Here is a 56,804-nt window from a genome sequence, read left to right on the forward strand (position 1 = left end):
CACGTCACGAGCTCGCGCCCCTCGTGGCTCACCGTCACCGTGAGCGGCCCGACTTCCGCGGGCAGGTCGTGCGCCAGCTGAGCCGGGCGCGCCGGGTCGGCGTCCACGACGTCGGCCGCGATCACCCGACCGCCCGCCGACAGCGTCACCTCGACCCCCGCCAGGGGACGCGACACGACGACGCCGGTCCGCGCCGTCGTACCCGAGCGGGTACGCAGCCGCTCCAGGCGGACGGCGGCGTCCAGGGTGGCCCGGTCCACCGGCCCGACCTCGCGGAACGGGTACCAGAACTGGGAGAACACCTTGGTCTCGCCCGGGGCGAGGTAGGCGAAGTCCGGCTGGTTGTCCGTGAACACGCCGGCCATCAGCTCGACGTAGTGGGAGTCGTCGTCGGCCAGGTTCTCGTCCCAGGCGTGCCCGAACGGGGCGTTGCCCCAGGTCCACTGCTTCTTGCCCGGGGAGAGCGCGCGGTCCGCGACGTGCACGAACCCGAGCCCCGCCGCGTGGTCGTACCCGCCGAAGAATTCATCGGAGCTGTGCAGGACCATGTACGACGTCGGTACCGGGATGTTGCGGTACCAGTCGAGCCGGTCGCCGGTGAGCTCCACGCCGCCGGCCGCCGTGCGGACCTCATCGGCCAGCGCCGGGTAGTCGACGCCGTAGTAGGGGCGGTCCGCCTGCGGGAACGCGGTCACCGCGCGCCGCGCGTGGTCGGCCACGTACGTCACGTCGTGCGGGAAGAACGACTGGTAGTCGTCATCGACCTTGGCCGCGACGTTGGCCCACCACAGGAACGACTGCGGCAGCTCGCTGCGGTTGTACAGCCGCACCGTCAGCTCCAGCACCGCGCTGTCGGGACGCAGCCGCACCCCGTGCATGCCCTTCATCCGGGTGAACGGGTCGTGGTCGGAGCACCAGACGACGACGGCGCCGTCCGGCTCCTCCTCGATCTCGACGTCCACCGGCAGGTAGGTCGCCGGGCGGTGGTGCTGCGGCCAGTTCAGCTCCACGCCGCCGGCCACCCAAGGGCCTGCCAGGCCCACCAGCGCCGGCTTGATCACCGGGTTGGTCCAGAAGAAGTCCTGGCCGCCGGCGCGCTCGCGGGCCACGTGGATGCGGCCGCCGAGCTCCGGCAGCACCACGATGCGCAGCCACTCGTTCTCCAGGTGCACCGCGCGCCATTCCCGCTGGTGAGACTCGTCCGCGATCTGGTGGTGGAACGGCAGCGGGTACACCCGGCCGGACGACCCCTGGTACACCCTGCGGTCGAGGTACGCCGGGAACCGGTCGGGGGGAAGGGGCTCGTACGTGGTCAGGGTGAGCGGCGCCACCCAGGCGGCCGCGGCCCGGCCGCCCAGGTCGTCGGGCCGGTCAGGAAGGTCGAGCACGGACTCCACATCGAGCATGTGACCGACGCTACGAACCCGGGGCGGGCCCCGGGAAGCACGTATCGACTCACTTGCCTGGACGATCCGACGATCCGCCGCTCGGTGACTCGCCCGCTTCCGCGTGCCCGACCGTGGGGCTACGCTCCAAGGGTGCGAATCCGCGACGGCTTCCCGGGACAGCGCCTGCGGGTGCTGCCGTCCGCGGTGTCGCGCGCGGCGTCGGCGACGGGGCCGACCTCCCGGCTGCTGGTCACGGACGCGGGCTATTTTCCACATGCCACGAACCACGGGCGGGTGCGCAGGAACGGCGCCATCGGCACCATCGTCATCGTGTCCGCCGCCGGGCGCGGGTGGTGCCGCACGCCGGGCGGCCTGCACCGGATCGCGGCCGCCGAGGCCCTCGTCATCCCCTCCGGCGTGCCCCACGAGTACTGGGCGGACGACGACGATCCATGGACGATCTGGTGGATGCACGCCCGTGGGCCCGACGCGGACGAGTTCGAGCGCCACCTGGCCGGACGCGCCGGACCGGACGACGTCGCCGTCGTCGAGGTGCACGACCTGGTCCGCGTGGTGGCCGACCTCGAACGCGTGGTCGACGCGCTCGAGACGGACGAGACCTACCCCAGCCTGCTGCGCTGCGCGGGCGCCGCCTGGTCGGTGCTCGCCCAGATCGGGGCCGACGCCGCCGCCGGGAGCCCGGTCCGCGGCGAGCCCATCCGGGCCGCGCAGGAGTACCTGCGTACGCACCTGGACACCGTCGTCGAGGTGGCGCAACTGGCCCGCCGGTTCGGCCTGAGCACCTCGCACTTCTCCGCCCGCTTCCGGGCGGCGACGGGCGGCGGCGTCGTCGAGTACGTCAAGCGGCTGCGGATGGCGCGCGCGTGCGAGCTGCTCATCACCACCGAGCTGCCGGTCGCCGACATCGCGCGGTCGGTCGGCTACCCGGACCCGTTCTACTTCTCGCGCCAGTTCCGCAGCGTCCACTCGTGCAGCCCCACAGACTTCCGCCGCGGGCGCTGACTCTTCGCGCCGCTCGTCGGATCATCCAGGTAAGGGCGTCGGGTTCTGCATTCCGCGGCGCCGTCGGTGCACGCTTTGCTGAGCAGGTTCCTCCTTCGGCATCCGCCGAACCGACGACGACGTCAGGAGACCTGGATGTTCACCGTACGTACCTGGGCGGCGAGGACGTGTGCCGCCCTGCTCACCACAGCCCTGGCCGCGACGGGCCTGGCGGCCGGCGCCGCGGCGTCCGCGCCTGGCCCCGCCCCCGCCGTCGGGCAGCCGCCGTCGAGCCCGAGCCCCACGCCCTACCAGGGCTGGAACACCTACTACGGCCTCGGCGGCGACTTCGGCGCCGACGAGGTGCTGGACGTGGCCGACTTCCTGGTCTCGTCCGGCCTGGCCGAGGCGGGCTACGACATCGTGTGGCTCGACGGCGGCTGGCAGGCCGACGTGCCCCGCGGCGACGACGGCCGCCTGCAGGGCGACCCTGAGCGGTTCCCCGACGGCATGGCTGCGCTGGCCGACGCCATCCACGACCGCGGCCTGCGCGCCGGCATCTATACCGACGCCGGCCCGTACATCCCCGGGACGTGCGGCCTCGGCAGCGGCGGCCACTACCAGACCGACGCCGACACCTTCGCCGAGTGGGGGTACGACGCCGTCAAGGTCGACTTCCTGTGCGGCATCACCGCGGACCTCGACCCGGAGACCGCGTTCACCGCGTTCGCCGAGGCGCTGCGGAACAACAGCTCGGGCCGGCCGATGATCTTCAACCTCTGCAACCCGGTCACCTCCCCGGACTGGGGCGACTACCCCGAGGAGCAGCAGTCCACCTGGTCCTGGACGTACGCGCCGGACATCGCGGAGTCCTGGCGCACCTACACGGACGTCGGATTCGTGGGGCAGATCCAGTTCAAGGACGTGCTGCGCAACTTCGACGCCAACGCGCGGCACCCAGAGGTCGCAGGTCCCGGGCACTTCAGCGACCCGGACTACCTGGGCCCGGAGCTCGGCATGACCACCGAGGAGTTCCGCACCCAGATGTCGCTCTGGACCATCGCGGCGGCGCCGCTGATCATCTCCAGCGACCCGCGCACGCTCAGCCAGGAGTCGTTGGACATCCTGCTCGACGACGACGTGCTGGCCATCGACCAGGACCCGCTCGGGATCCAGGGCACGCGCGTGGGCGCGGCCGGCACCACGGAGACCTGGGCCAAGCCGCTGGCGGACGGCTCGGTCGCCGTCGCGCTGCTGAACCGCGGCGACCGGCCCGCCGAGGTCTCGACCACCGCGCGCGACCTGGGGCTGCGCGGCCGGTCGTTCGCCGTGCTGGACACATGGACGGATGCCCGCACGCAGTCGGCGGGCACGGTCCGCGCCGCGGTTCCGGCGCACGGGGCCGCCCTGCTGCGGATCACGCCGAGCCGGGCCGACGGCGTCCCGCGCCTGGTCGCCGCCCCGCCGACGTTCACCGCCGTCGGGACGGACGACGTCGCGCCGACCACCGACCTCCTGGCCGCCGCCGGCGACCGGCTCACGACCGAGGTGACGCTGCACAACGACGGCAGCACGCCGGTCCGCCGTCCTTCGGTCGAGCTCACGGCACCCGAGAGCTGGGTCGTCAGCCCGGCCGGCCCGGCACCGCGCGTGGTGCGCCCCGGCGACTCGGCCACGGTCGCGTTCACCGTGGACGTCCCGCCGGGCACCGGCACGGGCGGCTACGACGTCGCCGCGACGGTCACGTACGCGAGCAGCCCGGCCGGCACGACGCCTCCGTCTCGCGTGACGGTCGCCCCCGCGGCGCCTTCCGGCACCGGCGTCGTGCTGTCGCGACACGCGTGGGTGAGCGCGAGCAGCGGCTGGATGGAGCCGACCGTGGACGAGAGCGTGGGCGGCGGCTCGCCGCTCACGGTGGCCGGCACGGTGCACCCGACGGGGGTCGGCGTCGCCAGCCCGTCCCGGATCCGGTACTACCTGGGTGGTGGATGCACCCGGCTCACGGGCGGCGTCGGCATCGACGACGTCGTGAACAACGTCGGACCGGAGGGCGGCACCGCGACCTTCGAGGTGGTCGGCGACGGCGAGACGCTCTGGTCGAGCGGCGTCGTGACGCGCGGCACGGAGGTCCCCTTCGACGTCGACGTGACCGCCGTCCGCGACCTGACCTTGCGTGTGGGCGACGCGGGCGACGGCGGCTACAACGACCGCGCCGACTGGCTGTCCCTGACGGCCACCTGCTGACCCCTCAGGATGGGCCCACGCCCGCCGAACTGGATACCGTGGTCGCCATGAAATCCGCCGAGCTACTGGACCTGTGCCTCGCGCTGCCCGGGGCCGAGGACACCGACCCCTGGGACGAGGGCGGCGGCGTCATGAAGGTGGGTGGCAAGATCTTCGCGTTCGTGGGCGCCGAGACGCTCGGCGTGAAGGTGGCCCGATCCACCGACGAGGCCCGCGAGTGGTACGTCCGCTACCCGGATCACGTCTCGACGATGGCGTACATCGGCCGGAACGGCTGGATCACCGTGCGCCACGACGACGGCGTCGTGCCCGACGACGAGGTCGACGAGCTGGTCGACATCTCGTACACCGCCGTCGTGGCGAAGCTCCCGAAGCGCCTGCGCCCGCGACCCTGAACTACGGGGCCGTGCACCCGCCGTGCGGAACGCCTCGTCAGTACGTCGCGCGGGGTGCGCGCGGCGGGACGTACCGGGTGAACTCCGCGTCGGTGTCCACGAAGATCGTCTCGAAGCTCTCGTCCCACGTCGCCACGACCTGGGTCTCCGGTGGCAGAGCGGCGGCAGACCTGCCCGTGGCGCGTGGGTTGAGCGGCGGCCAGGTGCCCGTCCGCACACGCCGTTCGAGAGCCTGGACCGCGACGATCTCCTCCGCCGCGGTCACGGTCGGGTGCCCGCCGCGCGCGACCCACAGGTTGCGGATGTCCCCGCCCTCGGCGCGGACGTGGTCGGTGTAGGAGCGGATGTCCGCCGCCGGGGCGCCACCGTCGCCGGTGGCGTGCACCGTGAGGATCGGGACGTCGAGATCACCGGAGGCGGTGTGCGCGGCCATCCGCGCCCGCGCGACGGGATCGGCGTCGTGCCGCGTCCCGGCGTCCAGGGCGTCGAGGTCCGCCCGGAGCCGGTCCTTGCCCAGGCCCGCCGCCTCGTACGCCGCTTCCACGGTCCGGCGTTCCGCGGAGCGGTGGAACAGCGCGTGGTAGTCGACGCCGGCGTTCGTCGACGGGTTCCCGCCGAACGTCTCGGCGATGTGCGCGCGGTCCGCGGGCCCGTGCCCGTTGAGGTAGGCGTTCACGACCCATTCGCTCAGCGCGTGGGCGGCTTCCAGCGGGTCCTCCGGGCGAGGGCTCGCGAAGTCGAACCAGGCGGGGACCTGGACCAGCGATCCTGCCAGGGCCATGCGGGCGTTCGCCTCGGGGTCGAACGCCTCGGGCTCGCCCAGCGCCTCGTACGCGGCGCCGGTCAGGGCGGCCTGCGAAGCCTCCGGGTCGGTCGGGTTCACGATCTCGACCGGGTTGCCGTTCTCGTCCACCAGGTCGTCGAACAGGAGGGTCATCGCCGCGTACTGCACGTCGAGGGCGGCGTCCCAGCCGCCGACCGGGTCGAATCCGGCGGACGTCCCGAGCAGGCCGTCCACCCGCGGGTCCTGCTCCGCGTGCAGGGCCGCGATCCCGCCACCGAAGGACTGCCCGTTCGCGAGCGTCGTGTCCGGCTCGCCGATCTCGTCTGCGAACCAGTCCAGGACGTTCTCCTGGTGGTCGACGGCGTCGGGCAGCGTGTAGCCGAATCCGTCGTCGCCGAACATCGAGCCGGCGAGCGCGTAGCCCTGGCTCGTCAGCCACTCCTCGGTACGGGGGTTGTTGGCGAGCTGGTCAGGGACCTCGAAACCCAGCTGCGCGAACTGCGTGGGGAAGTAGCCGTGGGCGAACAGCACGAGGGTGCCATTCCAGTCGTCCGGTACGAGAGCTCGGAAGTCCGCGCCGTCGATCGTTCCGGTGTACTCGACGACCTCGCCGGACACCGGCTCCGCGACAGCGGCGGGCAGGGCCGATGCCGTCATGGTCAGGGCGAGGGCCGATGCCACGGCCACCGAACGTACATGCTTCATTGAGTCGCTCCTCGGTGAGCGGCACGCCCGATGCGCGCCTCCTGCACGGTTCGACGATCCACCGACGGTGAACTCACCGCCGTTCCGGCCACAACGAGACCAGCGTGTCCGCCTGACGACAAGATCCTTCGGCGACGACCGAAAACGCCCCGGCACTTTCCGGGGCGCTAGCTGGCCGGCACCCCGATACAGGCCGGGGCGTCGTCGAGCAGCTCCACTAGGTGCGGCGCCGGCGAGTCCGAGCGTTCCCCCGAATTGGTGACGACCGAGACCACCCAGTCCGCTGCGCCGTCGGGCGCGACCGGCACCGCCACCAGCCGGGCGGCCTGCGGCTTGGCCGCGACGTGCCGCGGCACGAGCGCGACGCCGAGGCCGCGGTCGACCAGGTCGAGCAAGGTGTGCACGTCGTTGACGGTGAACCGCACCCGGCGGTGCACGCCCTGCGCGGCGAACGCGTCGTCGTTGAGCTGGCGCACCGCCCAGGACGCGTGGAAGTCGATGAAGCTCTCACCGCCCAGCTCGTCCCGGTCCACGCCTGGGCGGGACGCCAGCGGGTGCTCCGGCGGGCACAGCAGGACCACGGGCTCCTGGCCTAGCACGGTCCGCGGCAGCACGCCCACGTGGTCGGGCGTCGCGACGAACGCGGCGTCGAGGTCGCCGTCGCGCACGTCGGCCAGCAGCTCGTGCGAGCCCGCCTGGGTGAACGCGATCTCTACCCGCGGGTAGCGGCGGTGGAAGCGTTCGAGCAGCGAGGAGACGTCGACGACGCCGAGGCACTGCTCCGCCCCGACCCGCAGCGTCCCGGCGAGCTCGCGCGAGACCTGGACCACCGCGTCGCGCGCCTCCGTCGCGGAGGAGAGCATGGACCGGGCGAAGGGCAGCAGCGCCAGGCCGGCCTCGGTGGGCTCGACCTTGCGTGTGGTCCGGGTGAACAGCTTGGTGCCCAGCTCGACCTCGAGGTTGCGGATCGCGGCGGACAGTCCGGACTGGGAGACGCCGGTGACCTCGGCGGCACGGGTGAACTGGCGCTCGTCCGCGAGCGCGACCAGGTATTCCATCTGACGCAGTTCCATTTATCAATACCAGTTCTAAGAATAATGATGGGGAGTTGTTGGACTTCTAGGTTATCGCTTTCTAGTCTCGGTTCCGAACCCCGTTGTGACACGAGAGGCAACTCATGCAGCAGCGCACCATCGGCGGCCGTGCCGTCTCCGCGATCGGCCTCGGCGGCATGCCGATGTCCATCGAGGGCCGGCCCGACCGCGACCGCTCGATCGCCACGATCCATGCCGCCGTCGACGCCGGCGTCACCCTCATCGACACCGCTGACGCCTACCACCTGCACGCCGACGAGGTGGGCCACAACGAGGAGCTCATCGCCGAGGCTCTGCGCTCCTACGGCGGCGACACCTCCGGCGTCCTCGTGGCGACCAAGGGCGGGCACCTGCGTCCCGGGGACGGGTCCTGGACCAAGGACGGACGGCCCGAGTACCTCAAGGAGGCCGTGAAGGCGTCGGCCAAGCGGCTCGGGGTCGAGGCCATCGGCCTCTACCAGTTCCACCGGCCCGACCCGAACGTGCCCTACGGCGACTCCGTGGGCGCCATCCGCGACCTGCTCGACGACGGCGTCATCGAGATGGCGGGCATCTCCAACGCGAACCCGGACCAGATCCGGCAGGCGCAGGACATCCTGGGCGGCCGCCTCGTCTCGGTGCAGAACCAGTTCTCGCCGCGGTTCCGCTCCTCGCAGCCCGAGCTCGAGCTGTGCGCGGAGCTGGGCATCGCGTTCCTGCCCTGGAGCCCGCTCGGTGGTATCTCGCTGGCCCGTTCGGGCGAGCTGGGCGCCGAGTACTCGGCGTTCCTCGAGGTGGCCGAGGCGCACGGCGTCTCCCCGTTCCAGGTGACGCTGGCCTGGGAGCTGGCGCTGGCGCCCGTCGTCGTGCCGATCCCCGGGTCGTCGCGGCCTGCCAGCATCACCGACTCCGCCGCGGCGGCGGAGCTCCAGCTCACCGACGACGAGGTCGCGCGGCTGTCCGCGGACGCAGCCTGAGCCGGTCCGGCTCACCTCACCACCACAGGAGAAAACTGCCTTGAAGACCTTCACCCTGCCCGGGACGGAGCTCACCGTCCCGAACGTCGTCCTGGGGCTCATGCGGATCCAGGAGAAGACGGACGAGGAGGTGCGCACCCTGGTCAAGACAGCCAGGGACGCCGGGATCTCGTTCTTCGACCACGCCGACGTGTACGGCTCCGGCCCGCACGGCTGCGAGAAGCGGTTCGCGGAGGCGATGCAGCTGACGTCGTCCGAGCGCGAGCAGATCGTGCTCCAGACGAAGGCCGGCATCGTGCGCGAGGGGCCGTACTTCGACTTCTCGTACGAGCACATCATCGAGTCCGTGAACGGCTCGCTGGCCGCGCTCGGCACCGACTACATCGACATCCTGCTGCTGCACCGCCCGGACGCGCTCGTCGAGCCCGACGAGGTGGCGCGCGCGTTCGACGAGCTGTCGGCGTCGGGCAAGGTGCGCTCGTTCGGCGTCTCCAACCACACGCCGGGCCAGATCGAGCTGCTCCGCAAGTCCGTGTCGCAGCCGGTCGTCGCCAACCAGCTCCAGCTGTCGGTGACGCACGCCCCGCTCGTGGCGCAGGGTGTGGCCGCGAACATGCAGGCGCTGGACCAGTCGATCAGCCGCGACTCCGGCACGCTCGACTACTGCCGCCTGAACGACATCACGGTGCAGGCCTGGTCGCCGTTCCAGGCCGGGTTCTTCAACGGGGTGTTCCTCGGCTCGCCGGACTACCCCGAGCTGAACGCCGTGATCGACCGGCTCGCCGCGAAGTACGACGTGCCGGCGATCGCCGTCGCGACCGCCTGGATCACGCGCCACCCGGCGCAGATGCAGGTAGTGCTCGGTACGACCAACCCGGATCGAGTGGCGGGCGCCGCCCTCGGCTCGGACGTGCCGCTGACCCGCGCGGAGTGGTACGAGATGTTCCGCACGGCGGGCTACACGGTGCCGTAGCCCGGTTCGACGCGGCGGCAGCACCTGCCTGCCCTCGGGGGAACGTATGCGCCCGGGGAGAGGTAACGGAGAAGGAGCATTGCTACCTGTCCGTTACCCCTCCCCGGGCGTAGGCATTTTCCTGCGGGCCAGCCCAGCCCAGCCCGGCGCAGCTCACCTCAGCCGAAGACCACGTCCGCGCAGTTGTAGAACGCCTCCGGGCTGTCCGACCGGGTCCAGATCGAGTAGATGATGTGGCGGCCGGACTTGTTCGGCAGCGTCGCGTCCCAGTAGTACTCGTCACCCTGCGGGCCGCCCGGGCGCAGGGGCGGGTCGGTCACCTCGTTGAACGGCACGGGCTCGAGGTCGTCCCAGGCGAGCGGCTGGTCCGGGTCCCAGCCGTCCTTGGTGATGTACTGCGACCAGGTGCCCGGGTGCCTGGCCCAGGCGTTGTACTGGAAGGTGATCGTCTGGCCGGCCGTGAGCGCCGTCGTCGGCCACTGGGTGCCGGGCTCACGGAAGGCGGAGAACGACTCCTGCGGGCCGCACAGGTGCCCGTCCGGGACGACTTCCTGGTGCTGCCCGTTCGCGTTGCTGAGCAGATTGCCGAACCAGTTGTAGAACGGGTAGTTGCCGTTCACCGCCAGCGCGTTCTGGCACATCGGGTTCTGCGGGTTCAGGTCCCCGCCCTGCCCGTTCTCGATCCCGTCCACGTAGCACGCGTAGGTGCGGGTGGCGGGGTAGGTGAGGCCGCCGTGGGCGAACGCGGCGGGCGGGTTCGGCTGCACGACGACGATCGCCGCCGCGGCCAGCAGACCCAGGGCGGCGACCAGCGCCGTCGCCCGGACCCGGCCGAGTGTCTGGTAGAGAGTCACGTCCAACTCCTTCGTCGGGTACTCCGTGAGATCGGTGTGCTCGATCCTCGGAGCCCGACGAAGGCGGGGACAATCCTCCGTATCGATTAAGCGATCAGGGCGCCACGTTGTGGTTCGACGCGAACAGGTTGGCCGGGTCGTACGTCCGCTTCACCTCGCGCAGCCGGGCCAGGGTCGCCTCGGGGTAGGCGTTGCGGACGTCCTGCTCCGTGGCGGCCCCCATGAAGTTGACGTAGCCACGCTCGCTGACGCCGAGCGCCTCCGCGGTCGACGCCACCCACTCGCTCGCCGCGGGCAGCTCCTCGACGGCGAGCGCGCCCCTGAAGACGACGATCATGAAGGCCGGGTCCCGGTGTGCGAAGGCCGTCGCCGCCGGGTCGACCCGCCCGATCGCACCGCCCATGGCCCGGATGTTCAGTGCGGCGGGGCCGCCCGCCCCGGACACGGCATCGATGGCCGCCGCGGCCCAGGTCTCGTCGGGCGACCACGTGCCCTCGCCGATGAATCCGGTCCGCGTGTCCCCCATCGCGCCGGGCGGCGGACCGCCCGCACCCTCGAACATCGCGGGGTAAGGCATCGCCTGGACACCGTCGAGCACCGGCCCGAGCGCACGCAGCGGGGCGAGCACGTCGTCCGCCTCCGCGGCGGTGCCCGAGTGGACCAGCAGCGCCATGACGATCGGCTTGCCGTGCAGCTCGGCCGGGATCATCGGCGCGGGCGGGGCGAGCATCACGTTCACCATGCCCCCGAACTCGTCGGGCCCCTCGGCGAACGCCCGCAGCACAGTGGTGAGCGCCGTTGGCGTCGGCTCCCAGATCATCATCCCGCCGGTGATCGTGCCCAGCTCGCGCAGGCGCAGGTCCAGGCGGGTCACGACGCCGAAGTTGCCGCCCCCGCCACGCAGCGCCCAGTAGAGGTCGGGGTTCTCGTCGGCGTTCGCCTGCACCACCCGGCCGTCCGCGAGCGCCACCTCGGCGCCCAGCAGGTTGTCGACGGTGAGGCCGTCGTGCCGGCTGAGGAAGCCGATCCCCCCGCCGAGCGTGATGCCGCCGACGCCGACCGTTCCCGTGTCGCCGAACCCGGTGGCCAGGCCGTGGGCGCCGGCCGCGGCGGTGTACGCACCGGCGAGGACGCCGCCCTGCGCGTGCCCGACGCCCGCCGCCTCGTCGATCTCGACGCGGTCCATGAGGCGCAGGTCGAGCACGAGGCCGCCGTCGACGATCCCGTGCCGGGCCTGGTGGTGGCCGCCGCTGCGCACTGCGAGCGGGAGGCCCGTCTCGCGCGCGACGGCGAGCGCCGCGACCACCTCGTCAGTGTTCCGGACGCGCGCGACCGCGGCCGGCGTCCGCTCGGGGCCGCCGACGAACACGGTCGCCGCCTCGGCGAATCCGGCGTCGCCCGGCGTGAGCAGGCGGTCGCCGAGCGCGGCCGCGAGCGGGGCCAGGGCGCCGTCGAGCGCCTCGGGCGAGAGCTGTGTGCTGGTGTTGGTTCCTTGCGTGGCCATCGTTGCGCCTCCGAGTAGATACCGAGCTTGCCGTGGCTAACGTTAGAGATCTAAGCATTAGCCGTCAATGCATTTCGGCGTCGGCCGAACTACCCTCGGTCCATGCAATCAAGCGGGCAGCCCGACGGCGAACCAGGCGGCACGAATCACCCGGCACGGCCGAGCCGGCCCGGGCTGCTCCCGGTCGTGCCCACGATGTGGCAGTCCGTGCAGCGCGTCATGCGCGCGTTCGACGCGCTGCTCTCCGAGCACGGCGGCAGCTGGCAGGTCTGGCACATCCTGCTCGCGCTGCACCAGGGCACGCCGGCCACCCAGCGTGAGCTCGCGTACGCCGTCGGCATCCGCGAGGCCACCCTGACGCACCACCTGCGCGGCATGGAGGACCGCGGGCTCGTGGTCCGCACCCGCGAGGAGTCGAACCGCAGGGTGCAGCGCATCGAGGTCACCGAGGCGGGTGAGAGGCTCTATCAAGAGCTCAAGTCCGCGGCGATCGGGTTCGACCGGACGCTGCGGAACGCGATCGGCACAGAGGAGGCGGACGTCGGTGCCTTTCTGGACACGATCGGCCGCGTCGCCGAGTCCGTGCCCGACCGCGGGCACGGACCGCTCCCGGAGGGCTGGCCGGGCAACCGCCAGAAGTAGGCAGCGGAGCGGGGCACCGGGAATATGTGGTGCCCCAGGCAACTTTGTATGTGTCGTGCAGCACACCCGGGAGCCCCAGACATGACCGCACCATCCACCAGCACCACGGACACGCGGCTCGGGCTGCGCGGCGACCGGGGCCCGATCCTCGGCGCATTGATGCTCTCCACCTCGCTCGTCGCGCTGGACGTCACGATCCTCGCGACCGCCTCGACCACCGTCGCGCGCGAGCTCGGGGCGTTCGAGCAGGTCCCGTGGCTGTTCTCGGCGTACACGCTGGCGCAGGCCGTGACCGTCCCCCTGTACGGCCGCCTGGCGGACGTGTTCGGGCGCAAGCGCGTGATGATGCTCGGGATCGGGTTGTTCCTGCTCGGCTCGGTGCTGTGCGCCGTCGCCTGGAGCATGCCCGCGCTCATCTGGTTCCGCGTGCTGCAGGGCCTGGGCGCCGGCGCGATCCTGCCGATGTCCATGACCATCGCCAGCGACATCTACAGCCTCGCCGAGCGCGCCAAGATCCAGGGCTACCTCGCGAGCGTGTGGGCCGCGTCGTCGGTTCTCGGCCCCACCCTCGGCGGCGTGTTCAGCCAGTTCGTCAGCTGGCGCTGGATCTTCTGGGTCAACGTGCCGATCGCCGCCGTCGCGGCCGTCGTCCTCTGGCGCCGGTTCCAGGAGAAGGCGCGCGAGGGTGAGCGCGAGCCGATCGACTACCTCGGCGCCGTCCTGCTGACGGGCGGGAGCACGGCCCTGGTGCTGGGCCTGCTCGAGGGCGGGCACGCGTGGGGCTGGGCGTCGGTGGAGTCGGTGGGGATCTTCGTCGCCGCGGCGGTGCTGCTCGCGGGGTTCGTCGTGTCCGCCCGCAGGAGCGCGCACCCGATCTTCGACCTGGGCCTGCTGCGGCGCCGGGTGGTCGGGGCGTCGACGGCGGCCGGGCTGGCGGTCGGCGTCATCACGCTCGGCCTGTCCACGTACGTGCCCATCTACGCGCAGGGCGTGCTCGGCGTCGGGCCGCTCGTGGCGGGCTTCGCGCTGGCCGCGCTCCTGGTCGGCTGGCCGCTGGCGGCCACGCTGTCCGGCCGGGTCTACCTGGCGATCGGGTTCCGCTGGACCGCCGTCATCGGCGCGGTGATCGTCCTGCTCGGCGCCCTGCTCACGCTCGGCCTCGGCACCGGCTCCCAGGTCTGGCACATCTCCGCCGCTGTCTTCGTGATCGGGCTGGGTATGGGCCTCGTGGCCGTGCCGACGCTGCTGGCCGCACAGCACAGCGTGGGCTGGAACGAGCGCGGCGCGGTGACGGCCACCAACATGTTCTCCCGGTCGATCGGGCAGGCGGTGGGCGTCGCCGCGCTCGGCGCCGTCGTCAACGCCGTGACCACGGTCGGGGCGGACGGGACGCCCGAAGGCCCGGGCCTGGCCACCGCCATGCACCTCGTGTTCTGGTGCGTGGTCGGCACCGCGGTGCTGATGATCGGCACCGTGCTCCTGCTCCCGCGCGACAACCCGAAGGACGCTCAGCCGGCGACGTCGTGATCGGCGGCGGCCCGGCCGGGCTGCAGGCCGCGCTCACGCTCGGCCGCATGCACCGCCGCACGCTGCTGCTCGACTCGGGCGAGTACCGCAACGCGCCCGCCGAGCACATGCACAACTTCGTGACGCACGACGGCACCCCGCCGGCCGAGTTCCGCGCGGCGGCCCGCGCCGAGCTCGCCGCCTACACGACGGTGACCGTCCGGGGGACGGCGGCGTCCGCCGTCGGGCGGGACGGCGACGAGTTCCGGGTCGAGCTCGGCCCCGATGCGCGGGCCGACGGCGGCGAGCTCGACCCGGCCATCCGTGCCCAGCTCGACGACGCCGGGGTCGCGGTCCGACTCCAAGCCGTCAAGGAGCTGATGCCGAGCGCCGCAGGGGCCACCGTGTCGTTCGCCGATGGTCCCGACGAGGAGGTGGGCGGCGTGTTCGTCGCCGCCGAGCTCGGCCAGCGCGCCCCGTTCGCGGAGCAGCTCGGGCTGGGCCTCCTGCCGTCGGGCGCCGTCGAGGTCGACGCGACGGGGCGTACGAGCGTGCCGGGGGTGTTCGCCGCGGGCGACATGGCGCACACGTCGGCGACGCCGATGCCGCTCGCGTCGGTGCTCACGGCGGCGGCGTCAGGCCTGGTCGCCGCAGCCTCGCTGGACGGCCACCTGCTGGCCGCCGACCACCCCTCCTGACGGTCAGGCGCTGGCGCTCTCGCGGAGGGTGCGGCGTTCGGCCTCGATCCTCAGGAGCTCCTCGAACGCCGCCTGGTAGGTCTCGGTGTCCGCCGGGTCGAGGCGCTGCAGGCGGCTGCGCGCGTCGGCGACCCGCCGCATCAGCCCCATGTCGAGCACACGGTGCACGACCCCCTCGACGAACGCGGGGACGGCCGCCTCCCGGTCCTCGGGGAGCGATGCCACCGACAGCTGCGTGACGATGCCCGCCACCGTCTCCGAGGCCTGCTCCAGCACTGCGCCGACCCATTGCGCCGCGGACACGTCACGCCCGGCCGCCGCTCCCCCGGCCGCCCGGATCGCCGTGTGCACGGCCCGCCAGGCGGGTACGGAGAACGCGTCCTCGCCCAGCGTGTCGAACGACGCGGGCACGTGCTGCGGGTACTGCAGCACGGCCACGAGCGCGAGCCGCTCGTCGCGGGCCACCGGGTCGCGCGGATCGGGGGCGGGCAGCTGGGGAACGCCGCCCGTCGTCGGTCGCTCGCTCGAGCCCGACGGCCGACCGTCCCCGTCCTGCCCACCGCGCGCGCCCTGCGTCGGGGGTGCCTCGCGGAGCGACGGCGTGCTCGCCGCACGCGACACCTCCCGCGCGACGGCGCGCTCGTCAGTGCCGATCCAGCCCGCCAGCAGACGCGCGTACTCGGGACGCAGCGCAGTGTCCCGGATACCCGCGATGATCGGTGCGGCGGCGCGCAGGGCGCCGACCCGGCCCTCCGCCGTGTTCAGGTCGAACTCGTCGAGCTTGCTGCGCACCACGAACTGGAACAGCGGGACCCGGCCGTCCACCAGTGCCCGCACGGCCTCCGGGCCGTTCGCCATGCGCAGGTCGCACGGGTCCATCCCGCTGGGCTCGACCGCGACGAACGTCTGGGCGAAGAACCGCTGGTCCTCGCCGTACGCGCGCACCGCCGCCTGCTGACCGGCCGCGTCGCCGTCGAACGTGAAGATGATCTCGCCGCCGAGCGACGCACCGGACTTGAGCTGGAGGCCGCCGCCCGCCGTCGTGTCGCCGAGCAGGCGCCGCACCACCTTGGCGTGGTCGGCACCGAAGGCCGTACCGCACGTGGCCACCGCCGTCGTCACGCCGGACAGGTGCGCGGCCATGACGTCCGTGTACCCCTCGACCACCACCACACGCTTGCCCTTGGCGATCTCCCGTTTGGCGAGGTCGATGCCGTACAGCACGTGCGACTTCTTGTAGAGGCTGGTCTCGGGGGTGTTGAGGTACTTGGGCCCCTGGTCGTCCTCGAACAGGCGGCGCGCGCCGAAGCCGATCACGGCACCCGTCACGTCACGGATGGGCCACATGACCCGGCCGCGGAACCGGTCGTAGATACCGCGCTGGCCCTGCGACATCAGCCCGCTCGCGACCAGCTCCGCCTGCGTGAAGCCGCGGCCCTGCAGGTGGCGCTGCAGCGCGTCCCAGCCCTTGGGGGCGAACCCCACGCCGAACCGCTCGGCGTCGGCCCGGTCGAAGCTGCGCTCGGCGAGGAACGCGCGCGCCGCGGCGGCGTCGGGGCCCATGAGCTGCTCGGCGTAGAACTCCGCGGCGACCCGGTTGGCCTCCAGCAGGCGCTGGCGCTTGCCCGGCTCCTCGCGCGGACGGGCCGAACCGCCCTCCTCGTAGCGCAGCTGCACGCCGGTCTTGCCCGCCAGGTACTCGATGGCCTCGGTGAAGCTCAGCCCGTCCATCTTCATGACGAACTCGATGACGTCGCCGCCCTCGCCGCACCCGAAGCAGTGGTACCGCCCGACGCTGGGCCGCACGTTGAAGCTGGGGCTGCGCTCGTCGTGGAAGGGGCACAGGCCCACCAACGCGCCCACCCCGGCGGGCTTGAGGGTCACGTGCGCCGAGACGATCTCGTCGATCCGCGCGCGCTCGCGGACGAGGTCCACATCCTCACGTCTGATCAGCCCGGCCACGCCCTGAAGTCTATGCTCGCGCGCCGGGGCGGCGGTGCCGCCGTCCACACCCCCGACGGCGTCGCGGGCTCAGGCGCCCCGAGCGGCGGCGCAGCTCCGGGCGTACTCCCCCGGGGCCACGCCGACCGCGCGCACGAAGTCCCCGGTGAAGTGCGCCTGGTCGTAGTAGCCGACGGCGGCCGCGAGCCCCGCCAGGTCCAGGGCCGGGTCGCGGCCCAGCAGCTCGGCGGCGAGGTGCACCCGGTGCCGCTGCAGCACCCACTTCGGGCTCACCCCCACCCAGTCGGCGAACAGGCGCTGCAGCGAGCGCGGCGTGGTGCCGAGCCCGGCCGCGAGCGCCGCGACGGTCGTGCCGGGGACGGCGTCGGCGATCATCGCGAAGGCCTCGGCCAGGGCGGCGAGCGCCGCGGTCGACCGGGACGTCAGGGCGCGCTCGGCGGCGGCCCGGAGCAGCGGGGTGATGGTCCGGACGGCGGCGTCCGGGCGGCCGTCCCGCGCCTGGGCGATGGCCTCGGCGGCGGCGGGCGCCGCCGTCGGGCCCAAGATCATGGCCGGGCCGACGGCGCCGCGCTCGCCCGGGTGCGTGAGCCCGAGCAGGGCCCGGTAGCCGCCGGGGCGCAGCTTGGTGCCGACGACGCCGCCGGTCCCGGCGAGCGTGCGCTCGAAGAGCCCGGCGGGCATGGCGTAGGTGAGGAAGCCTGTCTCCTCCGCGACGACGTGGCCCACGGGGTGCGGCATCACTGTCTGCGTGAACGTGACGCCGGGCGGCAGGTCCCAGGTGATCACCCAGTGCCAGTCCACGAGGTCACTCAGGTCCTCGGCCGGCTCGACGCGCGCCAGCGCGAACCGGTCGCGCGCCCGCGCGGGGTTCACGATGCCAAGAGTGGGGCCGGTCTCGAGCGCCTGCGTGACGGCGGGGCCGCCGTCGAACACCTGTCGCATTCTTCCAAGACTGGCACAACCGGGCGGCGGAAGCATCGGTCACATGAAGAACTCAGCCCTGCACCCCAACATCTCCGTGAGCGACGCCCGCGCGGCCATCGACTTCTACGAGGCCGCGCTCGGCGCCGAGACCCTCGACGTGATCACGGCCGGCGACGCCGTGATCCACTCCGACCTGATCCTCCGGTCCGCGGCCGGGGAGTCCACGTTCACCGTCGCCGCCGCGTTCCCGCCGGACTCCGTGGCGCCCGAACCGGGCGCGCCCACGCACGCGAGCTTCACGATCCCGGTCGAGGACGCCGATGCCGCCTACGCCCGGGCGGTCGGCGCCGGGGCGACGAGCCTGGCCGAGCCGGCCGACTGGTTCGAGGGTTTCCGGCAGGCGGCCGTGCGCTGCCCGTTCGGACACCGCTGGTACTTCGTCACGGTGGCCGAGTCGGTCACGGCCGACGACGTGCAGCGGGCGAGCGACGCCTGGGTGGCCGCCCGCGACTGACCCCGGCCCGCCTCGATTCCCGGGCGGTGTTCGGTTTGCCGGGCTAGCGCAGTTCGGTACGCTTTGCCCCGACCCGAGGAGGAAAGTCAGGATCATGGGAATCCGGTATCGCAAGCGGCTGTCGCTCGGCCCGCTCAAGTTCAACATCACGCAGCGTGGCTTGTCGTCCATGAGCTTCAAGATCGGTCCCTGGACCTGGAACTCGAAGACCAAGAAGCACTCCTTGAACCTCCCCGGTGGCCTGAGCTGGTACAGCAACAACAAGTAGCACCTGCGGCGGAGGCGGTGCCCAGCGCCCGCCTCCGCTGATGGCCACACCCTCGGGATTCCGGGGATGTCAGCCACGGTGACTAGAGTGGCCACGTGGAGCAACCCCCTGGGAAGAGCATCCCGCCGTCGTACAGCGCGCACGACGTCGAACGCTGGGTGGCCGAACCGCCCAAGTCGCAGGCCCGGACCCCCTTCGAACGTGACCGCGGCCGCGTGGTGCACTCCTCCGCGCTGCGCCGGCTCGGCGCCAAGACGCAGGTGCTCGGCGCGGGCCACGACGACTTCGTGCGTACACGCCTGACCCACTCCCTCGAGGTCGCCCAGGTCGGCCGTGGCATGGGCCGCTCGCTGGGCTGCGACCCCGACGTCGTCGACACCGCCTGCCTGACGCACGACCTCGGGCACCCGCCCTTCGGGCACAACGGCGAGACCGCACTCGCCGAGATCGCGGAACCGATCGGCGGCTTCGAGGGGAACGCCCAGACCCTGCGCCTGCTGACCCGGCTCGAGCCCAAGGTGCTCGCCGACGACGGCACGCCCGCCGGCCTCAACCTGACCCGCGCGAGCCTCGACGCGAGCGTCAAGTATCCGTGGGCCTACGGCGCCGGCCCGGCTCGCCCCGACGGCACGGCGAGCCGCAAGTTCGGCGTCTACGAGGACGACCTGCCCGTCTTCACCTGGCTCCGTAAGGACGCGCCGGACGGCGTCAAGTGCCTCGAGGCCCAGGTCATGGACCTCGCCGACGACATCAGCTATTCGGTGCACGACGTCGAGGACGGCGTCGTGGCCGGCCGGATCGACCTCGACCTCATGGCCGATGCCGACGAACGGCAGCGCGTGGCCGAGTACGTGCGGGACTGGTACGGCGAGTGGTACACCGTCGACGCCATCGACGCCGCGCTCGGGCGGCTGCAGGACTACCTGCGCGGCGAGGGGCACCTGGTACGGGCCTTCGACGGGTCCCGCCGGGCGCTGGCCTCGCTCAAGGACATGACGAGCCAGCTCATCGGCCGGTTCATCGGAGCCGCGATCGAGGGCACGCGCGCGGTGTACGGGCAGGGCCCCCTGACGCGCTACGCCGCGCGGCTGGTCGTGCCGTCGGACACGGAGCACGAGATCCTCGCGCTCAAGGGAATCGCCGTCGCCTACGTCATGGCCCCGCGCGGCCAGGAGCCCCGGTACCTGCGGGAACGGGAGATCCTGACCGACCTCGTGCGCGTGCTGGCCGACCGCGCGCCCGACAACCTGGAGACGCCGTTCGCGGCGGACTGGCGGGCCGCGCCGGACGACTCGGCCCGCCTCCGCATCGTGGTCGACCAGGTGGCGTCGATGACGGACCTGTCGGCCCTGGCGCTGCACCACCGGCTGGTCAGCCCTTGACCGACCCCGCCGTCAGGCCGCCCACTATGTACTTCTGCAAGAACAGGAACAGCGCGAGCACCGGCACCGCCGAGACGACGGCGCCCGCCGCGAACAGGCCCCAGTTGGCCTCCTGCAGCGACGAGACCCAGCCGTAGAGGCCGACGGCGAGCGTCCAGTTCTCCTCCGACTGCAGCAGCACGCGCGCGATGATGAACTCGCCGAACGTACTGATGAAGCTGAGCAGTCCCACCACCGCGAGGATCGGCGCGGTCAGGCGCAGCACGATCGTCCAGTAGATCTGCGCGTGCGAGGCGCCGTCGATCTTCGCGGCCTCGTCGATCTCGCGCGGCACCGTGTTGAAGAACCCGTACATGAGAAACGTGTTCACCCCGAGCGCCCCGCCCAGGTACACGCAGATCAGCGCCAGCTTGGAGTCCAGGCCGAGCACGGGCACCACGTTCCCGAGCGAGATGAGCAGCAGGAAGATCGCCACGAACGCGAGCATCTGCGGGAACATCTGGATGATGAGCAGGGCCGTGAGCCCCACCCGGCGTCCGCTGAACCGGAACCGGGAGAAGGCGTACGCCGCGGCGGCGCCCATGAGCACCGTCCCGACGCCGGTGGCGACCGCCACCACGAGCGTGTTGGCCATCCAGGTCCAGAACCGCGTGCCGCCGAGGGCCACGTAGTTCGCCCCGGACACCGACGCGAACAGGTCGTTGGAGCCGGTCAGCGTGCCGCCGTCGGCCAGGGAGGCCGAGACGACGTAGACCAGCGGGAAGCCCGCGTAGGCCACGGCGAGCACGCCGACCAGGTGGCGCCAGCCCAGGTCGGAGAACCAGCGGGCCGCCGTCGGACGGCGGGACGGCGCGGGGCGGCGCGGCGGGTCCGCCGGGCGGGCGAGGGATGGCGGGCGGGACATCGGGGCGGACGTCGTGCTCATCAGGCGATCTCCTCGAGCGAGCGGGTGCGCCGGAACGCGAGGGCGGAGATGGTCGCGACCACCACGAAGATGACTATCGACAGCGCACTGGCCAGGCCGTAGTCCTTGGCGGCGGTCCCGTCGAGCCCGGAGACCGAGTAGACCATCGAGATCAGGATGTCGGTGTGCCCCAGCGGCACCGAGGCGTCGTCGAACCGTGGCCCGCCACCCGTGAGCATGTAGATCAGCGTGAAGTTGTTGAAGTTGAAGGCGAACGACGAGATGAGCAGCGGCGCCGTGGCGACCAGGAGCAGCGGCAGGGTGATGGACCGCCAGGTGCGCCACCGTCCCGCGCCGTCGATCCTCGCGGCCTCCAGCACGTCCCCCGGCAGGGACTGCAGCGCGCCCGTGCAGATCAGGAACATGTACGGGAAGCCGAGCCACAGGTTGACGCCGAGCACCGCCAGCTTGGCGAGCACCGGGTCGGTGAGCCACGGGATCTGCGCCCCGCCGAGCAGCACCTCGTTGACGAAACCGTAGGACCGGTTCAGCAGGCCCGACCACAGCAGGGCCGCGAGGAACCCCGGGATCGCGTACGGCAGGATCACCAGCGTCCGGTAGATCCGGCGGCCGCGCAGCCGCGCGTCGTTGAACGCGATGGCCAGGAACAGGCCGAGCAGGAACGTGGACGCCACGGAGACCACCGCGAAGGCGAACGTCCAGAGCAGGATCTTGCCGAACGGGCCCGCGTACCGGTCGTCACCGAACGCCGTGACGAAGTTGTCCAGCCCGACCAGCACCCGCCAGCCCACCGGCAGGGTCGAGCCGTCGGCGGCCTCGAACTGGCCGTCGTCATTGGGCGTGTAGGTCACGCCGGTCGCGGTGTCCGTCATCGTGTCCGACGGCGCGTCGTAGGTCAGCGTGGACGTGAAGACGTACCCGGTCCGGGCGTCCTGGGTGCGGATCGAGCCGTCGGTCGGGTCGTCGGAGACGGGCACGCGCAGGTCGGTGACCTCCTGCTGACTCTCCAGGACCTCGGCGTAGGTCAGCACCGTGTACCCGGGCAGGGCGGTAACCCGGCCGTCCTCCACGGTGGCGTCCGGTGCGGGCTCCAGCGGCTGATCGGCCGTGCCCACCTGCATCGCGCCGTCCGGTGATCCGAGCGCGAAGCCGAGCTCGTCGCCGTCCGCCACCACGGTGAGGGGCGACGACGGCGAGCCCTCCACCCGGCGCTCGTTCTGCACCAGGAGGGCCTCGATCGCCTGCTCCTTGGTGGAGTTGTGCCCGTCGCCGTAGTTGGTGAACGCGACGTAGCCGGTGTAGGCCACGACGTACACCTGGTAGACGAGGAGGAAGGCGAGCCCCGGCAGGATGTACTTCAGCGGCAGCGCGCGCTTGGAGAAGTAGGCCCAGTTCGCCACGAGCAGCAGTGCCACCATCGCCGCCAGGATGCCCCACGACCCGGCGCCCCACGCGGCCAGGACGGCGTAAACGCCGAGGGCGTCGACCAGCGCGATCAGGGCGAGCTTCACGAGAAACCCGGGGCTCCAGCCGGTCCGGCCGGAGCCCAGGGTCGCGGGCAGCGACATCAGCCGATCTCGCCCTGGATGTCGGAGACCATCTTGTCCCAGGCCTTGGCCGGGTCGGACTTGCCGGAGACGATCGCGGCCTCCGTGACGCCCCAGTACGCCCACACGGCGCCCATCTCGGGCAGCGACGGCATCGGGACGGCGTCGGCGCCGACCGCACGGAAGCCCGCGGTGATCGGGTCCTCGGAGGCGGTGTCGGCGGCCGCGATGAGGGCCGGCGGGCGGTCACCCGCCTCGTAGAGCGCGAGCTGCGCCTCAGGGGTGGCCATGTGGTTGACCAGGAAGTCGTTGGCGAGCAGCGCGTTCTCGCTCTGCGCGCTCACGTAGAAGCCGGCCACGCCCACGAACGGCTGGGCGGGCTCGCCGCCGGCGCTCGGGATGGGGTCGATCGCCAGGTCGAGGTCGCCGAACTGCTCCAGCATCCACGGCCCGCCCACGATGTACGGCGACTCGCCCTTGGCGAAGGCCGCCACCGCGATGTCGTAGGTGACGTCGGTGCTCAGCGTCCCGGCCTCGCCCTGGTCCGCCAGCCACTGCGCGAACTTCGTGCCGCCGTCGCCGCCGAGCGCGAGCTCGGGCGCGTAGGAGCCGTCAGCGTTCTGCTCGAACACCGGGGCGCCGAACGACATCTGCAGGGGGTAGTAGGTGTAGGGGTCACCTTCGGTGGAGGTCTGGATCAGCAGCGGGTACTTGGTCCCGGCGTCCTTGCCGGCCGCTATGGCGTCGTCCCAGGTGGCGGGCGCCTCGGGGGCGATCTCGGTGTTGCGGATCAGCGCGATGTTCTCGACGGCGTAGGGCAGGCCGTAGACCTGGCCGTCCTGCGTGAAGGCCGAGACGGAGACCGGCTCGAACGCTGCGGCCGTGTCGCCGAGCTCGATCGGGGCGACGACGCCGTTGGACGTGAGCTCGCCGAGCCAGTCGTGCGCGCCGACCGTGATGTCCGGGCCCTTGCCCGTGGGCACCTGGGCCAGGAAGTCGGGGCGGATGTCCTCGAAGTTCTTCAGAACCACCTCCACCTCCGCGCCGGTCGACTCCTCGAAGCCGGCCGCGGCGTCCTCGACAGCGGCCTGGCGGGTCTCGTCGACCCAGACGGTGAGGGTCGCCCCCGCGCCGTTGGGCGCCGCGGACGACTCCGCGCCCGCTGGTTCCTCCGCGCCGCCCGAGCAGGCGGCCAGCGCCAGCGTCGAGGTCAGCGCAGCGGCGGTCAGGATGCTCCGTCGCATCGTCACTCCCGGTGGTTCGCGGCCCGACGTCGGGCCTGGTTGATGACCCGAACCGTAGGGCCTGGCTGAGCGATCTTGCAAGTTCTTGCGATAAAGTTTCAGCATCGCTTGCAGCCGGTCATGGACGACGGCGGCGACCGCGGGTGCCGACACCCGCCAATCACTGGGGACGAGGACGTGAGATGTCACCTAGGCTGCCAGGCGTGCGCACCCGACTGACCGACCTCGCCGAGCAGGCTGGGGTCTCCACCGCGACCGTGTCGCGCGTGCTCAACGGCAAGCCCGGCGTGGCCGGCGAGACCCGCCAGGCGGTGCTGGCCGCCCTGGACGTGCTGGGCTACGAGCGCCCGTCCGCGCTGCGCGCCCGCCCCGCGGGGCTCATCGGCCTGGTGGTCCCCGAGCTGTCCAACCCGGTGTTTCCCGCGTTTGCGCAAGCCATCGAGTCACAGCTCGCCTCGCGCGGCTACACCCCGCTGCTGTGCACGCAGTCGCCGGGCGGCACCACCGAGGACGAGTACGTCGAGACCCTGATCGACCACGCGGTGGACGGAATCGTCTTCGTGTCCGGCAAGCACGCCGACACGCGGGCGTCCACCGAGCGTTACCAGCGGCTGCGCGGCCGGGGGCTGCCGATCGTGCTGATCAACGGGTACGCCGCAGGCATCGACGCCCCGTTCGTCTCGCCCGACGACGCCGCCAGCGTCGAGCTCTCCGTCCGGCACCTGGTGGCGCTGGGCCACCGCCGCATCGGCATGGCGATCGGCCCCGACCGGTTCGTGCCGGCGAAGCGCAAGATCGAGGCGTTCGCGGCCCAGCTCGTGCGGCACGGCCTCGCGGCCGACGAGACGGAGGCCCGCGAGCACGTGGCCCTCACCCTCTACACGCTGGAGGGCGGCCAGGCGTCGGCCGGCGAGCTGTTCGACTCCGGGCACACCGCCGTCGTCTGCGGATCCGACCTGATGGCGCTCGGCGCGATCCGCGCCGCACACTCCCGCGGCCTGTCCGTGCCGGACGACGTGAGCGTCGTGGGGTACGACGACTCCCCCCTGGTCGCGTTCACCGACCCGCCGCTGACGACCGTGCGCCAGCCCGTCGCCGACATGGCGCACGCGGCGGTCAGCGCGCTGCTCACCGAGATCCACGGCGAGCGGGCACCTCGCTCGGAGCTCCTCTTCACCCCGGAACTGGTGGTCCGAGGCTCGACGGGCGCCGCCCCGACCCGCCACCCCTGACCCCACCGTCCCTTGTTGTGGGCGCGATCGTTGCGCCTAAAACAAACAGGTAGTCGCAAAGATCACGCCCACAGCCAACCACTTTGTCGGGGCGCATGACATTTCGGGGTCGGATCCTCCCGTACGCTTTCTGCAAGTTTCAGCAGATACCCCCGAATTCCGAGGATCCGACACGTGACACGTACTGCCCTCACCACCGACGACCTCACCGCCGGAGCACCCGTCCACGTCCCCGCCGCCAGCGGTGAGTGGTGGCGCGACGCGGTGATCTACCAGGTCTACCCGCGCTCGTTCGCGGACGGTGACGGCGACGGGATCGGCGACCTGCCGGGCGTGACCGCCAAGCTCGACCACCTCGCGCAGCTCGGGGTCGACGCCGTCTGGCTCAGCCCGTTCTACCGCTCCCCCCAGAAGGACGCCGGGTACGACGTCGCCGACTACCGCGACATCGACCCGCTGTTCGGCACCCTCGCGGACTTCGACGAGATGCTGGCCGGCGCCCACGAGCGCGGCCTCAAGATCATCGTGGACCTCGTGCCCAACCACTCCTCCGACCAGCACGTCTGGTTCCAGGAGGCGCTGGCCGCGGCCCGCGGCTCGGCGGCCCGCGACCGGTACCTGTTCCGCGACGGGCGCGGTCCGGCGGGCGACGAGCCGCCGAACAACTGGCAGTCCATCTTCGGCGGCCCGGCCTGGACCCGGCTGGCGCCGCGGCACGACGACGGCCCCGCGGGCCCGCAGTGGTACCTGCACCTGTTCGACTCCTCGCAGCCGGACCTGAACTGGGAGAACCCCGAGGTCCACGCGGAGTTCGAGGACGTGCTGCGGTTCTGGCTGGACAAGGGCGTGGACGGTTTCCGCGTCGACGTCGCGCACGGCATGGTCAAGGCCGCGGGGCTGCCCGACTGGGACGGCCACGTGGCCATGGTCGAGGGCACCGTCGAGGAGGCGCCGTCGGACCCGGGCGCGCCGGAGGACGGCTCCACCGGCGCCGGCAACCGCGGCCCCATGTTCGACCAGGAGGGCGTGCACGAGATCTACCGCTCGTGGCACCGGGTCCTGGAGGAGAACCCCGGTGAGCGCTGCCTCGTGGCCGAGGCCTGGGTGGAGCCGCTGAGCCGACTGGCCCGTTACGTGCGCCCCGACGAGATGCACCAGGCGTTCAACTTCTCGTTCCTCACCGCGCCGTGGGACGCCGCGCAGCTGCGCACCGTCGTCGACGTGTCGCTCAACACGATGGACGCCGTCGGCGCGCCGACCACCTGGGTGCTGTCCAACCACGACGTCGTGCGGCACGCCTCGCGGTTCGGCCTCGCCGAGATCGGGGGCAAGCAGCTCAACGGCATCGCCGCGACCGACCCGCAGCCCGACGCCGAGCTCGGCCTGCGCCGGGCCCGCGCGGCGACGCTGCTGATGCTCGGCCTGCCGGGTTCCGCGTACATGTACCAGGGCGAGGAGCTCGGCCTGCCCGACCACACCGCCCTGCCCGCCGAGGTGCGCCAGGACCCGTCCTTCTTCCGGACCGACGGCGCCGAGCCCGGCCGGGACGGCTGTCGCGTGCCGCTGCCCTGGGTCGGCGGCGCGCCGGGCAACGGGTTCGGCCCCTCGGACAAGACCTGGCTGCCGCAGCCCGGCGTCTACGCCGACCTCGCCGCCGACCGGCAGTACGGCGTCGCGGGCTCGACCTACGAGATGTACCGGACGGCGCTCGAGCTGCGCCGGGCCGAGAAGATCGGCACGGCTGGGCTGGCCTGGGTCGACGCGCTTGCCGGCTCCCCCGACGTCGTCGCCTTCCACGTGGCCGGCGTCGTCGTGCTCTCCAACCTGGGCGCCACGCCCGTCGTGCTGCCCGCCGAGACGGACGTCCTCCTTGCCTCGGGCGACCTCGTGGACGGCGCCGTGCCCGCGGACACCACGGTCTGGCTCCGCGCCTGACTCCAACCCTTGGTTGTGAGCGGGACCGTTGCGCCTAACAGTCCGTTTCGAGCGCAACGATCACGCCCACAACCAAGGTCAGGCGGCCGGGTCGCGGGTTATCGGGCAGGTCATGCAGTGGCCGCCGCCCCGGCCGCGGCCCAGCTCGGCGCCCTCGATCTCGATGACCTCGATCCCGGCCTTGCGAAGCAGGTCGTTGGTGGTGGTGTTCCGGTCGTACGTGAACACCACCCCCGGCTCGACCGCAACCGCGTTGTTGCCGCTGTCCCACTGCTGGCGCTCCGACTCGTACACGTCGCCGCCCGTCTCGATGACCTGCAGCGCGCCGAGCCCGGTCTCGCGCGCGACGACGTCCAGGAACGTCGTGCTGCCCTCGTCGGTGACCGCAACCTCGCCGTGATCGCCCGGCCGCAGCACGAAGGGGTGGATGGCGCCCACGATGCGCGGGTAGACGGTCACCGTGTCGACGTCGGCGAAGGTCATGACGGTGTCCAGGTGCATGGCCGCGCGCAGCTTGGGCATGCCGGCGACGACGACCCGCTCGGCCGCGCCGCCGTCGAACAGCGCCGCCGCGAGCTGAGTGATCGCCTGCCGCGACGTGCGTTCGCTCATGCCCACCAGCACCGTGCCGTTGCCCACCGGCATGACGTCGCCACCTTCGAGTGTGGCCCGCTGGTGGTCGGTCTCCGGGTCGCCCCACCAGACCGTCGACCCGATGAAGTCGGGGTGGAACTCGTAGACGGCCTTCATCAGCAGGGTCTCGTCGTGCCGCGCCGGCCAGTACAGGGGGTTGAGGGTGACCCCGCCGTAGAGCCAGCACGTGGTGTCGCGGGTGAAGAGGGTGTTGGGCACCGGGGCCATGAGGTACTCGCGGGAGTCGGCGGTGTACTCGGCCAGCGACCGGTACGCCGCCGGAAGGTCGGGCACGTCCTGGGTGGCCAGCCCGCCGATCAGGTACTCGGCGAGCTGCTCGGGGACCAGGCTCTCGAGGAACTCGCGGGTCGCGTCGATCAGCCCAGTCCCGACGACGCCGGGGACGATCTTGCGGTCCAGCAGCCAGTCCCGCGCCCCGGGCACCGCCACCGTCTCGGCGAGCACGTCGTGCAGCTCGACGACGTCGACGTCGCGCGACCGCAGGTCGTTGACGAACCCCGCGTGATGCTCGATCGCCCGGTCCACCCAGAGCACGTCGTCGAAGAGCAGGTCGTCCGAGGTGGTGGGCGTGAGCCTGCGGTGCGCGAGCCCCGGCCGGCAGACGAGCACCTTGCGCAGGCGCCCCACCTCGGAGTGCACCCCGTAGGCCGCCGAGGGTCGTGGCGTGTCGCCGCTCTGGATCGTCATGGTGTGCCCTTTCGTCAGATGGAGATCACGCCCGTGGCCAGGGCGACGACGCCGATCACCGCGCCGATCACCGACACGCCGAAGATCACCAGCTCGCCCCTGCTGAACACCTGCCGGCCCTGCTCCCGGCGGGTCATCGCGAAGAGGATCGTCGCCGGGGCGTAGATGACGAACGACAGCAGCACGAACGTCAGACCGGCCGCGAACAGCAGGAATGCCGTGTAGAGCACGGCAAGGCTCGCGATCACCAGCTCGCCCGTGGTGCGGTTGCCCTCGGCCGGGCCGCCGCGCCCCAGCGCAAGCTTGAGCGCATAGCCCGCGGCCAGCAGGAACGGGATGAGCGAGAGCGCGCTGGTCAGGTCCAGCGCGAAAGTGAACGCGTCCTCGGACAGCAGGGTGACGAACAGGACCACCTGGATCAGGACCGTCGTCAGCAGGAGCGCGGCCCGTGGCACGTCGTTCGCGTCCGAGGCCGCGAGGAACCTCGGCATGTCCCGGTCCCTGGCCGCGACGAACAGCACCTCGGACGCCATGAGGGTCCAGGCCAGGTAGGCACCCAGCACGGAGACGATCAGCCCGACGCTCACGAACGCGGCGCCCCAGCCGCCCACCGCCGCCTCGAGCACGCCCGCCATCGACGGCTGGCGCAGCTCGGCAAGCTCCTCCATCGGGAGGATCCCGTAGGACACGATCGTGACCGAGGCGAAGATCGCCAGCACCATCAGGAAGCCGAGCACGGTGGCCCGGCCGACGTCCTCCCGGCGACGCGCGTGCCGCGAGTAGACGCTGGCGCCCTCGACCCCGAGGAACACGAAGACCGTGGCGAGCATGGTGCCGCGCACCTGGTCGAACAGCGGGCCGGTGATCCCATAGCCCTGGAAGTTGTCGATGAGCACCTGCGGGTCCAGCAGGAAGACCGTGATGAGCACGAACGCGATGATCGGCAGCACCTTCGCGACAGTGACCACGCGGTTGATCGCCGCCGCCTCCTTCACGCCCCGGCGCACCAGCAGGTAGAACCCCCACACGCAGGCGGAGGACGCGACGAACGCGACGAGAGTGTCGCCCTCCCCGAGCACGGGCAGGATCGCACCCACCGTCGACATGATGAGGATCCAGTAGGTGACGTTGCCGACGCAGGCGCTCGCCCAGTACCCGAACGCCGAGAAGAACCCCAGGTACTCGCCGAACCCCGCCTTCGCGTAGGCGTAGACGCCGGAGTCGAGGTCCGGCTTGCGCATCGCGAGCCGCTGGAACACGAAGGCGAGCATGAGCATGCCGGTGCCCGCCACCAGCCAGGAGATGAGCGCGCCCAGCACTCCGGTCTCGCCGGCAAACCGGCTCGGGAGCGAGAAAACCCCCGCACCGACCATCGAGCCCACCACCATCGCGGTGAGCGTGACGACGCTGATCTTGGCCGTGGTGTGCGTCGTGCTGCTCTCAGCCTGCATCGCGAGACCCCCATAGCGGTCGAACGCTCCGGTGACCCGGCTGACGTGTCCGGTGGCCTCGCGCCCCCCTCGATGCTCCGGCAGACAATTACAAACATGCGAAAAGAGGATCGGCAAAAGATGCGCCGGGCGGCTCCGCCGCGATGCTGGACTGATGGAGATGCTCGACGCCTGGATCCTCGACGCCGGTGACGTTCTCTGGACCAGGGCCGTCCTCCCCGTGGTTGCGGTGCTGGGCCTGTGGTTCACCATCCGGAGCAGAGCGGTCCAGGTCCGGCTGATCCCGGACATGTTCCGCACCCTGGCCGACAAGACGCCCAAGGACGCCGACGGCGAGCCGCAGTCGCTGTCGGCGTTCCAGGCGTTCACCGTCTCCGCGGCGTCGCGCGTGGGCGTCGGCAACATCGCCGGCGTCGGCACGGCGATCGCCCTCGGCGGGCCCGGGGCCGTGTTCTGGATGTGGCTCATGGGGTTGGTCGGCGGCGCGTCGTCGTTCGTCGAGTCCACGCTGGGGCAGCTCTTCAAGGTGCGCGACGCCGACGGGTTCCGCGGCGGCCCCGCCTACTACATGCAGCACGGACTCAGGGCACGGTGGATGGGCATCGTGTTCGCCGTGATCCTCATCGTCTGCTTCCCGTTCGCGTTCTCGTCGCTGCAGGCCAACACGATCGCCGCGACGCTCGACGCCGCCGTCGGCCAGGGCTCCGGCGACGACGGCGGCCTCGTGCCCTGGATCGTCGCGGTGGTGCTGGCGGTGCTGGCCGGCCTCGTCGTCTTCGGCGGGATGCGGCGCATCGCGCACGTGACCCAGGCAGTGGTGCCGACGATGGCGCTGCTCTACCTCGCGATCGGCGTGGTGATCGTGGCCCTGAACATCGAGCGAGTACCCGAGGTGACCGCCATGATCCTCACCGAGGCCTTCGGCGCGCGGGAAATCTTCGGGGGTGCGATCGGCACGATCATCCTGCAGGGCGTCAAGCGCGGCATGTTCTCCAACGAGGCCGGACTGGGCTCAGCGCCCAACGCCGGAGCGAGCGCGGCGGTGACGCACCCCGTGAAGCAGGGCCTGGTGCAGACCCTCGGCGTCTACTTCGACACCTTCCTCGTGTGCTCGATCACCGCCTTCATCATCCTGGTCTCCACCCCGGACCTCACCGGAGCGGAAGCCGGGATCGGCCTCACGCAGACGGCGCTCGCTACCAACCTCGGCGCCTGGTCGAACTGGCTGCTCGCGGTGATCATCTTCCTGCTCGCCTTCAGCTCGATCCTCGGGAACTACTTCTACGGCGAGTCCAACGTCGAGTTCATCACCAGCTCGCCCCTCGTCCTGACCGGCTACCGCGCGCTGGTCGTCGCGGCCGTCTTCGCGGGCTCCGTGCTGGACTCGGCCCTGATCTGGCACACCGCCGACGGCATCATGGGCCTGATGGCCCTGGTGAACCTCGTGGCGATCGCGCTGCTGTCCGGCATCGCGTTCCGGCTGCTGCGCGACTACTCGCGCCAGCGGCGCGCCGGCCACGACCCGGTCTTCACGCGGGACCTGCTGCCCGACGTCGGCGGCGTCCAGTGCTGGCAGGACGCGCGGTCGGTCACCGGGGAGGTGCCGGCCGTCCGCCTCTAGCGCCGTTCCGGCAGCAGCGCTCCGCGGATCAGGGCCAGGACCGCCTCGTCGCTCAGGCCCTGGGAGCGGGCCCTGGCCACGAGTGCGCGGGCTTCGTCGACCAGGCCGCGCGTGTCCGACGTCGCCGTGCGGGCCGGGTCTCCCGGCTCGCCACCCGCCGGGGAATCGCCAGGCTCGGTACCACCCGGCGGCGACGCCGGCGGCTCCGCTACCACCGTGCCCACGCGCCGCCGGCTCGTGACGACGCCCCCCGCCTCCAGCTCCCGGTACGCCCGCTGCACCGTGCCGACGGCGATCCCGAGGTCGCGGGCGAGGTCTCGCGACGCGGGCAGCCGATCCCCGGGACGCAGGCCGCCCACCGCGACAAGAGCCGAGACCTGGGCGCGGATCTGTTCGTAGACCGGGACCGGGGAGGTCAGGTCGACCCGCAGCGCGGTCACGCCACGGGTCCCGGCGTGGCGGTTCGCGGCACGGCGTCCGCGGCACCGGCACGCCGGGACGGCAGCGCCGTGGCCGCGATCATCACGGACCCGACGAAGGCCACCACGGCCAGGAGCAGGCAGAGGACGCCGCCGCCCAGCCAGCCGACCCTGAGCAACGCACCGGCCGCGAAGGCCAGGTACGCCGCGGCCCCCAGCCCGACCCACAACTGCGCGCCGGCGAGCTCCCGGGCCGCGGACGTGCGCCGGATCGCGTCGTCCTGCTCCGGGGGGAGCAGCCCGATCGGCGGACGCCGGGTCACGGCGCGCAGCGCCACGAGCGTCGCGCCGACCGCGAGCGCGAGGACGAGGAGCACGGGCACGCCGACCGCCCAGCCGGGGTACGGCCCGGCGCTGTGGGTCTCGCGACCCGCATCGAGCACCCGCTCGACGCTGCGACCGTCGTCGGCGGCGGTGAGCCCGAACACCACGAGCACGACGAAGAATCCCGCGACGGTGCTCGCGAAAAGCGTCAGCCGCCATCCGCCCTGGTCCCGCAGGCTCCGCCGGACCAGCGGCGCGCTGCGGACCTCGCCCGTGGGGCGCGGCCAGCGCGCCTCGCCCAGCGCCCGCGCCAGGCTGAACGTCAGGGCGGCGGTGAACGGCGCAACGCCGAGCAGCACGCCGGGCTCGCCCCAGGTCGCCGCCGCGACCCAGAGGGCGAGCACCATCACGATGCTCGTCGTGGCCGCTACGGCCGAGATCCGCGTCTCGTGCCGGCGAGCGGCCACCACCGTCGCGTCGAGGTCGTGCGGCGGACCACCGCGCCGGGCGACCAGCAGCACGACGAGGGCAACTATCAGGACCGGCAGTCCCAGGGCGATCACGATGACCAGCGCGTGCACGATGCCTCCGTTATTGGATCAATGCGTTGACTCATTAGATCACAGTGCGGCATCGGCGAGCAACGCGGACGTGAACGTCACCACATGTCATCACCAGCCGCGGCACAGATGGGAGAATGGGGCCCGTGACCTCCGCCCTCGACACCGCTCCCCGCCTGGACCCGCAAGCACCCGCTCCCCTGCTCGCACCCCTGCAGATCGGGCCCATCGCCGTGCGTACGCCGGTGGTGCTCGCGCCGATGGCGGGGGTGACCAACCGCGCGTTCCGCACGCTGTGCCGCGAGGCGGGGCGGTCGACGGGGTTCGACCCGGGCCTGTACGTCGCCGAGATGGTCACGAGCCGCGCGCTCGTGGAGCGCAACGTCGAGGCGCTGCGCATCGTGACGTTCGGCGAGGACGAGACGCCGCGCTCCGCGCAGGTGTACGGCGTGGACCCGGCCACCGTGGGCGCCGCCGTCAAGATCATCGCGGGCGAGGACCGCGCCGACCACGTCGACCTCAATTTCGGCTGCCCCGTACCCAAGGTGACGCGGAAGGGCGGCGGCGCCGCGCTCCCGTGGAAGAAGCAGCTGTTCACCGACATCGTGCGCGCGGCGGTCGACGCCGCGGCGCCGCACGGTGTGCCCGTCACCGTCAAGATGCGCAAGGGCATCGACGACGACCACCTGACCTACCTGGAGGCCGGCCGGATCGCGGAGTCGCTCGGCGCGGCCGCCGTCGCGCTGCACGCCCGCACGGCCGCGCAGCACTACTCCGGGCAGGCCGAGTGGGAGGCCATCGCGCGCCTCAAGGAGGCCGTGCGCACGGTCCCCGTGCTCGGCAACGGCGACATCTGGTCCGCGGAGGACGCCGTGCGCATGGTCGAGCAGACGGGGGCCGACGGTGTCGTCGTCGGCCGGGGCTGCCAGGGCCGCCCCTGGCTGTTCGCCGACCTCGCCGCCGCGTTCAACGGCTCCGACCTGCGGGTCCGGCCGGGCCTGCGCGAGGTCACCGACACGATCTACCGGCACGGCAAGCTGATGATCGAATACTTCGACGGCGACGAGGGCAAGGGCATGCGCGACCTGCGCAAGCACATGGCCTGGTACCTGAAGGGCTACGCGGTGGGCGGTGAGAAGCGACAGGCGCTCGCGCTGGTCAGCACCCTGGCGGAGCTGCGCGAGCGGCTCGACGCCCTGGACCTGGACGCTCCCTACCCCGGGGACGACGCCGAGGGCCCGCGCGGCCGCGCCGGTTCCCCCAAGACCCCGCACCTGCCGTACGGCTGGCTCGACTCGCGGGACCTGTCGGAGGAGTTCGAGGCCAAGCTCCGCGAGGCCGAGCTGAGCGTCAGCGGCGGCTGACCTTCCTTGTCGTGGGCGCGAGCTTTGCGCCTGAAACGGGCAGGAAGTCGCAACGATCGCGCTCACAACAAAGGGGTCTGCTTCACAGCCAGCCGTTGTCCCGTGCGATGCGCACCGCCTCGGCCCGCGTCCGGCCCCCGGTCTTGCCCATGGCGGCGGACAGGTAGTTCCGCACTGTGCCCTCCGAGAGGTGGGCCTCTCCGGCGACCTGCGCCACGGTCCCGCCGTCCGCCGCCAGGGTCAGCACCCGCGTCTCCTGCTCGGTGAGCGGGCTGTCCCCCACGGTCAGGGACGCGACCGCCAGGTCCGGGTCCACGACCCGCAGGCCGGAGTGCACGCGCCGCACGGCGTCGGCGAGCTGTTCGGCGGGTGTGTCCTTGACGACGAACCCGCTCGCGCCCACGTCCAGCGCGCGCCGGAGGTAGCCCGGCCGCCCGAACGTGGTCACGATCAGGGACCGGCACGACGGCGCTCCCGCCCGCAGGGCGGCCGCGGCGGCGATCCCGTCCAGGCCCGGCATCTCGACATCGAGCAGGGCGACGTCGGCCTGCGCCGCCAGCGCGGCGGACACCACCTCGTCGCCGCGCCCCACCTGCGCGACGACCTCGAGATCGCGCTCCAGGTCGAGCAGCGCGGCGAGCGCGCCGCGGACCAGTGCCTGGTCGTCGGCCAGCAGCAGCCGGATCATGCGCGTTCCTCCCCGCCCCGCTGGGCGGCCTCGTCGTCGGGCACGCGGACCGCGAGGCGGAGGCCGCCCAGCGGGCTCGGCCCGGTCTGCACGACCAGGCCGACGGCCCGGGCGCGCTCGGCCAGTCCGCGCAGGCCGTTCCCGCCGCCGCCCGACGACGCCGGCTCGCCCTGGTGGATGCCGCGCCCGTCGTCGTCGATCACCAGGGCGTCCGACGTCAGTGTCACCGCCGCGCGGCGCGCGGCGGCGTGCCGGAGCACGTTGGTGGTGCCCTCGCGCAGCGCCCAGGCGAAGACCGCACGGTGCTCCTCGGCCACCTCGTCCACCGCGCCGGGCAGGTCCGCGGCGATCCCGGCGACGTCGAACGCCGACCGGGCCGCCGCGAGCTCGCCCGCCAGGGTGACCTGACGCTCGCCCGCCACCATGCCGCGCATGTCCGCGAGCGTCGAGCGGACGAGCGTCTGGATCTCGGCGACCTCGTTCCTCGCCCGCCCGGCCTCGGGCGTGGGTTCGGCTGCGCCGTCGTGCTCCGGGTCGCTGTGCAGCAGGCGGCCCGCGAGCTCGGCCTTCACGGAGACGACGGTCAGGGAGTGCCCCAGGATGTCGTGCATGTCGCGGGCGATCCGGTCGCGCTCCTGGGCGGCGGCGAGCGCGGCGACCTCCTCCTGGGTCCTGTGCAGCGCGCGGTTGCGCTCGGTCGCCTGGCGGAAGCCGAACATGGCCAGGCTCGCGAGCGCGGCGGTCAGCACCAGGCTGTCCGTGGGCTGCCAGCCGGGCACGACGCGGGGCAGCACCAGCAGCACGAGCACGAGCGCCGCGACCGTGACGAGACCGGCCCGCACGGACGCGACGATCATCGCTGTGACACAGGCGAACACCAGGCCGGCCAGTCCGGACTGCCCGGCGGCGAGGACGATCAGCGCGACACAGACGAGCTCGCCGGCGACCAGGAGCACGGCCGTGCGCGGCGTCGGCGTCCTGCCCGCCCAGTAGCGGACCAGCGACCAGGCGAACAGGGTGGCGAGCGCCGCCACGCCGCCGACCCCGATCACCCGCGACGTGACGGTCGGGGCGGCGAGGACGTCCCCCAGCGGATCAGCGAGAAAGACCATCCAGATCGCGGCGAGCACCGGACCGACCCAAGCTCGCCTTGATGCCCGCTTCCCGGCTTGCCCGCCCGAGGGTCCCTGTCGCATCGTCACGCGGCCCATCTTCACATCCGTGCCGTGTCCCTGCGGAAGCGCCAGACCGCTCCCGCGACGAAGATCGCCGCCCAGGCGACGGCGTTGACCACGGCCACCTGGGGGACGCCACCCCCGGCCAGCGGAGCACGGACGAGCTCGGCGACGCCGTAGGTGGGCACCAGCGGCGCGATGCCGGCGAACCAGCTGTCGGCGCTGACCGGGACGATCAGGCCGCCCGCGAAGGACAGGAGCAGCACGATCGGGGAGAGCACCTGGACCAGGTTCCCCGCGGGCAGCAGGTAGCCCATGAACAGGCCGAACGCCGCGAAGACGAACGAGCCGCAGACAGCGATCAGCCCGCAGGCGATCCACGTGGCCAGCGGCATCTCGGCACCGCCGTACCGCCCCACGACGAAGGTGAGCACCACGGCGACCGCACCGAGCGTCATCGAGGCGAGGACCTTGACCAGCACGTAGGACCAGGGGCTCAGCGGCGTCACGCGCAGCTGCCGCGTCCAGCCCTGGGCGCGTTCAGCGGCCACGCCCGCCGCACCGGAGGTCACGACGGTCAGCGCCCCGTACAGCGCCATGGACACCATGACGTAGGCGAGGGCATTCGTTCCCGTGCCGGCGGTGATGTCCTGGTAGGCGGCCGAGCTCCGGAAGATCAGGAAGAACAGGGGCGGCAGCAGGAACGTCAGGAGCATGGAGCGGCGATCCCGCAGCAGGCGGTTCAGCTCCAGCCCGAGGTAGGTGCGGATGGCGCCCGCCTGGCCGGTCGTGGGGGTGGTGCTGGTGGTGCTGGTCATCGTGCGGCCCTCTCGTCGGTGGTGAGGGCGACGAACGCGTCCTCCAGGTTGTCGGTCGAGGCGAGGGCCATGACCTCGGCGGCGGCGCCGTCGGCGACGATCCGGCCGTGGCTGACCAGGACGAGCCGGTCCGCGTAGGTGCTGGCCTCGTCCAGGTAGTGCGTGGCGAAGACGACGGTGCGCCCCGCCGCGGCGTCGTTGCGGATCGCGCCCCAGAACTCGCGGCGGCCCGCCACGTCCATGCCGGTGGTGGGCTCGTCGAGCAGGAGGAGGTCGGGCTCGGCGACCAGGGCCATCGCGAAGCGCAGGCGCTGCTGCTGGCCGCCGGAGAGCTTGCCGACCCGGCGACCCGCGAGCTCGGCGATCCCGGCGCGCTCCAGGAACGGGCGGGCGGGGCGAGTGCGCCCGAACAGGGCGGCGGTGAGCTCGACGGTCTCGCGCACGGTGAGGTCGCGCAGGAGCCCGCCGGTCTGCAGGACCGCGGCGACCTGGCCGTCGGCGACGGCCCCGGCCGGCTCCTTCCCGAACACCCGGACGATGCCCGAAGTGGGCTCGGCCAGGCCGAGCATCATGTCGATGGTGGTGGTCTTGCCCGCGCCGTTCGGGCCGAGGAAGGCGACGACCTCGCCGGTCCGGATCACCAGGTCGAGCCCGTCGACCGCGCGGACGGCGCCGCCGGGGCCGCGGAACTCCTTGACGAGGCCCCTCGCTTCGAGAGCGGGGCTGCTTGTTGATGTCATGCCTCCACCCTGCTGTGCAGGCGCGCGCGGGACCGCTGCCAGGCGTCACGAGGTCGGCATGACATTCGTCATCTCGCCCCGGCGGCAGGACCACCGGGCCGAATGAGGGACGGTGCGATCGCGTTCGGACCAGTTCCGATACGCTGCCTTTCGCCGTCCGGGGGAGCGCGCCGATCAGCCTTGCCCGGGTGAGCACACCCGACCCGAGGGAGCTTCCCGTGCTGTCCGATGTGGCGCGACATGTCCGCGCACCTGAGATCGCCCCACCCCGCGCCGGTGACCCGCCCGAGCTCGGCGGTTACGAGATCCGCGGCCGGCTGGGCCAGGGCGGCATGGGCATGGTGTACCTCGGAGCCACCCGGAGCGGCCGCCCGCTCGCGATCAAGGTCATCCACCCGCAACGCACCGACGAGCGCGAGTTCCGGGCCCGCTTCCGCCGCGAGGTCTCGGCCGCGACGAGGGTACGCAACCGCCATACGGCGGCCGTCGTAGACTTCGACGTCGACGCTCCGATGCCCTGGCTGGCCACCGAGTACGTGCCCGGGCCCACGCTGGCGCAGGCCATCGCCGAGCTGGGGAGCCTGCCCGAGGCGGCGGTCCGCGAGCTCGTCACCGGCCTCGCAGAGGCCCTCGACGTGATCCACCGCGAAGGCCTCGTCCACCGCGACGTCAAGCCCGCCAACGTGCTGCTCGGCCCCGACGGGCCGGTGCTGATCGACATGGGCATCGTCTCCGACTCGGAGGCCACGTCGTTGACCACCACGGGCATGCAGCCGGGGACGCCGCAGTTCATGTCTCCCGAGCAGGCCCGCGGCGAGCCCGTCACCACCGCTTCCGACGTCTGGTCGCTCGGCGCCGTCGCCCACCTCGCGGCGGGTGGGACACCGCCGTTCGGCACGGGCAGCCTCGCGACGCTCACCTACCGGATCGTGCACGAGCAGCCCGACATCGACGCCGTGCCGCCCGGCCTGCGTCAGCTGGTCGGCGCCTGCCTGGCCAAGGACCCGGCCGCGCGTCCGACGACGTCGGCGGTGCTCGCGTCGCTCGTCGGCCCGCCGCACGTCGAGCCCGTCGGCACGGGCCTCGTGGGCCCCGGCATACCCGACGAGGACACGGTGCTGCGCACCGGGACGTCGTCGTCCGCCGCGCCGACCGTGCCCGACCAGCCGGGGGCGCCGCCGCCGGGCCGGACGCGGCGCAGGGTCCTGACCGGCCTGGTCGCCGCGGGTCTGGTGCTGGCCGGCGGCGGAGGCGCGGCTGCGGTCGTGCACTTCCTGTCTCCGGACGACACGCCTGCCGTCGTGGAGACGCCTCAGGCCGAGGCATCGCCATCGGCCGAGCCGTCCCGCGAACCCAGCCCCAGCCCTAGCTCGAAGAAGCCGAAGCCGAAGCCGTCGGCGACACCCGAGACCTCTCCGGTCGCCCCGCCCGCCGACACCACACCCGAGCAGGAGAAGGCGGCCCCGGCTCAGTTCCAGCCGGGCACCGTGGTGATCCCGGCGCAGGTCCAGGTAGGCCAGGAGATCGTCGCGGAGGCAACCGGCTGGTCACCCGAGCCGGCGGCCACCACGTGCCTGTGGAGCATCGGCGGCGAGGAGCGGGACAACCTCGGGTCGTGCGCCTACACCGTCGCCCTCGACGACGTGGGCAAGGCCGTACAGGTCAGGCTCACCGCCGCCCGGTCCGGGTACGCCGAGGCGGAGGCGCTCTCCAACGCCACCGACACGGTGCCGCAGCCGTCGGTGCCGCAGCCGAGCTGCAAGATCTACCTGAGCCCGGGCAAGGTGAACGCCGGCTGGTTCGCCCATTGCGGGGTCGAGGAGGACCCGAACGTCACCTACACGTGGGCCTGGTTCGACATCGACAACAACGAGACCATCACCTGGTCGGACTACAAGCCCGGTCCGCGCTTCTGGATCGGCGGCGGCCGGGCCGGTCACGACGTGCGAGTGACAGTGACGGCGGAGCGGGAGGGTTACCGGACCGCCGAGCTGAACACCACGTTCACCCTGCCTGCCGAGTGGGTCCCGGCCGAGTAGCCGCCTGGCGGGGCTCAGTCGGGCGGCAGGACCCGGCCCATGATCGTCGATGCCATCACGAGTCCCGGCTCGTCCCTGCCCGCCGCCGGCTCGCGGTCGCGCAGGAGCGCCGCGCCGTCCCGCGCCCAGTCGAACCCCGGCCGGCCCGACGCCGCCCGGTACAGCTCGTCCAGGTGGTCGGGGTGGCGCTCGGCGAGCAGGGCCAGCACCCACGACGGGACATCCGGATCGGCCAGGACCTGCGCCAGCCGCTGCGGCTTCCACGGCGTCAGCGGAGCGGTGTGCACCTCCCGGAGCTGCCCGTACCAGTCGAGCAGGCGCAGCCCCTTGACCGGATGGTGCACCAGGGCGAACGCCGCGTCGTCGGGGTCCGCGGCGTCGTCGGGCAGCCAGCGCTCGTCGCGGAGCGACGGCAGCAGCGCGAACTCCTCCGCCGGGGCCCCGATCCGGTCCTTGAACCGCAGGTAGCAGTCCATGACGTGCATTGCGGTGCCCTCCACCAGCACGTCCCCGAAAAGGTCGCGGAAAGCCCGGTGGTGGTCCGCGACGAGCTCGCGGGCGCGGGCCAGCGTGCGCGGGTTGCGGTAGGCCGGACACGGCGCCGACGCCAGCAGACCGACCACACCGCGCACGACCTCGACGATGGAGTCCGGTGAGAAGACCATCGGGGTGTCCGCGAAGATCCACGCGGCGCCGACCGGCAGGATCCGCCCCGAGAGCGGCAGGCCCGGGGCCAGCGCGACCGACCGGATCCCGGAGCGCCCCGTGAAGACCCGGTACTCGAGATCGTCCTCGAGGTTGTGCAGCACGGCGTGCTCGTCCACCAGGTCGGTCACGATGAAGTAGCCCAGCACGCCGCCGTCGGCCCACTGCTCGAGCAGCGCGCGCTCGGCGCCGTCCACGACCAGACCGGCCGGGGAGGTACCGTCGTCGGCGCCCGGGGGCGGGTGTGCGTGCCCGCCGGCCACCCGGGGTACTGGTCCGGGTGGTGCGGCGGACGAGGTGCCGAGGATCCGGTGCACCAAGGAGCCGCCCGTGCCGTGGGGGCCCGAGTGCACGAGCATGTCGACGGCGCCGTCCAGCGTCATCGAGTCGCGCACGCCCGGATCGACGGTGTCGGCGTCGAGATCGAGCACCTGCGAGCCGATGTACTCGACCTGGCGCCGGACGGCGTCGGCGTTGGCAGGCCGCAGCGCGTGCTCGACCAGGCGGCTCTCCAGCCGCGTGGCGAGGGCGAGGCGCTCGCCGAGGGTCAGCCGGCCGAGGGGGTCGGCGACGGGGTCGGCCGCGGCCGGAGAGATCGCGTGACGTGTCCAAGTCATGGGTCCATGGTTCGCGATCAACAGCCATTGACAACCCCTGGTCCGCTGGATCTGTGGATAACCGATGCCCGAGCTGGACCGGCGGCCAGGGCGATCTTCAGCAAAGGTTGAAGTAGATCTTCTCCGTAAAGAGCACAAACGGCCCAACGTAGGCGAAGATCAGCCTTGCACGACAACGGCGGCCAAGCTCCGATCACTTTCCCCGGCCGCCCCGGCCCCACGCACCTGTTCCGACGGAAAGGGATCTACCCACCATGGCATCGGAGAAGCGCCCCCGACGCGTTCCTGCGGTCATCGCCGATACGCGCCGAAACCCGGGGTTCGCCCTGGGTGCCTTCGGGCTCTCGGCCTGGGCCTACATCGGCATGTCCCACACCATCGCCGCCTATGAGGGGCCTGAGCTCGGCTACGCGCTCGGTGTCGCCTACGAGGCGCTGGTGATCGGTCTCGCCTGGGAGGGACGACGCCGAGCCGACCGGGCGCTCGAGACCGGCCGGCAGCCCGCCGGGCACGGGCGCTGGCTCGGCGGTGCGATAGTGGTCGGTGTCCTGTCCGGCGCTCTCGCCGCGTGGCACGGCTGGCTGCTCGGTGAGGGCATCTTCGCGGCCTCGCGCGCCGTCGCCCCGGTCCTGGCGGCGGTAGCGGTGCACCTGTTCTTCCAGTCGGCCTCCAGTGCGCGCGAGCTCGACCGGCAGGCAAAGATCCACACGGACCGCGAGACGGCCGTGCTGGACATGCTCGACGCGGTGCGGCTGGCGCAGATCGCTCCCGAGGGCGAGCGCGCGGCACGTATCGCCGACGTGAACGCCGCGGTGACGCGGGTCCACCGCCACGTCCCCGCCGCCGTCACCGCGGAGGTGACCCGCCCACATCTGGAGTCCGAAAGAACCATCCGTGACGTAGTCCAGGCGGCAGCCACGTTGGCCGGCGAGTGGATGCCGGACGAGAACAGGCCCAATCCCGCAAAGCTGAACGCCCTCCTGCCCGGCATCGTCCTGCCGGATGCTGCCCTGCCGGGTGTCGAGCTGCCCGGTGTCGACCTGCCGGGTGTCGCCCAGCCGTCCGACACCGCTCAGTCCGACAACGAGCGGGCCCACACCGAGCGGACGAGCGACCCGGCCCGCGCTGCCGACACCGTCGACCGGCCCGACGACCGCCTGTCCCGGGCTGCACAAGCCGACAACGACATGGTCGAGCTCATTCACACCGGCAGCGTCGAGCGAGTGCACCTCGAGGACAAGTACGCGCCCGCGAGGCCGGCGGCGGACCTGAACCCGCCGGCCTCGGCCACGGTCACGGACTGGGGCGCGCTCTCCGAGAAGGCGCCGACGCCGGCGGTCGCCGACCCGGCGCGGCCGCTCACCACGCAGCAGATCAGCGAGATCCGCGTGCTCCGGTGGGAGCAGAACCTCAGCGTGGAGGAGGTCGCGGCGCGGCTCGGGGTCTCCGTCAGCTCGGTGAGCAGGTACGCCCCGAGCAGCGACGTCCCGACCACCGCGACCGGTTCCATGGCGGTGGTCCCGGCCGGCCTTTCCTGACGTCCCGCGAAGGGTTCCGCGAAGTAGAGCGGAACCCTTCGCCGGAGGTCGCCGGTCAGCCGAAGTTGACGCCCTGGGCCAGCGGCAGCTCGGTCGAGTAGTTCACCGTGTTCGTCGCGCGGCGCATGTACTGCTTCCAGGCGTCCGAGCCGGACTCGCGCCCGCCGCCCGTCGACTTCTCGCCGCCGAATGCGCCACCGATCTCCGCGCCGGAGGTGCCGATGTTGACGTTCACGATGCCGCAGTCCGAGCCCACCTCGGACAGGAACGTCTCGGCCTCACGCACGTCCAGCGTGAAGATCGACGACGACAGGCCCTGCGGCACGTCGTTGTGGATCGCGATCGCCTCGGGCAGCTCCGAGTAGGACAGCACGTACAGGATCGGCGCGAACGTCTCGCGCTTGACGACGTCGGCCTGCCCCGGCATGCGCACGATCGCCGGCTGGACGTAGGCGGCGTCCTCGGCGCCCGGCACGGTGACCGAGGCACCGCCCACGACAAGCTCGCCGCCCGCGGCCACGGCCTCGTCGATCGCGACGAGCATGTGCTCGCGCGCGACGACGTCGACCAGCGGGCCGACCAGCGTGCCGTCGGTACGCGGGTCCCCGACCGGCAGGCCGGTGTAGACCTTCGCGAGCCGCGCGACGACGTCGTCCACGATGGACTCGTGCACGATCAGGCGGCGCAGCGACGTGCAGCGCTGCCCCGCCGTGCCCGCGGCGGAGAACACCGCGCCGCGCACCGCGAGGTCGAGGTCCGCGGACGGCGCCACGATCGCCGCGTTGTTGCCGCCCAGCTCCAGCAGGTACCGGCCACCGCGCGCGGCGACGACGGGCGCGACCTGCTGTCCCATCCGCTCGGACCCGGTCGCCGAGACGAGCGCCACCCGCGGGTCCGCGACGAGCGCCTCGCCGGCCTCGCGGTCCCCGAGGAGAAGCTGCGAGACGCCCGCCGGGAACCCGGCCTCGGCCAGCGCCCGGTCGAGCAGCGCGGCGGCGCCGACGGCGGACAGCAGCGTCTTCTCGCTCGGCTTCCACACCACGGTGTCGCCGCAGACGAGCGCGACCGCCGTGTTCCAGGACCACACGGCCACCGGGAAGTTGAACGCGCTGATCACGCCGACGACGCCCATCGGGTGCCACGTCTCCATGAGGCGGTGGCCCGGGCGCTCCGACGGCATGGTGCGCCCGCCGACCTGCCGCGACAGCCCGACGGCGAAGTCGCAGATGTCGATCATCTCCTGGACCTCGCCCAGGGCCTCGCTGGTGATCTTGCCCGCCTCGATCGTGACGAGCTCGGCCAGGTCGGCCTTGTGCTCGGTGAGCAGCTCGCCCAGGCGCTTGATGACCTGGCCGCGCACGGGGGCGGGCACGGAGCGCCACGTCGTGAAGGCGTCGGCGGCCCGCCCGACGACGGTGGCCGCCTCCGCGGCGCCGTCGCGGCGGAGCTCCAGCAGCGTCTGCCCGGACAGCGGCGACACGACGGGCAGACCAGTTCCGGAGGGCACGGTGGCGCCCAGCCGCTCCAGGGCGGCGAGGGCGGCGTCCCGCAGCTCGGTCGTCAGCGGGGTGATGGTCGTGGTGCTCATCGCAGTGCTCCTGTGGTGGTGGTGAGGGTGGCCGGATCGACGCCGAGGGTCTCGGCGGCGCCGGTGAGCGACCTGGCCACCTGGTCGGCGTACAGGTCGAAGGGGTCGAACAGAGCGCGGCCGAGGGCGCCCGCCATCCAGTCGGCGTCCCGGTCGGTGCCCTCCTGGCTGGCGTCCTTCGCGCCGTCCGAGGTCAGGTTGGACTGGAAGATGCCGGCCGCGGACCGGGGCAGGAAGTCCTCGTAGACGACGGGCTCGCGGCGCACTCCGCCGGTTCCGCCCGGGTCCACCTCGTAGGTGAACCAGCCCAGACCCTGGTCGGCGAGCGCCGCCTCGGTGGTCGGGAACGTCTTCTGCCAGACGCCCCGGGCGAGCTCCTGGCGCTGGGCCTCGTTGAAGCCAGAGTCGTCGGCGCGGGCAGCGGCGGCGGCCTCGTCGATCTCGATCACCGCGGAGTCGTAGGCGGCGCGACCCTCGCGGGTCAGCGCGATGCCGCGGGCCTCGACCTCGCCGAACCGCACGCGCAGGGAGTCGCTGACGATCTCGCCGTCGGCGGTGCGGAAGGTGCGCGGTTCGGCGAGCGCGCGGAACGACGTCTGGCGGAGCAGCACGTCGGGGCCTTCCCAGCGCGGCGGGCCCTGGATCGCGTCGATCATCGTGATGCCGCGAGCCTCCATGCGGGCGTACAGGTCGTCGATGTCGAGCACGCGGGGCGTGAGGTGGTTGATGTGCGTGGACGCGATGCCGCCGATGTCGGCCGCGACGGCGCTGACGCCCTCCAGCTCTCGGTACCAGGCCTGGTCCACGGGTTCGCGGGACAGCTCGAACGCCTCGGTCGCCAGGCGCAGGAACTCCGCCGCCTGGTCCTCGGGGAGGCCGCCCTCGGCCTCGGCCCGGTCGGCGAGGGCGAGCAGCTCGGGGCCGAACAGCGTGCGGGCGGCGAGGAAGCTCTCCAGGCGCCGTTCGAGGTCCGCGGTGAAGAACCGGCGGTCGGCCGGAACGAGCATCGACGTGAAGACCCGGAACGGGTTGCGCGCCAGCTCCGCGCGCTCGATGGGACGGAACGCCGTCGAGATGACGGGGACCGAGCTGGACGAGGCGTCACGCAGGTCGTAGAACCCGACGGGGTGCATGCCCATCGCGCCGAAGATCCGCGCGACCTGCGACATCTCGGTCGGTGTGCCGACCCGGATCGCGCCGTGCCGCTCCGCGGTGACGCGCGCGATGGAGCCGAGCCGTTCGGCGTCCGCCCCGTGCTGCGCCACGAAGTCGGCGTTGACCTCGTGCGACACGTCCAGCAGCGTCGTGTAGGCGGGCACCTCCTTGCCGTACATGTCCGAGAGGCTGCGTGCGAACGCGGCCCTCAGCTGCCAGGGCTCGAGGAACGTCGGTGCCGGCATCGGTCTCTCCTGTCTCAGATGATGTTCGACTCGGGGCCTCGTCGCCCCGAGCTCGTGGTGGTCGTCTTCGCGCCGGGCCCGGCGAACCGGTCGGCACTGAACCCGGACACGTCGATCCGGGGTGTGCGGCCCGCGTACAGGTCGCGCACGACCTCGCCGACGGCGGGCGCCTGCAGGAACCCGTGCCCGGAGAAGCCGGCGGCGTACAGCACGCGGCCGGGTACGTCCGTCGCCTCGCCGATGAGGGCGTTGTGGTCGGGCGTCATCTCGTAGAGCCCTGCCCAGCCGCGCGCGACCGGCACGTCGACCAGGCCAGGGGCGCAGGCGCCGATCGCATCGCGCAGCAGCGGCAGCCACCCCGGGTCGTAGGTGCGCTCGAACGCGATCGGGGTCGCGGGGTCGGCGATGCCGAGCAGCAGGCCGCCGGGCTCGGCGTTGTGGAAGTAGAAGGTGGTGCCGTAGTCGATGGTGAACGGGATGCGCGGCGGCGCGGGGTCCAGCGGCGGGGTGAAGCCGATCTGCCGCCGGTACGGGTCGACGGGCAGGTCCAGCCCCGCCTTGGTGGCCAGGTCCCGGGTCCACGCCCCGGTGCACAGCACGACGGCGCCCGTGCGCACCCGCCCCTGGCTGGTCCAGACGGCGACGACCTGGTCGCCCCGGGTCTCGACGTCGGACACCGTGACGTGCGTGCGGACGCGTCCGCCGTACCGCTCGACGCCGTCCGCATACCCCTCGACGACGGCGAGCGGGTGGGCGAACCCGTCGCGCGCGGCGTAGGCGGCACCGGCGTAGCGGTCGGCGTCGACATACGGGTTGAGGCGGCGGACGGCGTCCCGGCCGAGCATGCGGCTCGCCACGCCGCGCTCGTTCTGCATGGCCACCGACTCCTCGAACAGGGCGACGTCGGCGGCGTGGGGCAGGAGGAACAGGTAGCCCGGCTGCTGCAGCCCGATGTCCGCGCCCGGGCGGTTGGCGAAGTCCTCGTACAGCTCCAGGCTGCGGTTGCCGAGGTCGACGTTCGCCGGGTCGGAGAACTGCGCGCGCACTCCCCCGATGGGCTTGCCCGAGCTGCCCGAGGCGAGCTCGTCGGCCTCCAGGAGCAGCACGTCGACGCCGTCCTCGGCGAGGTGGAACGCGACGGACGCGCCGAGCGCGCCGCCGCCGACCACCACCACCTCAGCCAGCGCGGGGAGCGGTCCCCGCCGGTCCGCGGGGTGCCGTGCTGAGGTCATGCACGCATCCTGCCACGCGCTCCGGCGGATGTGGGCACTCGCCGGAACTCTTCCTGCGCAACGACTGAACCCAAGGCGAAACCCCCGCTCCCCCGGCCCATCCCGCCGAAGTAGAACCCTGGCGAGGTAGGACTGTTCTACCTCGCGGCGGCGGCGCGGCAGTCCGCGCAGGTGCCCCACAGCTCGATCGTGTGCTCGATGTCGTCGAAGCCCTGGGCCGCGGCCACCTTCGAGGCCCACGCCTCGACGGTGGGGCCATCGATCTCGACGGTCCGGCCGCACTGCCGGCACACCAGGTGGTGGTGGTGCTCGCGCCGCGCACACCGGCGGTAGAGGCTCTCGCCGTCCTCGGCGCGCAGCACGTCGACCTCGCTCGCGTCCGCGAGCGCCTGCAGCGCCCGGTAGACGGTGGCGAGGCCGACGGACTCGCCGCGGGCGCGGAGGGTCTCGTGCAGCTGCTGGGCCGAGCGGAAGTCGGCGAGCTCGTCGAGGGCCTCGACGACGGCTGTCCGCTGGCGGGTCATTCGTGCTGCGGCCATCAGCGGCACTCCTTTGCGGCGGCCGCCGCACGTTCTGTTGCGGCGGCAGGCAGGTCGACGTCGTCGGGCAGGTCGGGATGCGGGTCGTGGGTGGGGCGCCGTCGGGTCAGGAGCGGTGCCACCAGGGACACCACCGCGTAGACCGCGATGGCGAGCACAACGATAGTCGCGCCGGGCGACACGTTGTACCAGTAGGTGATGGTGAGCCCGGACACGCAGACGACGACGCCGACGACGCACGCCGTCAGCATGGTGCGCCCGAAGGCGTGCGTGACCTGCTGGGCCACGGCCACGGGCACGATCATCAGCGCGCTGACCAGGAGCAGGCCGACGACGCGCATGGCGACCGTGACCGTGAGCGCCGACACGACGGCGACGACGATGTTCAGCGCCCAGACGGGCAGCCCGGACGCGATGGCGAACTCTTCGTCGTGGCTCGCCGAGAACAGCGCGTGTCGCAGGCCGACGCCGATCGCCAGGACCACGAGCGAGAGCACGACGGTGAGCCAGAGGTCGGCGTCGGACACGGTGGAGATCGAGCCGAACAGGTACTGCATGAGGTTCCCGGAGGATCCGCCGGCGATCCCGATGAGCAGGACGCCGCCGGCGATGCCGCCGTAGAACATGATCGCGAGGGCCAGATCGCCGGAGGTGCGGCCCCGGCGTCGGACGACCTCGATGAGGACCGAGCCGATCACCGCGGCGATCACCGCACCGGGGACGGCGAGGGCGTCGTCGGTGGTCAGCCCCATGCCCGCGCCGACGAGCCAGCCGAGGGCGACGCCGGTCAGGGCGACGTGCCCGATCCCGTCGCCGAGCAGGGAGAGCTTTCGCTGCACCAGGTAGGTACCGACGACGGGCGCGGTCACGCCCACCAGCAGCGCGGCGATGAGCGCCCGCTGCATGAACGGGTCGGTCAGCATGAGCATGATCATGGGCGCACCTCCAGGTCGAGGGCCCGGTTATCGGCGGTGTCGAGGGCGTTGTCGTCGGCATGCGGGTGCTGGTGCCGGTGCCCCGCCCGGTCGTGGTCCTGCCGGGCGCGCGGCGGGACGCCGTCGTGCACGACCTTGCCGTGCCGCAGCACGACGGCACGGGAGACGAGGGGTTCGAGCTCGCCGAGCTCGTGCAGCACGACGAGCACGGTGAGGCCGCCGTCGACCAGCCGCCGCATGGTGGCCGCGAACGCCTCCTGGCTGGCCATGTCGACGCCGGCGACGGGCTCGTCGAGGACGAGGAGGTCCGGCTCGCGGACCAGGGCGCGCGCGATGAGGATGCGCTGCTGCTGCCCGCCCGACAGGTGGTGCACCGGGTCGCGTACGCGGTCGGCGAGTCCCACCTGTTCGAGGGCTGCGTGGACCCGGTCGCGCCAGCCGCGCGGCAGGCGGAGCCGGCGGCCGTGCAGCAGGCCGGAGGCGACGACCTCCTGCACGGTCGACGGGATGCCGCCGCCCGCGCCGGCGCGCTGCGGCACGTAACCGATGCGGCTCCAGTCGACCGCCGCGCGCCGGCCGGCCCCGAGGGGCTCGCCGAGCAGCCGGACGGCGCCCTCCGACGGCGCGTTGATGCCGACGAGCGCCCGCACCAGGGTGGACTTGCCGGAGCCGTTCGCGCCGAGCAGGGCGACGACCTCGCCGGGAAGGACCGTCAGGTCGATGCCGCGCAGGATGTGGCTCGCGCCCGCACGAAAGTGCAGGCCGCGGGCCTCGATGACGGGTTCGCGCGTCTCGGTCACCTGCTTAGTGTCCGTCATTCGCAGACCAGGCCCTCCTCCAGCGCCGCGAGGTTGGCCTGCATCACGGAGACGTAGTCGTCGCCCGCGGCCGTGGCCTCCTCGGACAGACCCTCCAGCGGGTCGAGCACGGCGGTGTCGACGCCCAGGTCAGAGGCGAGGGTCTCGGTGACCTTGGGGCTCACGAGCGTCTCGGAGTACAGGGTCTTGACGCCGCGCTCCTCCACCAGGTCGCCGATCTCGCGCAGACGCGCCGGGGACGGCTCCACCTCGGGGTCGAGCTCCGTGATGCCCACCTGCTCCAGCGCGTAGCGGTCCGCGAGGTAGCCGAAGGCCGTATGGCTGGTCACCAGCGTGGCGCCCTGGCAGGCCGCGAGGCCGTCCGCCATCTCCTGGTCCAGCTCGTCGAGCCGCTGGCCGAGGCGCAGGGCCCCGGCGGCGTACTCGTCGGCGTGCTCGGGGTCGGTCGCGGCCAGCTCGTCGGCGACTGCCTGCCCGACGGCGGCGAGCCGGCTCGGGTCCAGCCAGAAGTGGGGGTCGGTGGCGCCGTGCTCGTCGGCATGCTCGGCGTGCTCCTCCTCGGTCTCCCCCTCGTGCCCTTCCTCTTCCGCGTGCTCCACGAGCTCGGCCGCGTCGGCGGCGTCGACCACGTGCTCGGGGGCGCGGGCCTCGACGGCCTCGTCGACGGCGTTCTGGAAGCCCGACAGGTAGACGACCAGGTCGGCCGTGCCGACCTCCCGGACCTGCGCCGGGGAGAGCTCGAGGTCGTGCGGCTCGGCGGCCGGCGGCGTGAGATTGTCCACCGTGACCAGGTCGCCACCGATCTGCTGGGCGACGTACTGGAGCGGGTAGAACGACGCGAGCACCGTGACGCCGTCGGACTCCCCGGCCGTGCCGGTCGTTCCCTGAGCAGAGCAGCCGGCGAGGGTCGCCGTGCCGGCGAGAACGAGGCTGGTCAGGGCAGCGCCGACGGCGCGAGTCGATGTCATGAGAACGATTCTCACGCTTGTTGAGAACCGATGTCAAAGATCTGCTGCGAGAGGTCGGTCACGGGCTTATTCGCGCGGGCCTCAACCTGCCCGGACGGTAGGCTGGGCGGACATTGTTTCCCACCTGTTCCCCTGGAGAGACCCTCGTGTCCGACAAGTCAGTGCGCTCTGCGCAGACCGCCAAGCTCGACGCCGTCGTCTCGCTCGCCAAGCGACGAGGTTTCGTCTTCCCGTCGGGTGAGATCTACGGCGGAACGCGTTCTGCGTGGGACTACGGCCCGCTCGGTGTGGAGCTCAAGGAGAACATCAAGCGCCAGTGGTGGCGTGCGATGGTCACGAGCCGCGACGACATCGTCGGCCTCGACTCGTCGGTCATCCTGCCCCGCCAGGTGTGGGTGGCGTCCGGCCACGTCGGCGTGTTCACCGACCCGCTCACCGAGTGCCTCTCGTGCCACAAGCGGTTCCGCGAGGACCAGATGCTCGAGGAGTTCGAGGAGAAGAAGGGCCGCCCGCCCGAGGGCGGCCTCGCCGAGATCGCCTGCTCCAACTGCGGCACCCGCGGCCAGTGGACCGAGCCCCGCGACTTCAACATGATGCTGAAGACGTACCTCGGCCCGGTGGAGGACGAGTCCGGCTTGCACTACCTGCGCCCCGAGACCGCGCAGGGCATCTTCGTGAACTTCGCCAACGTCGCCGCGGCGGCGCGGAAGAAGCCGCCGTTCGGCATCGGCCAGATCGGCAAGTCGTTCCGCAACGAGATCACGCCGGGCAACTTCATCTTCCGCACGCGCGAGTTCGAGCAGATGGAGATGGAGTTCTTCGTCAAGCCCGGCGAGGACGAGGAGTGGCACCAGTACTGGATCGACAACCGCACCGACTGGTACACGGACCTCGGCATCTCTGCCGACAACCTGCGCCAGTACGAGCACCCCAAGGACAAGCTGTCGCACTACTCGACCCGCACCGTGGACATCGAGTACCGCTTCGGCTTCCAGGGCAGCGAGTGGGGCGAGCTCGAGGGCATCGCGAACCGTACGGACTTCGACCTGAAGACCCACACGGAGAGCTCGGGCAAGGACCTCGCGTACCGCGACCCGGTGACGAACGAGAAGTACTACCCGTACGTCATCGAGCCCGCCGCGGGCCTGACCCGGTCGCTCATGGCCTTCCTCGTCGAGGCGTACGCCGAGGACGAGGCGCCGAACACCAAGGGCGGCGTCGACAAGCGCACCGTCCTGCGGCTCGACCCGCGCCTGGCCCCGGTCAAGGCCGCGGTGCTCCCGCTGTCCAAGACGGCGGACCTCCTCCCGGCGTCCGAGAAGCTGGCCGCCGAGCTGCGCAAGTACTGGAACGTCGACTACGACGTGACGCAGGCGATCGGCAAGCGCTACCGCCGCCAGGACGAGATCGGCACGCCGTTCTGCATCACCGTCGACTTCGACACGCTCGACGACCAGGCGGTCACCATCCGGCACCGCGACACCATGCAGCAGGAGCGCGTGGCGCTGGACAAGGTGGTCGGTTACCTGGCCGGTCACCTCGTCGGGGCCTGAGCCGTCAGCCGGCCGCGTCCTGCTCCTGCTCCCGGAGCAGGCGCAGGACGCGGGGCGAAAGCGGATCCGGTCGCGGCGCAGCTTCTCGGCGAGCCAGTCCGTCGAACGCTCGGTGTTGGCGACGGCGATCTGCGGGTCGCCCGCCTTCACCGGTGCACCGAGGAGCGCTGCCGCCGCAAGCCCCTCGATCCGGAAGTCCAGCTCCGGCAGGTCCTCGATCTGCTCGACGGCGAAGTAGACCCGGCTCCAGCTCCACCTGGAGCTGCTTGCCGAGCGCCGCGAGGATGGCCTCCAGCGATCCGAGGCTCGGCGTCCGCACCCCCGCCTCGAGCTGCGAGATCGACGCCCGGGACCGGTCGACGCGCCGCGCGAGTACCAACCATCCCAGGCATTGTGGAACACTTAGGCAATGCTTACCTCACCTGCGGCCGCGCCTGCGGGACACCGTGAGGGTGCGGAAGCCGTAGCTCACCGCGCCCGACGACGGACGCTCGCGTTGGCCACGGCGCTCGCCGCTCTGCTGCTGGTCGTCCTCGCGAGCCTCGCGCTCGGCGTCCGCGACATCAACCCGGCTGAGGTCTGGCGGGCCCTGACCGCCCCGGTCGCCGGCTTCGTGGACCACGACGTGGTCCTGGACCAGCGGCTGCCGCGCACCGTCGTAGGACTGGCGGCCGGGGTCGCGCTCGGCACGGCGGGCACTCTGATCCAGGGTGTCACGCGCAACCCGATCGCCGACCCCGGCCTGCTGGGCCTCAACTCGGGCGCGTCGCTCGCGGTGGTCTGCGCGGTCTGGCTGTTCGGCGTCACCTCGCCGATCGGCTACGTCTGGTTCGCCTTCCTCGGCGCTGCCGCCGCGGCCGCCATCGTGTTCTCAGTGGGGCGCGGCCAGCCCGTGCGCCTCGCGTTGGTCGGCGCCGCCGTGACGGCGCTGATCACGCCGCTCATCACCCTGGTCCTGCTGCAGGACCAGCAGGCGTTCAACCTGTACCGGTTCTGGTCGGTCGGCTCCCTCACGGGTCGGGGCCTGGAGACGGTGACGGCGCTGTGGCCGTTCATCGTCGTCGGCGTCCTCCTGGCCGCCGTCCTGTCGCACCGGCTCAACATGCTGGCCCTCGGCGACGACGTGGCGACCGCGCTCGGCCAGCGGGTCGGCACGACGCGCGCCCTCGCGGCGATCGCCATCGTGCTGCTGGCCGGGACCGCGACGTCGCTCGCCGGGCCGATCGCGCTGGTCGGGCTCGTCGTGCCGCACGCGGCGCGGCGCTTGGTGGGCACGGACTACCGCTGGATCATGGCGATCGGTGCCCTCCTCGGCCCGGTGATGCTGCTGTCCGCCGACGTCCTGGGCCGGCTGATCCTGCCCCGGTCGGAGCTCGAGGCGGGTGTCGTCGCCGCCATCCTGGGCGCGCCGGTGCTGATCGCCGTCGCGCGCGGCCGGAACGTGGTGGGCGCCTGATGACCGCCGCCGACATGGGCACCATCACCGCCGTCGCGGACCTGCGCACCGTCCGGCGCCGCCGTCAGATCCTGGTCGTGGCCGGCATGGTTCTCCTCGTGCTCGTCGCCGGGACGGGCGCCCTCCTGGTCGGCGCAGCCGGCCTGACCCCGGGCCAGGCGATCGCCGGCGCCGTGGGCCTGGGCGACAAGGGCGACGTCTTCATCATCCAGAAGCTGCGCCTGCCTCGCGTCGAGGCGGCGGTCGTGGTCGGCGCCGCGTTCGGCCTGGCGGGCGCGCTGTTCCAGTCGACGCTGCGCAACCCGCTGGCTTCCCCCGACATCCTCGGCATCTCCAGCGGCGCGAGCCTCGGTGCCGTGACCGGCGTGCTCGCGCTGGGGATGAGCGGTGTGGCGCTGTCCGGCCTGGCCTTCACGGGCGCCGGCCTCGTCGCCCTCGCGATCTGGCTGCTCGCCTGGCGCAAGGGCCTGCACTCGATCCGGTTCGTGCTGGTGGGTGTCGGGTTCGCCTACCTGTGCTCCTCGCTGGTCGCCTGGACCATGGCCCGCGCGGACGAGAACGAGGCGGCGGGCGTGCTCATCTGGACCGTCGGCTCCGTGTCCGACATCCGCGGCGAACAGCTCGGGCTCGTCGCCGCCGGGACGCTCGTGCTGTCCGTGGCGGTCGCGCTCATCGCGCGGACGCAGGGGCCGCTCTCGCTCGGGGACGACAACGCGCGCGCCCTGGGCGTGCACGTGGACGCCGCCCGGGTCGGCACGCTGCTGCTCGCGGTGGCACTCGTCGCGCTCGCGACCAGCGCTGCCGGGCCGATCGCCTTCGTCGCCCTCGTCGCTCCCGCCATCGCCCGCCGTCTGGTGAACGACGGCGGCGCCGCCCTTGCTGCGTCCACCGCCACGGGCGCGGCCCTGGTCCTGGTGGCGGACGTCGTCGGGCAGCACGGGCTGTTCGGCGTCGCCGCCCCCGTGGGCATCGTCACGGGGCTCGTGGGCGCCCCCTACCTGCTGTGGCTGCTCGCCACGAACGAGAAGAGGAGCCGATGACCAACCTGCGCGCCGAGGACGTCAGCCTGGGCTACGACGGCCTGCGGGTCATCGAGGGTCTCGACCTGACGCTGCCCGACGGCAAGATCACCGCCGTCGTCGGGCCGAACGCCTGCGGCAAGTCCACACTGCTGCGCGGCCTGGCCCGCCTGCACCCGCTCGACGGCGGCCGGATCACGCTCGGCGGCGTCGACATCACGGCGATGCCCCGCAAGGAGCTCGCCCGCAAGGTCGGCATGCTGCCGCAGTCGTCCATCGCGCCCGACGGCGTGCGGGTCGCCGAGCTCGTCAGCCGAGGCCGGTACCCGCACCAGGGCTGGTTCGGCCGGCACTCGTCCGACGACGACGCCGTGGTCACCACCGCGCTGGAGTCCACCGGCGTAGCGGAGCTCGTGGACCGGCCGGTCGCGGAGCTGTCGGGCGGCCAGCGCCAGCGCGTGTGGATCGCGATGGTCCTGGCGCAGCAGACCGACATCGTGCTGCTCGACGAGCCGACGACGTTCCTCGACGTCCGCCACCAGCTCGACCTGCTGGACCTGCTCACGGAGCTGAACCGGGACCGCGGCACCACCGTCGCGATGGTGCTGCACGAGCTCAACCTCGCCGCGCGCTACGCCGACCACCTGGTCGTGATGTCGGCGGGGCGGATCGTCGCCGAGGGGGCGCCGTCCGACGTGCTCACCCGTGAGGTGGTCAACGAGGCGTTCGGGCTGCGCGCCCAGGTCGTGCCGGACCCGGTGGCGGGCTCTCCGCTGGTGGTGCCCGTCGGCCGATTCCACTCCTCGGCAGTCGAGCCGTCCGCTCGTTGAGCTTCCGCCGGGCGCGGGGTGGTCTACCTCACCCAAACCCTGACCAATTCCGCAACATTGCCGTGACCAAATGTGGTTAGGCTAACCTCACATCGACCGGCACCCGCCGGTCGTTCGCCTGAACACCCGGGAGAAAACCGTGCGCCCTCGCCGTTCCCTCGCGGCGGCCGTCGGCCTTGTCGCCGCGTCCGCCCTCGCCCTCGCCGGCTGCGCGTCCGAAGCCCCGGCCGCGGACGGCGCGACGCCGTCGGCCAACGCATCCGGCGCGACCGACGAGTTCCCGCTGACCATCGAGCACGCGCTCGGCGAGACCACCATCGAGGAGGCGCCGGAAAGCGTCGCCACCTGGGGCTGGGGCTCGACCGAGGCCGCGATCGCCGCGGGCGTCTACCCCGTCGCCGTCGCCGAGCAGACCTGGACCGTCGGCGAGGGCAACCTGCTGCCGTGGGTCGAGGACGCCTACGACGAGGCCGGCGTCGAACACCCGACCGTGCTGTCCGACCCTGAGGCCGGCGCGACCGTGCCCTACGAGGAGTTCGCGGCCGCTGAGCCCGACCTCATCGTCGCCACCTACTCGGGCATCACGCAGGAGCAGTACGACCTGCTCAGCGAGATCGCCCCGGTCGTGGCCTACCCGAAGACGCCGTGGCAGACGCCGTGGGACGAGATCATCACCTCCACGGCCGACGCACTGGGCCGGAGCGCGGCGGGCGAGGCCAAGGTCGAGGAGATCAACCAGTACCTGGCCGACCAGGCCGAGGCGCACCCCGAGTTCGCGGGCAAGACGGTCGCCGCGATCGTGGACTCTCCCGAGGAGGGTCTGGTCTACGTCTACCGTGCCGGCGACCCGCGTGCCGGATTCCTGGAGGGTCTCGGCTTCGAGACCGCTCCCGCCGTGGAGGAGCTCGCGCCCGACGACGGTGAGTTCTTCTACACGCTCTCGTACGAGGAGCTCGACAAGCTCGACTCGGACGTCGTCGTCGCCTACACGTACACCGAGGAGGAGGCCGAGGCCCTCCCGACCAAGGAGGAGCTGCAGGCCCTGCCCGCCGTCAAGGACGGCATGGTGGTGCAGCAGGTCGGCACCGTCGCGGTCTCCGCGGTCTCGCCGCCTACGGCACTCTCGGTCGAGTACCCCGAGGGCATGCCCAAGCTGATCGACTCCCTGGCCACGACGCTGGCCGAGTAACCCGATCCTGCCGAGGTAGAACTCTGGCGAGGTAGGACTGTGGCGAGGTAGGACCGTGGCCGAGCTACGGTCCTACCTCGCCAGAGTTCTACCTCGCCACAGTTCTACCTCGGCGTGGGGGTGTCGAGGGCTCCGCCGTAGCGGCGGTCGCGCTTCGCGTACTCCTCGACCGCGCGCCAGAGGTGCCGGCGGTCGATGTCGGGCCAGGGCTCGTCGAGAAACACCATCTCGGCGTACGCCGCCTGCCACAGCATGAAGTTCGACGTGCGCTGCTCGCCGGAAGAGCGCAGGAACAGGTCCACGTCGGGCAGGTCCGCCAGGTACAGGTACCTCTGCACGGTCTTCTCGTTGACCCGCTTCGGGTCCAGCCGTCCGGCGGCGGCGTCGCGCGCCATGGCCGCCGCGGCGTCCGCCAGCTCGGCCCGGCTGCCGTAGTTGACGCACATCGTCAGGGTGCAGAGGTCGTTGTCCTTGGTGCGTTCCTCGGCCTCCTGGAGCACGTTGATGACCGACTTCCACAGCTTCGGACGGCGTCCGGCCCAGCGGATCCGCACGCCCCAGGACGCCATGACGTCGCACTGGCGCTGCATGACCTCCTGCGTGAAGTTCATGAGGAAGCGCACTTCCTCAGGCGACCGCTTCCAGTTCTCGGTGCTGAACGCGTACGCCGACACGTACTCGACGCCGATATCGACGGCCCCCGCGACGACGTCGAGCAGCGACTTCTCGCCCGCCCGGTGCCCCTCGATGCGGGGCAGGCCCCGGGAGTTGGCCCACCGCCCGTTGCCGTCCATGACGATCGCGACGTGCCGCGGCACGAACTCCTTCGGGATCCGCGGGACGCGCTCGCCCGATGGGTGCGGGTAGGGCGCCACCAGCTCACGACTTGCAGTCCGGGCCATCAGCGCTCCACCATCTTCAACGATCGCAACGTTCTCTCCAGGTAGTACTGGCCATAGGCGGCGACGATGCCGCTCGCCTCCTTGCGGTGCCGCACGTCGGACGCGTCGGCGGTCTCCCAGTCGCCCGCGAGCAGCGAGGACAGCAGGGCGAAGGTCTCGGGCGCGGGCGCGGTGGAGCCCGGCGGGCGGCAGCGCGGGCAGACGGCGCCACCCTGAGCCACGTTGAACGAGTGGTGCGGGCCGGGCTCGCCGCAGCGCGCGCAGTCCTCGAACGAGGGTGCCCAGCCCGCCACCGCG

At 72.2% G+C, this 56,804-nt stretch carries 51 protein-coding genes (1 of these 51 running past the window's edge); 22 read left to right on the forward strand and 29 right to left on the reverse strand.

Annotated features, from left to right (window positions below; all coding sequences use genetic code 11):
• Positions 1–1,406, reverse strand: a 1,406-nt coding sequence (locus tag EW117_RS05175; RefSeq protein WP_165362488.1) for a DUF5107 domain-containing protein, incomplete at its 3' end; no start/stop codon positions are given.
• A gap of 132 nt (positions 1,407–1,538) precedes the next feature.
• On the opposite strand from EW117_RS05175, the gene EW117_RS05180 reads away from it, so the two are divergent.
• The 3 genes from EW117_RS05180 to EW117_RS05190 all read left to right on the forward strand — a co-directional run bounded on the left by EW117_RS05180 (position 1,539) and on the right by EW117_RS05190 (position 5,029).
• Positions 1,539–2,411 (forward strand): AraC family transcriptional regulator, encoded by an 873-nt coding sequence (locus tag EW117_RS05180; protein ID WP_242504096.1) that lies wholly within the window; start codon positions 1,539–1,541, stop codon positions 2,409–2,411.
• 135 nt (positions 2,412–2,546) lie between these two features.
• Complete coding sequence (locus tag EW117_RS05185) at positions 2,547–4,634, forward strand: NPCBM/NEW2 domain-containing protein (RefSeq protein WP_129784414.1); 2,088 nt, start codon at positions 2,547–2,549, stop codon at positions 4,632–4,634.
• A gap of 47 nt (positions 4,635–4,681) precedes the next feature.
• On the forward strand, positions 4,682–5,029 hold the full coding sequence (locus EW117_RS05190; RefSeq protein WP_129784416.1) for an MmcQ/YjbR family DNA-binding protein: 348 nt from the start codon (positions 4,682–4,684) through the stop codon (positions 5,027–5,029).
• Between the two features lie 37 nt (positions 5,030–5,066).
• Here EW117_RS05190 and EW117_RS05195 read toward each other — a convergent pair whose 3' ends face one another.
• Entirely contained in the window at positions 5,067–6,518 is a 1,452-nt protein-coding gene (locus EW117_RS05195; protein ID WP_129784418.1) for a hypothetical protein, read from the reverse strand.
• A 167-nt stretch (positions 6,519–6,685) separates the two neighbouring features.
• Positions 6,686–7,591: a LysR family transcriptional regulator gene (locus EW117_RS05200; RefSeq protein WP_165362490.1), complete on the reverse strand. Its 906-nt coding sequence runs from the start codon at positions 7,589–7,591 to the stop codon at positions 6,686–6,688.
• A gap of 104 nt (positions 7,592–7,695) precedes the next feature.
• Here EW117_RS05200 and EW117_RS05205 point away from each other — a divergent pair, with 104 nt between their 5' ends.
• A complete protein-coding gene (locus EW117_RS05205) occupies positions 7,696–8,568 on the forward strand; it encodes an aldo/keto reductase (RefSeq protein ID WP_129784420.1) in 873 nt (290 codons plus the stop codon).
• Between the two features lie 40 nt (positions 8,569–8,608).
• Complete coding sequence (locus tag EW117_RS05210; protein ID WP_129784422.1) at positions 8,609–9,541, forward strand: aldo/keto reductase; 933 nt, start codon at positions 8,609–8,611, stop codon at positions 9,539–9,541.
• Positions 9,542–9,699: 158 nt separating this feature from the next.
• On the opposite strand, the gene EW117_RS05215 is transcribed toward EW117_RS05210, so the two are convergent.
• Positions 9,700–10,395 carry a lytic polysaccharide monooxygenase auxiliary activity family 9 protein gene (locus EW117_RS05215; protein ID WP_207211759.1) on the reverse strand — a complete coding sequence of 232 codons (696 nt, stop codon included), beginning with the start codon at positions 10,393–10,395 and terminating at the stop codon, positions 9,700–9,702.
• Between the two features lie 94 nt (positions 10,396–10,489).
• Positions 10,490–11,899, reverse strand: coding sequence for an FAD-binding oxidoreductase (locus tag EW117_RS05220; protein WP_129784423.1), 1,410 nt, complete (start codon positions 11,897–11,899; stop codon positions 10,490–10,492).
• Between the two features lie 102 nt (positions 11,900–12,001).
• Between EW117_RS05220 and EW117_RS05225 the strand changes: the two genes are divergently transcribed.
• From EW117_RS05225 to EW117_RS05235, 3 genes are all read left to right on the forward strand, one after another.
• Entirely contained in the window at positions 12,002–12,541 is a 540-nt protein-coding gene (locus EW117_RS05225; RefSeq protein ID WP_129784425.1) for a MarR family winged helix-turn-helix transcriptional regulator, read from the forward strand.
• Between the two features lie 81 nt (positions 12,542–12,622).
• The gene (locus tag EW117_RS05230; protein WP_129784427.1) at positions 12,623–14,068 is read left to right on the forward strand and encodes an MDR family MFS transporter; all 1,446 of its coding nucleotides are present in this window, start codon (positions 12,623–12,625) and stop codon (positions 14,066–14,068) included.
• Positions 14,065–14,745 (forward strand): FAD-dependent oxidoreductase, encoded by a 681-nt coding sequence (locus tag EW117_RS05235; protein WP_242504097.1) that lies wholly within the window; start codon positions 14,065–14,067, stop codon positions 14,743–14,745. Before EW117_RS05230 ends, EW117_RS05235 begins: the two co-directional genes overlap by 4 nt.
• 3 nt (positions 14,746–14,748) lie before the next feature.
• Here the strand turns inward: EW117_RS05235 and dnaG are convergent, their stop codons facing one another.
• A complete protein-coding gene (gene dnaG / locus EW117_RS05240) occupies positions 14,749–16,707 on the reverse strand; it encodes a DNA primase (protein WP_129784429.1) in 1,959 nt (652 codons plus the stop codon).
• 69 nt (positions 16,708–16,776) lie between these two features.
• Positions 16,777–17,649, reverse strand: coding sequence for a helix-turn-helix domain-containing protein (locus EW117_RS05245; RefSeq protein WP_165362492.1), 873 nt, complete (start codon positions 17,647–17,649; stop codon positions 16,777–16,779).
• Between the two features lie 43 nt (positions 17,650–17,692).
• Between EW117_RS05245 and EW117_RS05250 the strand changes: the two genes are divergently transcribed.
• From EW117_RS05250 to EW117_RS05260, 3 genes are all read left to right on the forward strand, one after another.
• Entirely contained in the window at positions 17,693–18,145 is a 453-nt protein-coding gene (locus EW117_RS05250) for a VOC family protein (RefSeq protein WP_165362494.1), read from the forward strand.
• A gap of 94 nt (positions 18,146–18,239) precedes the next feature.
• Entirely contained in the window at positions 18,240–18,413 is a 174-nt protein-coding gene (locus EW117_RS05255) for a DUF4236 domain-containing protein (RefSeq protein WP_129784435.1), read from the forward strand.
• Between the two features lie 95 nt (positions 18,414–18,508).
• Positions 18,509–19,795: a deoxyguanosinetriphosphate triphosphohydrolase gene (locus tag EW117_RS05260; RefSeq protein ID WP_129784437.1), complete on the forward strand. Its 1,287-nt coding sequence runs from the start codon at positions 18,509–18,511 to the stop codon at positions 19,793–19,795.
• Here EW117_RS05260 and EW117_RS05265 read toward each other — a convergent pair.
• From EW117_RS05265 to EW117_RS05275, 3 genes are read right to left on the reverse strand one after another with little or no spacing between them, the layout of a single operon-like run.
• Positions 19,785–20,720 carry a sugar ABC transporter permease gene (locus EW117_RS05265; protein WP_242504098.1) on the reverse strand — a complete coding sequence of 312 codons (936 nt, stop codon included), beginning with the start codon at positions 20,718–20,720 and terminating at the stop codon, positions 19,785–19,787. The two genes, EW117_RS05260 and EW117_RS05265, sit on opposite strands and share 11 nt — an antisense overlap.
• Positions 20,720–22,288 (reverse strand): ABC transporter permease subunit, encoded by a 1,569-nt coding sequence (locus EW117_RS05270; RefSeq protein WP_129784439.1) that lies wholly within the window; start codon positions 22,286–22,288, stop codon positions 20,720–20,722. Before EW117_RS05270 ends, EW117_RS05265 begins: the two co-directional genes overlap by 1 nt.
• On the reverse strand, positions 22,288–23,511 hold the full coding sequence (locus tag EW117_RS05275; RefSeq protein WP_129784441.1) for a sugar ABC transporter substrate-binding protein: 1,224 nt from the start codon (positions 23,509–23,511) through the stop codon (positions 22,288–22,290). Before EW117_RS05275 ends, EW117_RS05270 begins: the two co-directional genes overlap by 1 nt.
• A gap of 182 nt (positions 23,512–23,693) precedes the next feature.
• Between EW117_RS05275 and EW117_RS05280 the strand changes: the two genes are divergently transcribed.
• Together EW117_RS05280 and EW117_RS05285 are read left to right on the forward strand one after the other, a co-directional pair.
• Positions 23,694–24,743: a LacI family DNA-binding transcriptional regulator gene (locus EW117_RS05280; protein ID WP_129784443.1), complete on the forward strand. Its 1,050-nt coding sequence runs from the start codon at positions 23,694–23,696 to the stop codon at positions 24,741–24,743.
• 174 nt (positions 24,744–24,917) lie between these two features.
• Positions 24,918–26,678: a glycoside hydrolase family 13 protein gene (locus EW117_RS05285; RefSeq protein ID WP_129784445.1), complete on the forward strand. Its 1,761-nt coding sequence runs from the start codon at positions 24,918–24,920 to the stop codon at positions 26,676–26,678.
• A 78-nt stretch (positions 26,679–26,756) separates the two neighbouring features.
• On the opposite strand, the gene EW117_RS05290 is transcribed toward EW117_RS05285, so the two are convergent.
• Positions 26,757–28,019 (reverse strand): arginine deiminase, encoded by a 1,263-nt coding sequence (locus EW117_RS05290; RefSeq protein ID WP_129784447.1) that lies wholly within the window; start codon positions 28,017–28,019, stop codon positions 26,757–26,759.
• 14 nt (positions 28,020–28,033) lie between these two features.
• A complete protein-coding gene (locus tag EW117_RS05295; protein WP_129784449.1) occupies positions 28,034–29,470 on the reverse strand; it encodes a basic amino acid/polyamine antiporter in 1,437 nt (478 codons plus the stop codon).
• A 154-nt stretch (positions 29,471–29,624) separates the two neighbouring features.
• On the opposite strand from EW117_RS05295, the gene EW117_RS05300 reads away from it, so the two are divergent.
• Positions 29,625–31,091, forward strand: coding sequence for an alanine/glycine:cation symporter family protein (locus EW117_RS05300; RefSeq protein ID WP_129784451.1), 1,467 nt, complete (start codon positions 29,625–29,627; stop codon positions 31,089–31,091).
• Here EW117_RS05300 and EW117_RS05305 read toward each other — a convergent pair.
• Together EW117_RS05305 and EW117_RS29300 are read right to left on the reverse strand one after the other, a co-directional pair.
• A complete protein-coding gene (locus EW117_RS05305) occupies positions 31,088–31,531 on the reverse strand; it encodes a GntR family transcriptional regulator (RefSeq protein WP_129784453.1) in 444 nt (147 codons plus the stop codon). The two genes, EW117_RS05300 and EW117_RS05305, sit on opposite strands and share 4 nt — an antisense overlap.
• The gene (locus EW117_RS29300; RefSeq protein WP_165362496.1) at positions 31,528–32,415 is read right to left on the reverse strand and encodes a bacteriorhodopsin; all 888 of its coding nucleotides are present in this window, start codon (positions 32,413–32,415) and stop codon (positions 31,528–31,530) included. The genes EW117_RS05305 and EW117_RS29300 overlap by 4 nt, the downstream gene beginning before the upstream one ends.
• A 116-nt stretch (positions 32,416–32,531) precedes the next feature.
• Between EW117_RS29300 and dusB the strand changes: the two genes are divergently transcribed.
• A complete protein-coding gene (gene dusB, locus EW117_RS05315; protein ID WP_422890269.1) occupies positions 32,532–33,758 on the forward strand; it encodes a tRNA dihydrouridine synthase DusB in 1,227 nt (408 codons plus the stop codon).
• Between the two features lie 82 nt (positions 33,759–33,840).
• On the opposite strand, the gene EW117_RS05320 is transcribed toward dusB, so the two are convergent.
• The 4 genes from EW117_RS05320 to EW117_RS05335 form a co-directional block, all read right to left on the reverse strand.
• Positions 33,841–34,446: a response regulator transcription factor gene (locus EW117_RS05320; protein WP_129784455.1), complete on the reverse strand. Its 606-nt coding sequence runs from the start codon at positions 34,444–34,446 to the stop codon at positions 33,841–33,843.
• A complete protein-coding gene (locus EW117_RS05325) occupies positions 34,443–35,576 on the reverse strand; it encodes a sensor histidine kinase (RefSeq protein ID WP_165362498.1) in 1,134 nt (377 codons plus the stop codon). Before EW117_RS05325 ends, EW117_RS05320 begins: the two co-directional genes overlap by 4 nt.
• Positions 35,577–35,659: 83 nt before the next feature.
• Entirely contained in the window at positions 35,660–36,439 is a 780-nt protein-coding gene (locus EW117_RS05330; RefSeq protein WP_129784459.1) for an ABC transporter permease, read from the reverse strand.
• Entirely contained in the window at positions 36,436–37,179 is a 744-nt protein-coding gene (locus EW117_RS05335; protein ID WP_129784461.1) for an ABC transporter ATP-binding protein, read from the reverse strand. Before EW117_RS05335 ends, EW117_RS05330 begins: the two co-directional genes overlap by 4 nt.
• A gap of 188 nt (positions 37,180–37,367) precedes the next feature.
• On the opposite strand from EW117_RS05335, the gene EW117_RS05340 reads away from it, so the two are divergent.
• Positions 37,368–39,218, forward strand: a complete 1,851-nt coding sequence (locus EW117_RS05340; RefSeq protein WP_129784463.1) for a serine/threonine-protein kinase — start codon at positions 37,368–37,370, stop codon at positions 39,216–39,218.
• Between the two features lie 14 nt (positions 39,219–39,232).
• Here EW117_RS05340 and EW117_RS05345 read toward each other — a convergent pair whose 3' ends face one another.
• Complete coding sequence (locus tag EW117_RS05345; RefSeq protein WP_129784465.1) at positions 39,233–40,540, reverse strand: hypothetical protein; 1,308 nt, start codon at positions 40,538–40,540, stop codon at positions 39,233–39,235.
• A gap of 254 nt (positions 40,541–40,794) precedes the next feature.
• Between EW117_RS05345 and EW117_RS05350 the strand changes: the two genes are divergently transcribed.
• Positions 40,795–42,078 (forward strand): helix-turn-helix domain-containing protein, encoded by a 1,284-nt coding sequence (locus tag EW117_RS05350; RefSeq protein WP_129784467.1) that lies wholly within the window; start codon positions 40,795–40,797, stop codon positions 42,076–42,078.
• 55 nt (positions 42,079–42,133) lie between these two features.
• On the opposite strand, the gene amaB is transcribed toward EW117_RS05350, so the two are convergent.
• The 7 genes from amaB to EW117_RS05385 form a co-directional block, all read right to left on the reverse strand.
• Positions 42,134–43,666: an L-piperidine-6-carboxylate dehydrogenase gene (gene amaB / locus EW117_RS05355; RefSeq protein WP_129784469.1), complete on the reverse strand. Its 1,533-nt coding sequence runs from the start codon at positions 43,664–43,666 to the stop codon at positions 42,134–42,136.
• Entirely contained in the window at positions 43,663–45,066 is a 1,404-nt protein-coding gene (gene hglS / locus EW117_RS05360; RefSeq protein WP_129784471.1) for a 2-oxoadipate dioxygenase/decarboxylase, read from the reverse strand. Before hglS ends, amaB begins: the two co-directional genes overlap by 4 nt.
• A gap of 14 nt (positions 45,067–45,080) precedes the next feature.
• A complete protein-coding gene (locus EW117_RS05365) occupies positions 45,081–46,298 on the reverse strand; it encodes an NAD(P)/FAD-dependent oxidoreductase (protein WP_129784473.1) in 1,218 nt (405 codons plus the stop codon).
• 137 nt (positions 46,299–46,435) lie between these two features.
• The gene (locus EW117_RS05370; protein WP_129784475.1) at positions 46,436–46,837 is read right to left on the reverse strand and encodes a Fur family transcriptional regulator; all 402 of its coding nucleotides are present in this window, start codon (positions 46,835–46,837) and stop codon (positions 46,436–46,438) included.
• Complete coding sequence (locus EW117_RS05375) at positions 46,837–47,772, reverse strand: metal ABC transporter permease (protein ID WP_129784477.1); 936 nt, start codon at positions 47,770–47,772, stop codon at positions 46,837–46,839. The genes EW117_RS05370 and EW117_RS05375 overlap by 1 nt, the downstream gene beginning before the upstream one ends.
• A complete protein-coding gene (locus EW117_RS05380) occupies positions 47,769–48,590 on the reverse strand; it encodes a metal ABC transporter ATP-binding protein (protein WP_207211760.1) in 822 nt (273 codons plus the stop codon). The genes EW117_RS05375 and EW117_RS05380 overlap by 4 nt, the downstream gene beginning before the upstream one ends.
• Positions 48,587–49,558, reverse strand: coding sequence for a metal ABC transporter substrate-binding protein (locus EW117_RS05385; protein WP_129784479.1), 972 nt, complete (start codon positions 49,556–49,558; stop codon positions 48,587–48,589). The genes EW117_RS05380 and EW117_RS05385 overlap by 4 nt, the downstream gene beginning before the upstream one ends.
• Before the next feature lie 146 nt (positions 49,559–49,704).
• On the opposite strand from EW117_RS05385, the gene EW117_RS05390 reads away from it, so the two are divergent.
• On the forward strand, positions 49,705–51,111 hold the full coding sequence (locus EW117_RS05390) for a glycine--tRNA ligase (RefSeq protein ID WP_207211761.1): 1,407 nt from the start codon (positions 49,705–49,707) through the stop codon (positions 51,109–51,111).
• A 4-nt stretch (positions 51,112–51,115) separates the two neighbouring features.
• On the opposite strand, the gene EW117_RS30755 is transcribed toward EW117_RS05390, so the two are convergent.
• On the reverse strand, positions 51,116–51,490 hold the full coding sequence (locus EW117_RS30755) for a helix-turn-helix domain-containing protein (protein WP_165362500.1): 375 nt from the start codon (positions 51,488–51,490) through the stop codon (positions 51,116–51,118).
• A gap of 30 nt (positions 51,491–51,520) precedes the next feature.
• On the opposite strand from EW117_RS30755, the gene EW117_RS05400 reads away from it, so the two are divergent.
• The 4 genes from EW117_RS05400 (at position 51,521) to EW117_RS05415 (ending at position 55,605) form a co-directional block, all read left to right on the forward strand.
• Positions 51,521–52,567 (forward strand): FecCD family ABC transporter permease, encoded by a 1,047-nt coding sequence (locus EW117_RS05400; RefSeq protein ID WP_165362501.1) that lies wholly within the window; start codon positions 51,521–51,523, stop codon positions 52,565–52,567.
• A complete protein-coding gene (locus EW117_RS05405; RefSeq protein ID WP_129784481.1) occupies positions 52,567–53,607 on the forward strand; it encodes a FecCD family ABC transporter permease in 1,041 nt (346 codons plus the stop codon). Before EW117_RS05400 ends, EW117_RS05405 begins: the two co-directional genes overlap by 1 nt.
• Positions 53,604–54,416 (forward strand): ABC transporter ATP-binding protein, encoded by an 813-nt coding sequence (locus tag EW117_RS05410; RefSeq protein ID WP_129784483.1) that lies wholly within the window; start codon positions 53,604–53,606, stop codon positions 54,414–54,416. Before EW117_RS05405 ends, EW117_RS05410 begins: the two co-directional genes overlap by 4 nt.
• A 139-nt stretch (positions 54,417–54,555) precedes the next feature.
• A complete protein-coding gene (locus EW117_RS05415) occupies positions 54,556–55,605 on the forward strand; it encodes an iron-siderophore ABC transporter substrate-binding protein (protein WP_129784486.1) in 1,050 nt (349 codons plus the stop codon).
• Between the two features lie 104 nt (positions 55,606–55,709).
• On the opposite strand, the gene EW117_RS05420 is transcribed toward EW117_RS05415, so the two are convergent.
• Positions 55,710–56,507, reverse strand: coding sequence for an isoprenyl transferase (locus EW117_RS05420; protein WP_129784488.1), 798 nt, complete (start codon positions 56,505–56,507; stop codon positions 55,710–55,712).
• Positions 56,507–56,804 carry the 3' end of a DNA repair protein RecO gene (recO, locus tag EW117_RS05425; protein WP_129784490.1) on the reverse strand. Its footprint extends 449 nt past the window's final position, so only the last 298 of its 747 coding nucleotides appear in the window; the start codon falls outside the window, past its right edge; its stop codon occupies positions 56,507–56,509. The genes EW117_RS05420 and recO overlap by 1 nt, the downstream gene beginning before the upstream one ends.

The sequence above is a fragment of the Promicromonospora panici genome (assembly GCF_900608595.1).
GTDB classification, from domain to species: Bacteria; Actinomycetota; Actinomycetes; order Actinomycetales; family Cellulomonadaceae; genus Promicromonospora; species Promicromonospora panici.

Bases quoted from the DNA above. Each gene is read 5' to 3' on its own strand.
- EW117_RS05185 (WP_129784414.1), top strand. From the start codon at position 2,547: ATGTTCACCGTACGTACCTGGGCGGCGAGGACGTGTGCCGCCCTGCTC.
- EW117_RS05190 (WP_129784416.1), top strand. From the start codon at position 4,682: ATGAAATCCGCCGAGCTACTGGACCTGTGCCTCGCGCTGCCCGGGGCC.
- EW117_RS05195 (WP_129784418.1), bottom strand. From the start codon at position 6,518: ATGAAGCATGTACGTTCGGTGGCCGTGGCATCGGCCCTCGCCCTGACC.
- EW117_RS05200 (WP_165362490.1), bottom strand. From the start codon at position 7,591: ATGGAACTGCGTCAGATGGAATACCTGGTCGCGCTCGCGGACGAGCGC.
- EW117_RS05205 (WP_129784420.1), top strand. From the start codon at position 7,696: ATGCAGCAGCGCACCATCGGCGGCCGTGCCGTCTCCGCGATCGGCCTC.
- EW117_RS05220 (WP_129784423.1), bottom strand. From the start codon at position 11,899: ATGGCCACGCAAGGAACCAACACCAGCACACAGCTCTCGCCCGAGGCG.
- EW117_RS05225 (WP_129784425.1), top strand. From the start codon at position 12,002: ATGCAATCAAGCGGGCAGCCCGACGGCGAACCAGGCGGCACGAATCAC.
- EW117_RS05230 (WP_129784427.1), top strand. From the start codon at position 12,623: ATGACCGCACCATCCACCAGCACCACGGACACGCGGCTCGGGCTGCGC.
- EW117_RS05245 (WP_165362492.1), bottom strand. From the start codon at position 17,649: ATGCGACAGGTGTTCGACGGCGGCCCCGCCGTCACGCAGGCGCTCGAG.
- EW117_RS05250 (WP_165362494.1), top strand. From the start codon at position 17,693: ATGAAGAACTCAGCCCTGCACCCCAACATCTCCGTGAGCGACGCCCGC.
- EW117_RS05255 (WP_129784435.1), top strand. From the start codon at position 18,240: ATGGGAATCCGGTATCGCAAGCGGCTGTCGCTCGGCCCGCTCAAGTTC.
- EW117_RS05265 (WP_242504098.1), bottom strand. From the start codon at position 20,720: ATGAGCACGACGTCCGCCCCGATGTCCCGCCCGCCATCCCTCGCCCGC.
- EW117_RS05270 (WP_129784439.1), bottom strand. From the start codon at position 22,288: ATGTCGCTGCCCGCGACCCTGGGCTCCGGCCGGACCGGCTGGAGCCCC.
- EW117_RS05275 (WP_129784441.1), bottom strand. From the start codon at position 23,511: ATGCGACGGAGCATCCTGACCGCCGCTGCGCTGACCTCGACGCTGGCG.
- EW117_RS05280 (WP_129784443.1), top strand. From the start codon at position 23,694: ATGTCACCTAGGCTGCCAGGCGTGCGCACCCGACTGACCGACCTCGCC.
- EW117_RS05290 (WP_129784447.1), bottom strand. From the start codon at position 28,019: ATGACGATCCAGAGCGGCGACACGCCACGACCCTCGGCGGCCTACGGG.
- EW117_RS05295 (WP_129784449.1), bottom strand. From the start codon at position 29,470: ATGCAGGCTGAGAGCAGCACGACGCACACCACGGCCAAGATCAGCGTC.
- EW117_RS05300 (WP_129784451.1), top strand. From the start codon at position 29,625: ATGGAGATGCTCGACGCCTGGATCCTCGACGCCGGTGACGTTCTCTGG.
- dusB (WP_422890269.1), top strand. From the start codon at position 32,532: ATGGGGCCCGTGACCTCCGCCCTCGACACCGCTCCCCGCCTGGACCCG.
- EW117_RS05320 (WP_129784455.1), bottom strand. From the start codon at position 34,446: ATGATCCGGCTGCTGCTGGCCGACGACCAGGCACTGGTCCGCGGCGCG.
- EW117_RS05330 (WP_129784459.1), bottom strand. From the start codon at position 36,439: ATGACCAGCACCACCAGCACCACCCCCACGACCGGCCAGGCGGGCGCC.
- EW117_RS05335 (WP_129784461.1), bottom strand. From the start codon at position 37,179: ATGACATCAACAAGCAGCCCCGCTCTCGAAGCGAGGGGCCTCGTCAAG.
- EW117_RS05345 (WP_129784465.1), bottom strand. From the start codon at position 40,540: ATGACTTGGACACGTCACGCGATCTCTCCGGCCGCGGCCGACCCCGTC.
- EW117_RS05350 (WP_129784467.1), top strand. From the start codon at position 40,795: ATGGCATCGGAGAAGCGCCCCCGACGCGTTCCTGCGGTCATCGCCGAT.
- amaB (WP_129784469.1), bottom strand. From the start codon at position 43,666: ATGAGCACCACGACCATCACCCCGCTGACGACCGAGCTGCGGGACGCC.
- hglS (WP_129784471.1), bottom strand. From the start codon at position 45,066: ATGCCGGCACCGACGTTCCTCGAGCCCTGGCAGCTGAGGGCCGCGTTC.
- EW117_RS05365 (WP_129784473.1), bottom strand. From the start codon at position 46,298: ATGACCTCAGCACGGCACCCCGCGGACCGGCGGGGACCGCTCCCCGCG.
- EW117_RS05370 (WP_129784475.1), bottom strand. From the start codon at position 46,837: ATGGCCGCAGCACGAATGACCCGCCAGCGGACAGCCGTCGTCGAGGCC.
- EW117_RS05375 (WP_129784477.1), bottom strand. From the start codon at position 47,772: ATGATCATGCTCATGCTGACCGACCCGTTCATGCAGCGGGCGCTCATC.
- EW117_RS05380 (WP_207211760.1), bottom strand. From the start codon at position 48,590: ATGACGGACACTAAGCAGGTGACCGAGACGCGCGAACCCGTCATCGAG.
- EW117_RS05385 (WP_129784479.1), bottom strand. From the start codon at position 49,558: ATGACATCGACTCGCGCCGTCGGCGCTGCCCTGACCAGCCTCGTTCTC.
- EW117_RS05400 (WP_165362501.1), top strand. From the start codon at position 51,521: ATGCTTACCTCACCTGCGGCCGCGCCTGCGGGACACCGTGAGGGTGCG.
- EW117_RS05405 (WP_129784481.1), top strand. From the start codon at position 52,567: ATGACCGCCGCCGACATGGGCACCATCACCGCCGTCGCGGACCTGCGC.
- EW117_RS05410 (WP_129784483.1), top strand. From the start codon at position 53,604: ATGACCAACCTGCGCGCCGAGGACGTCAGCCTGGGCTACGACGGCCTG.
- EW117_RS05420 (WP_129784488.1), bottom strand. From the start codon at position 56,507: ATGGCCCGGACTGCAAGTCGTGAGCTGGTGGCGCCCTACCCGCACCCA.